The organism is Dactylosporangium sp. NPDC051087 (genome assembly GCF_055586325.1).
Genome location: NZ_JBVJIJ010000002.1, coordinates 541,991 through 596,816, shown reverse-complemented (window position 1 = coordinate 596,816; position 54,826 = coordinate 541,991). Strand labels below are relative to the sequence as shown.

General features: G+C 71.5%; 57 protein-coding genes (2 of these 57 cut by a window edge). 13 read left to right on the top strand and 44 right to left on the bottom strand.

The annotated features are described in order from the left end of the window. Both ACZ6TV_RS06360 and gltB read right to left on the bottom strand, forming a co-directional pair. Positions 1 to 1,243 carry the 5' portion of a glutamate synthase subunit beta gene (locus tag ACZ6TV_RS06360; RefSeq protein ID WP_465295987.1) on the bottom strand. It extends 233 nt beyond the left edge of the window, so the window shows 1,243 of its 1,476 coding nt (coding positions 1–1,243); its start codon is at positions 1,241 to 1,243; the stop codon falls past the left edge of the window. Further along, positions 1,236 to 5,777, bottom strand: a complete 4,542-nt coding sequence (gltB, locus tag ACZ6TV_RS06355; protein WP_465295985.1) for a glutamate synthase large subunit — start codon at positions 5,775 to 5,777, stop codon at positions 1,236 to 1,238. Before gltB ends, ACZ6TV_RS06360 begins: the two co-directional genes overlap by 8 nt. A 479-nt stretch (positions 5,778 to 6,256) precedes the next feature. Here gltB and ACZ6TV_RS06350 point away from each other — a divergent pair, with 479 nt between their 5' ends. The 3 genes from ACZ6TV_RS06350 to ACZ6TV_RS06340 all read left to right on the top strand — a co-directional run bounded on the left by ACZ6TV_RS06350 (position 6,257) and on the right by ACZ6TV_RS06340 (position 9,399). Further along, complete coding sequence (locus tag ACZ6TV_RS06350; protein ID WP_465295983.1) at positions 6,257 to 7,519, top strand: L,D-transpeptidase; 1,263 nt, start codon at positions 6,257 to 6,259, stop codon at positions 7,517 to 7,519. Positions 7,520 to 7,613: 94 nt separating this feature from the next. Beyond that, on the top strand, positions 7,614 to 8,408 hold the full coding sequence (locus ACZ6TV_RS06345) for a CPBP family intramembrane glutamic endopeptidase (RefSeq protein ID WP_465295981.1): 795 nt from the start codon (positions 7,614 to 7,616) through the stop codon (positions 8,406 to 8,408). A gap of 79 nt (positions 8,409 to 8,487) precedes the next feature. Further along, complete coding sequence (locus ACZ6TV_RS06340; RefSeq protein ID WP_465295979.1) at positions 8,488 to 9,399, top strand: hypothetical protein; 912 nt, start codon at positions 8,488 to 8,490, stop codon at positions 9,397 to 9,399. 11 nt (positions 9,400 to 9,410) lie between these two features. On the opposite strand, the gene ACZ6TV_RS06335 is transcribed toward ACZ6TV_RS06340, so the two are convergent. After that, on the bottom strand, positions 9,411 to 10,718 hold the full coding sequence (locus tag ACZ6TV_RS06335; RefSeq protein WP_465295977.1) for a hypothetical protein: 1,308 nt from the start codon (positions 10,716 to 10,718) through the stop codon (positions 9,411 to 9,413). A gap of 144 nt (positions 10,719 to 10,862) precedes the next feature. On the opposite strand from ACZ6TV_RS06335, the gene ACZ6TV_RS06330 reads away from it, so the two are divergent. Next, entirely contained in the window at positions 10,863 to 11,195 is a 333-nt protein-coding gene (locus tag ACZ6TV_RS06330) for a PadR family transcriptional regulator (protein WP_465295975.1), read from the top strand. Between the two features lie 128 nt (positions 11,196 to 11,323). On the opposite strand, the gene ACZ6TV_RS06325 is transcribed toward ACZ6TV_RS06330, so the two are convergent. The 7 genes from ACZ6TV_RS06325 to ACZ6TV_RS06295 form a co-directional block, all read right to left on the bottom strand. After that, positions 11,324 to 12,031, bottom strand: a complete 708-nt coding sequence (locus tag ACZ6TV_RS06325; RefSeq protein WP_465295973.1) for a permease prefix domain 1-containing protein — start codon at positions 12,029 to 12,031, stop codon at positions 11,324 to 11,326. A 33-nt stretch (positions 12,032 to 12,064) separates the two neighbouring features. Then, positions 12,065 to 13,756 carry a thiol reductant ABC exporter subunit CydC gene (gene cydC, locus ACZ6TV_RS06320; RefSeq protein WP_465295971.1) on the bottom strand — a complete coding sequence of 564 codons (1,692 nt, stop codon included), beginning with the start codon at positions 13,754 to 13,756 and terminating at the stop codon, positions 12,065 to 12,067. Continuing rightward, positions 13,753 to 15,375: a thiol reductant ABC exporter subunit CydD gene (gene cydD / locus ACZ6TV_RS06315; RefSeq protein ID WP_465296134.1), complete on the bottom strand. Its 1,623-nt coding sequence runs from the start codon at positions 15,373 to 15,375 to the stop codon at positions 13,753 to 13,755. The genes cydC and cydD overlap by 4 nt, the downstream gene beginning before the upstream one ends. 27 nt (positions 15,376 to 15,402) lie before the next feature. Then, complete coding sequence (locus tag ACZ6TV_RS06310; RefSeq protein WP_465295969.1) at positions 15,403 to 16,365, bottom strand: cytochrome d ubiquinol oxidase subunit II; 963 nt, start codon at positions 16,363 to 16,365, stop codon at positions 15,403 to 15,405. A gap of 76 nt (positions 16,366 to 16,441) precedes the next feature. Then, the gene (locus ACZ6TV_RS06305) at positions 16,442 to 17,692 is read right to left on the bottom strand and encodes a cytochrome ubiquinol oxidase subunit I (RefSeq protein ID WP_465295967.1); all 1,251 of its coding nucleotides are present in this window, start codon (positions 17,690 to 17,692) and stop codon (positions 16,442 to 16,444) included. A gap of 108 nt (positions 17,693 to 17,800) precedes the next feature. Continuing rightward, positions 17,801 to 18,337 (bottom strand): ACT domain-containing protein, encoded by a 537-nt coding sequence (locus ACZ6TV_RS06300; protein ID WP_465295965.1) that lies wholly within the window; start codon positions 18,335 to 18,337, stop codon positions 17,801 to 17,803. 22 nt (positions 18,338 to 18,359) lie between these two features. Next, positions 18,360 to 19,133 (bottom strand): ACT domain-containing protein, encoded by a 774-nt coding sequence (locus ACZ6TV_RS06295; protein ID WP_465295963.1) that lies wholly within the window; start codon positions 19,131 to 19,133, stop codon positions 18,360 to 18,362. A gap of 234 nt (positions 19,134 to 19,367) precedes the next feature. Between ACZ6TV_RS06295 and ACZ6TV_RS06290 the strand changes: the two genes are divergently transcribed. Together ACZ6TV_RS06290 and ACZ6TV_RS06285 are read left to right on the top strand one after the other, a co-directional pair. Continuing rightward, entirely contained in the window at positions 19,368 to 20,393 is a 1,026-nt protein-coding gene (locus ACZ6TV_RS06290; RefSeq protein ID WP_465295961.1) for a phosphotransferase family protein, read from the top strand. Beyond that, positions 20,393 to 21,604, top strand: coding sequence for an acyl-CoA dehydrogenase family protein (locus ACZ6TV_RS06285; protein WP_465295959.1), 1,212 nt, complete (start codon positions 20,393 to 20,395; stop codon positions 21,602 to 21,604). Before ACZ6TV_RS06290 ends, ACZ6TV_RS06285 begins: the two co-directional genes overlap by 1 nt. A gap of 52 nt (positions 21,605 to 21,656) precedes the next feature. Here the strand turns inward: ACZ6TV_RS06285 and ACZ6TV_RS06280 are convergent, their stop codons facing one another. The 9 genes from ACZ6TV_RS06280 to ACZ6TV_RS06240 all read right to left on the bottom strand — a co-directional run bounded on the left by ACZ6TV_RS06280 (position 21,657) and on the right by ACZ6TV_RS06240 (position 33,415). Continuing rightward, positions 21,657 to 22,097 (bottom strand): hypothetical protein, encoded by a 441-nt coding sequence (locus tag ACZ6TV_RS06280; protein WP_465295957.1) that lies wholly within the window; start codon positions 22,095 to 22,097, stop codon positions 21,657 to 21,659. Positions 22,098 to 22,839: 742 nt separating this feature from the next. Then, a complete protein-coding gene (locus ACZ6TV_RS06275; protein WP_465295955.1) occupies positions 22,840 to 23,910 on the bottom strand; it encodes a LacI family DNA-binding transcriptional regulator in 1,071 nt (356 codons plus the stop codon). A 103-nt stretch (positions 23,911 to 24,013) separates the two neighbouring features. Continuing rightward, positions 24,014 to 26,446: a glycoside hydrolase family 94 protein gene (locus ACZ6TV_RS06270; protein ID WP_465295953.1), complete on the bottom strand. Its 2,433-nt coding sequence runs from the start codon at positions 26,444 to 26,446 to the stop codon at positions 24,014 to 24,016. Positions 26,447 to 26,503: 57 nt separating this feature from the next. Then, complete coding sequence (locus tag ACZ6TV_RS06265; protein WP_465295951.1) at positions 26,504 to 27,523, bottom strand: LacI family DNA-binding transcriptional regulator; 1,020 nt, start codon at positions 27,521 to 27,523, stop codon at positions 26,504 to 26,506. Between the two features lies 1 nt (position 27,524). Beyond that, positions 27,525 to 28,928: a GH1 family beta-glucosidase gene (locus tag ACZ6TV_RS06260; RefSeq protein WP_465295949.1), complete on the bottom strand. Its 1,404-nt coding sequence runs from the start codon at positions 28,926 to 28,928 to the stop codon at positions 27,525 to 27,527. Beyond that, positions 28,925 to 29,803: a carbohydrate ABC transporter permease gene (locus tag ACZ6TV_RS06255; RefSeq protein ID WP_465296132.1), complete on the bottom strand. Its 879-nt coding sequence runs from the start codon at positions 29,801 to 29,803 to the stop codon at positions 28,925 to 28,927. The genes ACZ6TV_RS06260 and ACZ6TV_RS06255 overlap by 4 nt, the downstream gene beginning before the upstream one ends. A gap of 26 nt (positions 29,804 to 29,829) precedes the next feature. After that, positions 29,830 to 30,816: a carbohydrate ABC transporter permease gene (locus tag ACZ6TV_RS06250; RefSeq protein WP_465295947.1), complete on the bottom strand. Its 987-nt coding sequence runs from the start codon at positions 30,814 to 30,816 to the stop codon at positions 29,830 to 29,832. A gap of 89 nt (positions 30,817 to 30,905) precedes the next feature. Further along, positions 30,906 to 32,216, bottom strand: a complete 1,311-nt coding sequence (locus ACZ6TV_RS06245) for an ABC transporter substrate-binding protein (protein ID WP_465295945.1) — start codon at positions 32,214 to 32,216, stop codon at positions 30,906 to 30,908. 653 nt (positions 32,217 to 32,869) lie between these two features. Then, positions 32,870 to 33,415, bottom strand: coding sequence for a plasmid pRiA4b ORF-3 family protein (locus ACZ6TV_RS06240; protein ID WP_465295943.1), 546 nt, complete (start codon positions 33,413 to 33,415; stop codon positions 32,870 to 32,872). A gap of 220 nt (positions 33,416 to 33,635) precedes the next feature. On the opposite strand from ACZ6TV_RS06240, the gene ACZ6TV_RS06235 reads away from it, so the two are divergent. After that, positions 33,636 to 34,505 (top strand): site-specific integrase, encoded by an 870-nt coding sequence (locus tag ACZ6TV_RS06235; protein ID WP_465295941.1) that lies wholly within the window; start codon positions 33,636 to 33,638, stop codon positions 34,503 to 34,505. Here ACZ6TV_RS06235 and ACZ6TV_RS06230 read toward each other — a convergent pair. After that, complete coding sequence (locus tag ACZ6TV_RS06230) at positions 34,489 to 34,845, bottom strand: hypothetical protein (protein WP_465295939.1); 357 nt, start codon at positions 34,843 to 34,845, stop codon at positions 34,489 to 34,491. The genes ACZ6TV_RS06235 and ACZ6TV_RS06230 overlap by 17 nt on opposite strands. A gap of 167 nt (positions 34,846 to 35,012) precedes the next feature. Further along, entirely contained in the window at positions 35,013 to 35,243 is a 231-nt protein-coding gene (locus ACZ6TV_RS06225) for a GntR family transcriptional regulator (RefSeq protein ID WP_465295937.1), read from the bottom strand. 271 nt (positions 35,244 to 35,514) lie between these two features. On the opposite strand from ACZ6TV_RS06225, the gene ACZ6TV_RS06220 reads away from it, so the two are divergent. From ACZ6TV_RS06220 to ACZ6TV_RS06210, 3 genes are read left to right on the top strand one after another with little or no spacing between them, the layout of a single operon-like run. Then, positions 35,515 to 35,679, top strand: a complete 165-nt coding sequence (locus ACZ6TV_RS06220; RefSeq protein WP_465295935.1) for a hypothetical protein — start codon at positions 35,515 to 35,517, stop codon at positions 35,677 to 35,679. Further along, positions 35,676 to 35,798 (top strand): hypothetical protein, encoded by a 123-nt coding sequence (locus ACZ6TV_RS06215; protein WP_465295933.1) that lies wholly within the window; start codon positions 35,676 to 35,678, stop codon positions 35,796 to 35,798. Before ACZ6TV_RS06220 ends, ACZ6TV_RS06215 begins: the two co-directional genes overlap by 4 nt. Before the next feature lie 31 nt (positions 35,799 to 35,829). Next, entirely contained in the window at positions 35,830 to 36,375 is a 546-nt protein-coding gene (locus tag ACZ6TV_RS06210; RefSeq protein ID WP_465295931.1) for a hypothetical protein, read from the top strand. Here ACZ6TV_RS06210 and ACZ6TV_RS06205 read toward each other — a convergent pair. Then, positions 36,359 to 36,601 carry a hypothetical protein gene (locus tag ACZ6TV_RS06205; protein WP_465295929.1) on the bottom strand — a complete coding sequence of 81 codons (243 nt, stop codon included), beginning with the start codon at positions 36,599 to 36,601 and terminating at the stop codon, positions 36,359 to 36,361. The two genes, ACZ6TV_RS06210 and ACZ6TV_RS06205, sit on opposite strands and share 17 nt — an antisense overlap. A gap of 152 nt (positions 36,602 to 36,753) precedes the next feature. On the opposite strand from ACZ6TV_RS06205, the gene ACZ6TV_RS06200 reads away from it, so the two are divergent. Both ACZ6TV_RS06200 and ACZ6TV_RS06195 read left to right on the top strand, forming a co-directional pair. After that, the gene (locus tag ACZ6TV_RS06200) at positions 36,754 to 37,362 is read left to right on the top strand and encodes a hypothetical protein (RefSeq protein ID WP_465295927.1); all 609 of its coding nucleotides are present in this window, start codon (positions 36,754 to 36,756) and stop codon (positions 37,360 to 37,362) included. Between the two features lie 82 nt (positions 37,363 to 37,444). Continuing rightward, entirely contained in the window at positions 37,445 to 37,675 is a 231-nt protein-coding gene (locus tag ACZ6TV_RS06195; protein ID WP_465295925.1) for a hypothetical protein, read from the top strand. 67 nt (positions 37,676 to 37,742) lie between these two features. Here the strand turns inward: ACZ6TV_RS06195 and ACZ6TV_RS06190 are convergent, their stop codons facing one another. Next, positions 37,743 to 38,108 (bottom strand): hypothetical protein, encoded by a 366-nt coding sequence (locus tag ACZ6TV_RS06190; RefSeq protein WP_465295923.1) that lies wholly within the window; start codon positions 38,106 to 38,108, stop codon positions 37,743 to 37,745. 41 nt (positions 38,109 to 38,149) lie between these two features. Between ACZ6TV_RS06190 and ACZ6TV_RS06185 the strand changes: the two genes are divergently transcribed. Beyond that, entirely contained in the window at positions 38,150 to 38,302 is a 153-nt protein-coding gene (locus ACZ6TV_RS06185; RefSeq protein ID WP_465295921.1) for a hypothetical protein, read from the top strand. On the opposite strand, the gene ACZ6TV_RS06180 is transcribed toward ACZ6TV_RS06185, so the two are convergent. The 21 genes from ACZ6TV_RS06180 to ACZ6TV_RS06080 form a co-directional block, all read right to left on the bottom strand. After that, on the bottom strand, positions 38,299 to 38,580 hold the full coding sequence (locus ACZ6TV_RS06180; protein WP_465295919.1) for a hypothetical protein: 282 nt from the start codon (positions 38,578 to 38,580) through the stop codon (positions 38,299 to 38,301). The two genes, ACZ6TV_RS06185 and ACZ6TV_RS06180, sit on opposite strands and share 4 nt — an antisense overlap. A 299-nt stretch (positions 38,581 to 38,879) precedes the next feature. Further along, a complete protein-coding gene (locus ACZ6TV_RS06175) occupies positions 38,880 to 39,791 on the bottom strand; it encodes a hypothetical protein (protein WP_465295917.1) in 912 nt (303 codons plus the stop codon). A gap of 52 nt (positions 39,792 to 39,843) precedes the next feature. Further along, positions 39,844 to 40,299: a hypothetical protein gene (locus tag ACZ6TV_RS06170; RefSeq protein WP_465295915.1), complete on the bottom strand. Its 456-nt coding sequence runs from the start codon at positions 40,297 to 40,299 to the stop codon at positions 39,844 to 39,846. Positions 40,300 to 40,312: 13 nt separating this feature from the next. Beyond that, positions 40,313 to 42,478, bottom strand: coding sequence for a hypothetical protein (locus ACZ6TV_RS06165; RefSeq protein ID WP_465295913.1), 2,166 nt, complete (start codon positions 42,476 to 42,478; stop codon positions 40,313 to 40,315). Positions 42,479 to 42,481: 3 nt separating this feature from the next. Next, complete coding sequence (locus ACZ6TV_RS06160) at positions 42,482 to 42,949, bottom strand: hypothetical protein (protein ID WP_465295911.1); 468 nt, start codon at positions 42,947 to 42,949, stop codon at positions 42,482 to 42,484. Between the two features lie 32 nt (positions 42,950 to 42,981). Then, positions 42,982 to 45,213: a hypothetical protein gene (locus tag ACZ6TV_RS06155; RefSeq protein WP_465295909.1), complete on the bottom strand. Its 2,232-nt coding sequence runs from the start codon at positions 45,211 to 45,213 to the stop codon at positions 42,982 to 42,984. Positions 45,214 to 45,226: 13 nt separating this feature from the next. Next, positions 45,227 to 45,352 carry a hypothetical protein gene (locus ACZ6TV_RS06150; protein ID WP_465295907.1) on the bottom strand — a complete coding sequence of 42 codons (126 nt, stop codon included), beginning with the start codon at positions 45,350 to 45,352 and terminating at the stop codon, positions 45,227 to 45,229. 41 nt (positions 45,353 to 45,393) lie between these two features. Beyond that, the gene (locus ACZ6TV_RS06145; protein ID WP_465295905.1) at positions 45,394 to 45,855 is read right to left on the bottom strand and encodes a hypothetical protein; all 462 of its coding nucleotides are present in this window, start codon (positions 45,853 to 45,855) and stop codon (positions 45,394 to 45,396) included. A 56-nt stretch (positions 45,856 to 45,911) separates the two neighbouring features. Continuing rightward, a complete protein-coding gene (locus ACZ6TV_RS06140; protein ID WP_465295903.1) occupies positions 45,912 to 46,325 on the bottom strand; it encodes a hypothetical protein in 414 nt (137 codons plus the stop codon). 13 nt (positions 46,326 to 46,338) lie between these two features. Then, positions 46,339 to 46,788 carry a hypothetical protein gene (locus ACZ6TV_RS06135; RefSeq protein ID WP_465295901.1) on the bottom strand — a complete coding sequence of 150 codons (450 nt, stop codon included), beginning with the start codon at positions 46,786 to 46,788 and terminating at the stop codon, positions 46,339 to 46,341. Continuing rightward, on the bottom strand, positions 46,788 to 47,549 hold the full coding sequence (locus tag ACZ6TV_RS06130; RefSeq protein ID WP_465295899.1) for a hypothetical protein: 762 nt from the start codon (positions 47,547 to 47,549) through the stop codon (positions 46,788 to 46,790). Before ACZ6TV_RS06130 ends, ACZ6TV_RS06135 begins: the two co-directional genes overlap by 1 nt. A 3-nt stretch (positions 47,550 to 47,552) precedes the next feature. Then, a complete protein-coding gene (locus ACZ6TV_RS06125) occupies positions 47,553 to 48,014 on the bottom strand; it encodes a hypothetical protein (RefSeq protein ID WP_465295897.1) in 462 nt (153 codons plus the stop codon). Beyond that, on the bottom strand, positions 48,014 to 48,397 hold the full coding sequence (locus ACZ6TV_RS06120; protein WP_465295895.1) for a hypothetical protein: 384 nt from the start codon (positions 48,395 to 48,397) through the stop codon (positions 48,014 to 48,016). The genes ACZ6TV_RS06125 and ACZ6TV_RS06120 overlap by 1 nt, the downstream gene beginning before the upstream one ends. Position 48,398: 1 nt before the next feature. Further along, complete coding sequence (locus ACZ6TV_RS06115; RefSeq protein WP_465295893.1) at positions 48,399 to 49,439, bottom strand: hypothetical protein; 1,041 nt, start codon at positions 49,437 to 49,439, stop codon at positions 48,399 to 48,401. 132 nt (positions 49,440 to 49,571) lie between these two features. Further along, complete coding sequence (locus ACZ6TV_RS06110; protein WP_465295891.1) at positions 49,572 to 50,813, bottom strand: hypothetical protein; 1,242 nt, start codon at positions 50,811 to 50,813, stop codon at positions 49,572 to 49,574. Positions 50,814 to 50,815: 2 nt separating this feature from the next. Beyond that, positions 50,816 to 51,094 carry a hypothetical protein gene (locus tag ACZ6TV_RS06105; protein ID WP_465295889.1) on the bottom strand — a complete coding sequence of 93 codons (279 nt, stop codon included), beginning with the start codon at positions 51,092 to 51,094 and terminating at the stop codon, positions 50,816 to 50,818. Positions 51,095 to 51,102: 8 nt separating this feature from the next. Beyond that, positions 51,103 to 51,624 (bottom strand): hypothetical protein, encoded by a 522-nt coding sequence (locus ACZ6TV_RS06100; RefSeq protein ID WP_465295887.1) that lies wholly within the window; start codon positions 51,622 to 51,624, stop codon positions 51,103 to 51,105. Positions 51,625 to 51,628: 4 nt separating this feature from the next. Next, the gene (locus ACZ6TV_RS06095; RefSeq protein ID WP_465295885.1) at positions 51,629 to 52,033 is read right to left on the bottom strand and encodes a phage tail fiber protein; all 405 of its coding nucleotides are present in this window, start codon (positions 52,031 to 52,033) and stop codon (positions 51,629 to 51,631) included. After that, the gene (locus tag ACZ6TV_RS06090) at positions 52,030 to 52,818 is read right to left on the bottom strand and encodes a glycosyltransferase family 2 protein (protein WP_465295883.1); all 789 of its coding nucleotides are present in this window, start codon (positions 52,816 to 52,818) and stop codon (positions 52,030 to 52,032) included. Before ACZ6TV_RS06090 ends, ACZ6TV_RS06095 begins: the two co-directional genes overlap by 4 nt. After that, positions 52,811 to 54,316 (bottom strand): CmcI family methyltransferase, encoded by a 1,506-nt coding sequence (locus ACZ6TV_RS06085; RefSeq protein WP_465295881.1) that lies wholly within the window; start codon positions 54,314 to 54,316, stop codon positions 52,811 to 52,813. The genes ACZ6TV_RS06090 and ACZ6TV_RS06085 overlap by 8 nt, the downstream gene beginning before the upstream one ends. 89 nt (positions 54,317 to 54,405) lie before the next feature. Next, on the bottom strand, positions 54,406 to 54,826 hold the 3' portion of the coding sequence (locus tag ACZ6TV_RS06080; protein WP_465295879.1) for a phage major capsid protein. It continues 959 nt past the right edge of the window; the window shows 421 of its 1,380 coding nt (coding positions 960–1,380); its start codon lies beyond the right edge, outside the window; it ends in the stop codon at positions 54,406 to 54,408.

Below are 54,826 nucleotides of genomic sequence, written 5' to 3'. Positions count from 1 at the left end.
GCAGCGGGCCCGGCTCGGTGCCCTCGAAGCCGATCGCGAGCAGCACCAGGTCCGCCGGGTACAGCCGCTCGGTGCCGGGGACCTCGGTGACGACCCGGCGTCCGTCCACTCTGGACACCTGCACCTCGGCGATGCGGACGCCGGTGAGGTCGCCGTCGTCGGTGCCCTCGAAGGCGGTGACGGCGACGGCGAACGCGCGGTCGCCGCCCTCCTCGTGGGCCGGGTAGTTGCGCAGGATCCACGGCCACGTCGGCCACGGGTCGCGCGCCTCGTCGCGCTCGGCGGGCGGCACCGGGTACTGGTCGAGCTGCAGCACGGACGCGGCGCCCTGCCGGTGCGCGACGCCGAGGCAGTCCGCCGCCGTGTCGCCGCCGCCGATGATCACCACGTTCTTGCCGTGGGCGGAGATGGACGCGGCCGGCACCCGCCCGGCCACCACCCGGTTCGCCTCGACGAGGTGCTCCATCGCCAGGTGTACCCCGGCCAGCGTGCGCCCCGGCGTCGACGGTGTGTCGCGGGCCTGCAGCGCGCCGCACGCGAGCAGCAGCGCGTCGTGCCGGGCGCGCAGGTCCTCGACGGAGACCGTGACGCCGACGTTGACGCCGGTCTCGAACCGGACGCCCTCGCCGCGCAGCTGGTCCAGCCGCAGGTCGATGTGGCCCTTCTCCAGCTTGAAGTCGGGAATCCCGTACCGCAGCAGGCCGCCGAGGGCGTCGTCGCGCTCGTACACCACGACGTCGTGACCTGCGCGGGCCAGCTGCTGCGCGGCGGCGAGCCCGGCCGGGCCGGAGCCGACCACGCCGACGCTCTTGCCGGAGCGGTCCGGGGCGGGCCGGGCGGTGATCCGCCCGGCGGCCACGGCCCGGTTGATGATCTCGACCTCGACCTGCTTGATCGTGACGGGCTGGCCGCCGGCGATCGACAGGACGCACGCGGCCTCGCACGGCGCGGGGCACAGCCGCCCGGTGAACTCCGGGAAGTTGTTGGTCGCGTGCAGGGCCTCGATCGCGAAGTCCCAGTTGCCGGTGCGGACGAGGTCGTTCCAGTCGGGGATGCGGTTGCCCAGGGGGCAGCCGTCGTGACAGAACGGGATGCCGCAGTCCATGCAGCGGCTCGCCTGCTCGGTGATCAGCCCGTCGTTCGCGGACGGGTACACCTCGCGCCAGTCCTGCAGCCGGACCGGGACTGGACGCCGGGCCGGCAGCTGCCGCTCGAAGCGCAGGAAACCATTCGGGTCAGGCACGCGCCACCTCCATGACCGCCGCGTCGACGTCGCGCCCGGCTGCCTCGGCGGCTCGCATGACCTCCTTGACCCGCCGGTAGTCGCGGGGCACGACCTCGGTGAACTCCAGGACGGACGCGTCCCAGTCCTCCAGGATGCGCGCGGCCACCGCGGAGCCGGTCTCGGCGAGGTGCGTCTCGACCAGCGCGCGCAGCTCCGCCGGCGTGGACACCGGCTCCAGGTCGACGAGCTCGGCGTTGACCAGCGAGTGGTCGAGCTTCCACACGTACGCGACGCCACCGGACATGCCCGCGGCGAAGTTGCGCCCGGTGGGGCCGAGGACGACGACGGCGCCGCCGGTCATGTACTCGCAGCCGTGGTCACCGACGCCCTCGACGACGGCGGACGCGCCGGAGTTGCGCACCGCGAAGCGCTCGCCGGCCTTGCCGCGCATGAGCAGCACGCCGCCGGTCGCGCCGTACAGGGCCGTGTTGCCGCCGATGATCTGGTCCTCGGCGACGAACGGGGCGGCCGGGTCGGGGTGCACGATGAGCCGCCCGCCGGACAGGCCCTTGCCGACGTAGTCGTTGGCGTCGCCGACGAGCCGGAGGGTGACGCCGTGGGGGACCCAGGCGCCGAACGACTGACCGGCGGTGCCGCGCAACGTAACGTCCACGGTGTCGTCGGGCAGGCCGGCGCCGCCGACCCGGCGGACGATCTCGCCGCCGAGCATCGCACCGACGGAGCGGTGCTCGTTGCGGACGGCGATCTCCAGCTTGATCGTGTTGCCCTCGTCGAGGGCGGGCGTGACGGCGGCGATGAGCTGGTTGTCCAGCGCCCGCTCGAGGCGGTGGTCCTGCTTCGTGGACTGGCGTCGCGCGGCGTCGTCGGCAAGGGGAGGCACGTGCAGCAGCGGCGTCAGGTCGAGCCCGCCGGCCTTCCAGTGCTCCACGGCCGACCGCACGTCGAGCAGCTCGGTGTGCCCGATCATCTCGTCCAGGGTGCGGAAGCCCAGCTCGGCCAGGTAGCCGCGGACCTCCTCGGCGAGGAACCAGAAGAAGTTCTCGACGAACTCGGGCTTGCCGGTGAACTTCTTGCGCAGCGCGGGGTTCTGCGTGGCGATGCCGACGGGGCAGGTGTCGAGGTGGCAGACCCGCATCATGATGCAGCCGGACACGATGAGCGGCGAGGTCGCGAAGCCGAACTCCTCGGCGCCGAGCAGCGCCGCGATGATGACGTCACGGCCGGTCTTGAGCTGCCCGTCGACCTGGACGCTGACCCGGTCGCGCAGCCCCGACAGCAGCAGCGTCTGCTGGGTCTCGGCGAGGCCGAGCTCCCACGGCGTGCCGGCGTGCTTGAGCGAGTTGAGCGGCGACGCGCCGGTGCCGCCGTCGTGGCCGGAGATGAGGATGACGTCGGCCTTGGTCTTGGCCACGCCGGCGGCGACGGTGCCGACGCCGATCTCGGAGACCAGCTTCACGTGGATGCGGGCCGCCGGGTTGACGTTCTTCAGGTCGAAGACCAGCTGGGCGAGGTCCTCGATGGAGTAGATGTCGTGGTGCGGCGGCGGCGAGATCAGCCCGACGCCCGGGGTGGCGTGCCGGGTCTTGGCGATCCAGGGCCACACCTTGTTGCCCGGCAGCTGGCCGCCCTCGCCGGGCTTCGCGCCCTGGGCCATCTTGATCTGCAGGTCGTCGGCGTTGACCAGGTATTCGGTGGTCACCCCGAAGCGACCGCTGGCGACCTGCTTGATGGCGGAGCGGCGGCGCGGGTCGTGCAGCCGCTCCGGGTCCTCGCCGCCCTCGCCCGTGTTGGACCGGCCGCCGATGTTGTTCATCGCGATGGCGAGGGTCTCGTGCGCCTCCATGGAGATGGAGCCGTAGGACATGGCACCGGTCGCGAAGCGCTTGACGATCTCGGTGGCCGGCTCGACCTCGTCGATCGGCACGGCGGGGCGGACCCCGGAGCGGATCTCGAAGAGGCCGCGCAGCGACCCGGCCTGCCCGGCGAGCTCGTCGACCTTCGCCGTGTACCGCTGGAAGACGTCGAACTGCTTCGAGCGGGTCGCGTGCTGGAGCAGGAAGACCGTCTCGGGGTTGAACAGGTGCAGCTCGCCCTCGCGGCGCCACTGGTACTCGCCGCCGACCTCGAGCCGGCGGTGCGCCCGCTCGGCGTCGTTGGCCGGGTAGGCCCGCGCGTGCCGGGCGGCGATCTCGGCGTGGATCTCGGCCAGGCCGATGCCGCCGATCTTGCTGGGCGTGCCGGTGAAGTACCGCTCGACCAGGCGCGGGTCGAGACCGACGGCCTCGAACACCTGGGCGCCGCAGTAGGAGCTGACGGTCGAGATGCCCATCTTCGACATGATCTTCAGGACGCCCTTGCCGAGCGCCTTGACGTAGTTGTAGACGGCCTTCTCCGGGGAGACGCCGGGCAGCGCGCCGGTGGCGATGAGGTCCTCGGCGCTCTCGAAGGCGAGGTACGGGTTGACCGCGGACGCGCCGAACCCGGACAGCAGCGCCACGTGGTGCACCTCGCGGCAGTCGCCGGACTCGACGACGAGCGAGACCTGGGTGCGGGTCTGCTCACGCACGAGGTGCTGGTGCACGGCGGCGGTGAGCAGCAGCGACGGGATCGGCGCCAGGTCGGCGGTCGAGTCGCGGTCGGACAGGACGAGCACGCGCACACCGTCCTCGATCGCCTCGGACACGCCGCGCATGATCTCGACCAGGCGGCGCTTGAGACCGGTGGCGCCGTCGCGGATCGGGTACAGGCCGGAGACCCGGACGGCCTTGAAGCCGGGCAGGTCGCCGTCGTCGTCGATGTGCAGCAGCTTCGCCAGGTCGTCGTTGTCGATGACCGGATACGGCAGGGCGATCTGTCGGCAGGACGCCGGGCCGGGGCGCAGCAGGTTGCCCTCGGGGCCGATGGTGGCCGCGACGCTGGTGACGATCTCCTCACGGATCGCGTCCAGCGGCGGGTTGGTCACCTGCGCGAAGAGCTGGGTGAAGTAGTCGTACATGAGCCGCGGCCTGGTCGAGAGCACGGCGACGGGCGTGTCGGTGCCCATCGAGCCGAGCGGCTCGGCGCCGGCCTTCGCCATCGGCCCGATGAGGATCTTCAGCTCCTCCTCGGTGTAGCCGAAGGTCTGCTGGCGGCGCTGCACGGAGTCGTGCGTGTAGACGACGTGCTCCCGCTCGGGCAGCTGGTCGAGGTCCATGAGGCCGGCGTGCAGCCAGTCGCCGTAGGGCTCGGCCTGCGCCAGCTCGCCCTTGATCTCGTCGTCGGTCTTGATGCGGCCGGCGGCGGTGTCGACCAGCAGCATCTTGCCGGGTGCCGAGCGGCCCTTCGCCACGATGGTCGCCGGGTCGAGCTCGAGCACGCCCGCCTCGCTGGCGAGGACGACGAGGCCGTCGGCGGTCTGCCACCAGCGGCCGGGGCGCAGCCCGTTGCGGTCCAGGACCGCGCCGACGACGGTGCCGTCGGTGAAGGCGACGCTCGCCGGGCCGTCCCACGGCTCCATCAGGCAGGCGTGGAAGCGGTAGAACGCCTTGCGCGCCGCGTCCATGCGCGGGTCGTTCTCCCACGCCTCGGGGATCATCATGAGCACCGCGTGCGGCAGGCTGCGGCCCGCCAGGTGCAGCAGCTCCAGGACCTCGTCGAAGTTGGCGGAGTCCGACGCCTCGGGCGTGCAGATCGGGAAGAGCCGGCGGATGTTGCCGGGCAGGTTCTCCGTGGCCAGCAGCGCCTCGCGGGCCGCCATCCAGTTGCGGTTGCCCCGGATCGTGTTGATCTCGCCGTTGTGCGCGATCAGCCGGTACGGGTGCGAGAGCTCCCACGACGGGAACGTGTTCGTCGAGAAGCGGGAGTGGACCAGCGCGATCGCGGACGTGACGCGCTCGTCGGACAGGTCGGGGAAGAACGACACGACCTGGTCGGGGGTGAGCATGCCCTTGTACGTGATGGTGCGCGAGGACAGCGACGGCAGGTAGAGCTGGATGCCGCGCTCGCGGGTCTCCCGCTCGGCCTGCTTGCGCACGCAGTAGACGACCCGGTCCAGGTCGAGGCCGGACAGCACGGTGCCGGGCGCGCCGAGCTTCTCCGCGCCGATGAAGACCTGCTTGATGCGCGGCATCGCGACGAGCGCGGTCGCGCCGAGGTCGGTGGGGTCGGTCGGCACGTCGCGCCAGCCGATGACGTGGGCGCCCTCGACCAGCGCGTACTTCTCCAGGACGCGCATCGCGCGCTGGGCGGCCTCGTCGTCGACGGGCAGGAACGCCAGGCCGGTCGCATAGGACCCGGCGGGCGGCAGCTCGAGCCCGGCGGTCTCGCGGAGGAACTCGTCCGGGATCTGGATCATGATGCCGGCCCCGTCGCCGGTGTTGGGCTCGGCCCCGCGGGCGCCCCGGTGGTCCATGTGCTGCAGCGCGGACAGGCCCTTGTGGACGACATCGTGGGACCGGCGGCCGTGGATGTCGGCGACGAACGCGACCCCGCAGGCGTCGTGCTCAAAAGCAGGGTCGTAAAGGCCCTGCGGCTGCGGTCCCCGGTAACCCATCGGGCCTCCTGACGTCATCGAGTGCGAGTCGGGACAACGTCGGCCCAGAAAACAGCTTACGGAACAGTCTTGCCAGTGTACGCGAAGATTCCGGCGCGTTCCTCATGTGCCGCTGCCGGACCGGTGACGAGCCACTGCCGTATGTTGCCGACCAACGTACCGTCTGGACCACTGCCCGACCTACACCATGAAGTCGTGACAAATCCCACGAGCCTGCAGGTCGGAGGGGTGCAGTGATCATCTCGCGGCACCGTTACCGAATCGGGACGCAACCTCGCACAGTCTGGAACACGTCCAAGGAGCGGATGGCTCGCGCGATCCGTTACTTCCTACGATGATGCACGGCAAGATCGCCCGCCGCCAGTTCGACCACGAGCCCGACGAGAATCTGGTTCACATGTTGAACCGGGTGGCACAAACCCGGGATACACCGGCGTTGTAACCGGTGCATGCTCTAGCCCAACGAAGGAGGTGTGGACATGGGAGTCTCCGCACGCGCACTGGCCACGATCGCCGCCCTGACCGGCCTGATCGCCCTCTCTGCTTGCAGCGCTGACGACAAACCCAAATGGAGTGACAGCGGCAGTGCCGGCGGCCCCTCGGCTTCCGCGTCCGCCGCACAGCAGCCGACCGCGACCCTGACGGCGCCCGCCGACGGCGCGACCGGCGTTTCCACCGCCACCGAGCTCGCCCTGCAGGCGGCCCCCGGCGCCAACGCCGCGGTCACGCTGACGGACGCGTCCGGTGCCGCGGTCAACGGTGGTCTGCGCTCCGACGGCTCGACCTGGATTCCCGCAACCCAGCTCAAATACAATACGCAGTACACCGCGACCGTGACCTCCGCCGGGGACAGCACCGGCAAGAAGGTCACGTTCACGACCATGGCGAAGCCCGGCAAGACGGTCAACGTGTCGACCGCCCTGTCCGACAACAAGGTCTACGGCGTGGCCATGCCGGTCGTCGTCCGCTTCGGCTCCAGCGTCCCCACGGACCTGCGGGCGAGCGTCGAGAAGCGGCTGCTGGTCACCAGCACCCCGCCGCAGATCGGCACCTGGTACTGGTTCAACGGCGGCGAGGTGCACTTCCGCCCGAAGGAGTACTGGCAGACCGGCACGAAGGTCAGCGTCCGCCTGGCCACCGGCGGTCTCCAGCTGACGAAGACCGGCTGGGGCACCAAGGACGTCACGACCAACTTCACCGTCGGTGACAAGATCATCATGACCACCGACGACAAGACCCACCAGATGACGGTCGAGAAGAACGGCGAGGTCATCAAGACCATCCCGGTCAGCCTCGGCAAGGCGAAGACCCCGAGCTCCAGCGGCGCCATGGTCATCATGGACAAGCAGCAGTCGGAGCTGTTCGTGTCGACCGACCCGTCGGACCCCTACCGCGAGACGGTCTACCTGACGCAGCGCACGACCAGCGGCGGCGAGTACATCCACGCGGCCCCGTGGTCCGAGGGCGACCAGGGCAAGCGCAACGTCTCGCACGGCTGCACGAACGTCTCGCAGAAGAACGCGAAGTACCTGTTCGACCTGACGAAGATCGGCGACGTCCACATCGTCAAGGGGACCCCGAGGAAGCTGGCCTGGGGCAACGGCTGGACCGACTGGGACAAGTCCTGGGACGAGTACGTCAAGGGCAGCGCCCTCCCGCCGCCGGTGGACGCCGGTGCCGGCGCGGACCCGAGCGCGAGCGCCGCGCCCGGCGCGTCGGCCAGCGCCAGCCCGGCCGCGTAGGCGGGCCCGGGAGCAGCACGGGAGCAACGGCAGGGGCCGCTGTCAGCGATCCACCGCACCGGTGGGCTGACAGCGGCCCCTTCGCTGTCCCATCATGACTGCCGTGCTCGACTGGATCGACCCGACGTTCCACGCCACCGAGGTGATCCTCACGGCGCTGGTCCTGGTCGTGCTGACCGCCACTGTCCTGCGGTCGTCGCCGGAGGCGACGAAGGCCCGGATCGCTGCCCGCGGTCTCGTCCCCGCGTTCCGGCGCTCGGCGGCGACGAACACCCTGACGGCCCTGATCGCCCTGGAGGCGGTCCACCTCGGCGCCGGCCTGGACCTCACCGACCTCGGCCTGCGGCCCATCACCGTCGGCGACGTCCTCGTCGCGCTGCTGCTCCCGGCCGCGGCCGCCGGCACCGCCGCCCTCCTCGCCGTCCGCGCCGCGGACACGGGTCCCGCCGCCGACGGGGACGGAGATGGGGACGAGGACGGGGACGGAGATGAGGACGACGGCGGGACGAGCGCGGACGATCCGCTGGCGTACCTCCGGCCGAGGACCCCCGCGGAGCGGCGGTGGGCGGTCGTCGCCGCGGTCGCCGCCGGTGCCGGCGAGGAGATCGTGTTCCGTGGCCTGCTCATCGCCGCCGGCGTCGGGATCCTCGGCCTTCCCCCGTGGGCGGCGGCCGTCCTCGCCGCGGTCCTGTTCGGCGCCGGCCACCGGTACCAGGGCGTCAGGGGCGTCATCGTGACGACGGGCGCCGCGACCGTCTTCACCGTCCTGTACGCGCTGACCGGCAACCTGCTGCTGCCGATCGTCCTGCACGTCACCGTCGACCTCGTCTCGCTGCTCCTGGTCCCCGCCCTCCTGGGCCGGGGACGGCGGACGGAGCCGGCGACCTAGCGCGACGCGGGCGTGACGGGACGTCGATGTCGGGATTCGGCTATCGCGCACGGATCGACGCACCGCTACCGTCTCGCGCATGGCTCTCGTCCGTCGCACGAACGTGCTCGGCCCCAACTCCAGCCGCGTCGTCGCGGCCGCCTCCGTGACTCCCGCCGCCCCCGCCGACGCCCCCGCGATCGGCAGGGCCCACGTCCCCACCCAGCCCGCCCCGGCGCAGTCACCACCGTTCCGGCCCGGCGCCTCCGCCCGGTCCGCGACCGAGGCCCCGGAGCAAGCCTCGGAGCAGGCCCAAGAGCAGTTCGCAGGGCAGGTCGCCGGGCAGCAGGCACCCGGGCAGGCCGCCGCCGCGGCGGCGGGCGACGAGGTCGGGATCGCGATCGCGTCGGCCGGGCCGGTGGGGCCGACGCCCGGCGGGGAGGCCGCCGCCGTCCCGCCGCAGCCCGCCTCGGTGCTGTCGCTGGTGTCGGCGTTCCTCCTGGTCGCCGCCGGCGGCGCCGGGTCGTGGGCGCTGTGGCACTTCAACGTCAACGCGCAGGCGATCCACCTGCCGGACGCGACGACGTTCTTCGCGGTGCTGTTCGCCTTCGCGACGGCCGTCGAGCGGATCCTGGAGCCGTTCGCCCGGTTCCTGCCCGGCAAGCACGCCCGCGGCGAGCTGGAGGCCGCGGTGGCGAATCTCGCCAACAAGTATCACGACGCGACCCTCGACGACCTGATCCAGGTCGCGCACGCCAAGTCGATGCTGGAGAAGGGCCGGGCGAGCCGCGGTCTCGTCTCCTGGGGCATCGCGACCGCGGTGGCGACCGTCGCGTCGTCGGCGGGCGGCCTGTATCTGCTGCACTCGATCGCCGGCGAGACCTGGGACGGCATCCCGGTGTGGGTCGACGCGATCGTCACCGGCATCGTCGTCGGCAGCGGCACGAAGCCGCTACACGACGTGATCAGCAAGGTGCAGAAGAACAAGGAGAAGTCCGAGGACACCCCCTGAGGCAGCGCGCCTTAGAGGACCAGCAGCCCGTCGGTCTGCGCGCTGTGCGCCATGGCCGACAGGGCCGCCGGCGCCTCCAGGAACGGCAGGTAGGGCAGGTCGTAGGGGTGCATCCGCAGCACCTGGGTCGCGTGGTGGCCGGGCACGACCCCGGCCGGGTAGGCGCGGGCGCACCGCCGGTCGACGAGCCCCTGCCTGGTCGCGAAGCCGGCGACGGCCTCCCACTCGTCCAGGTGCGCGACCGTCGGCAGCGGCATGCCCGGCGGCTCGGCGAACACGTCGACGGACGCGAAGGGTTCGCTGCCCGCCAGCCACCACGACAGCGCCCGCACCGCGGAGCGCAGCGGGTGCTCGCACCAGTAGGGCACCAGCCCGGCCCGCAGCACGTGCCACGCGTCCAGGAGCCGGCCGCACTCGACGACGAGCCGCCCGCCGGTGCGTTCACCGGCCCGCAGCCAGGTGCGGTACAGGTCGGCGACCGCGCCGCTGAGCACGTCCGGGTGGCGGTACAGGACCTGCCGGACGGGGTGGCCGTGCGCCGAGGCGTACCGGCGGAGGTCCTCGACGAGCCCGCGGTCGACGGCCCGCTCGCCGTCGCTGTCCACGCGCGGGGCCCGTCCGCGCAGCGACCGGTCGTCGCGGTAGTCGCCGGGGCCCAGGCCGCTGGCGCGGCTGCCGAGCTGGAAGGAGTAGCCGTCCTCGCCGGGTGACGTCTGCCAGCGGCTGACGTCCCGCACGACGACGACGGGGGCCTCGGGGTGCAGGCGTTCGGCGATGAAGGCGCGGTAGGCCGCCGGCAGCCGGCGCCACCGGACGACGGCGTACGCGGCCGCCGCGCCGGACCAGCCGCGCCACACCGGGTCGTACACCTGCCGGACGCCGACGTCGGGGTTGTCGGCGAGGATGTCGCGGGCGAACCGCTCACCGTCGTCGGCGGGGCGTTCGCCGGCCGCGACCTCGGGGGTCGGCACCTCGAACGCGACCGGCAGCCACGGCACGCCGAGCGCCATCGCCAGGTGGACGGCGGCGCCGTGCGGCGAGCCGACGACGAGCCCGCGGTAGCGGCCCTCGGGAAGCTGCCCGACGAGCCATCCGGCGATGTCCGCGGCGTCGAGCTCGCGGCGCGCGTGCCGGCCCGCACCGTCGGGGCGGCCGACCCGGCCGGCCCGGTCCATCGTCCACTGTGGAGCGGTGACGGCGGGGCGGGCGACGCCGCTGCGGTAGGCGAGGGCCCGGCCGGAGGCGATGGCCAGGGTGGTGCCCAGCCCGTTCGGCCACAGCGCCTCGACGTCCTGCGTGGCCTCGACCCGCCGCCTCATACCACTCCCTTGATGTCCGGGCCCCGGCCACCGGTCACCCCTCCGCGCTCTTCCCTGGGCCACGATCCGTAAACCACCCCCCGCAGATGTGCTGGCAGGGGGCCTGATGGCGCCACGGGCGCCGAACCCGTAGACTCGCTACACATGAAGGCGGACGCGCTGCGCGGGCATCTCGACGCACTCCTGCTCGCGGTGCTGGACGGCGAGCCCCGCCACGGTTACGCGATCATCGAGGCCCTGCAGGAGCGCAGCGGCGGCTCGCTGACGCTGCCGACGGGCACGGTCTATCCGGCGCTGCGCCGGCTGGAGCGGGCCGGTTATGTGGAGAGCGCGTGGTCGACGGTCGGCGGCCGGGAGCGCCGCACCTACCGGTTGACCGCCGCCGGCCGGAAGGTGCTCGCGGACGAGCGGTCGGCCTGGCAGGAGTTCACCGCCACCATCGGCGCGGTCCTGCTCCCCCCGCCCGCGACCGCCTGACCCCACCCCGGGCGAGGCCTCCGACGCGACGGCCTCCTGCGCGACGGTCTTTTCCGGGCGGCACCCACAGCGAGCGGCGCCCTGCGCGACGGCCTTTCAGGGTGGTGCCCGGAGCGGGCGACGGCTTCCTAGGCGACGGCCGCGGCGGGTGTACGGGTGGACGACACGCACCTGACGGCGAGGCAACCGGCGTAGCCGAAAGCGGCGACGTTGACGGCCATGCCGATGAGCACGGGCGGCCAGGTCGCGGCGGCGGGCCACTGGCGCAGGCTCAGCGCGAAGACGGTCGCGCCGAGCAGCGCGTGCATCCCGAGGAACGCGATGGTCGCCTGGCCGACGAGCCGCGCGTACCGCAGGCCGTCGCCCAGGAACCGGCTGCCCCACCCGAACCCGACGATCGCGAGCCCGGCGGCCGCGGCGGCGAGGAACGCCGTGTACTGGAAATGGTCGACGAGCACCCAGTAGACGTGACTGGCCCGCGCGTCGGTGCCCTCGCTCCTGGCCCAGGACGTGTCCCACCACATGAGCGGCTCGAGCAGCGTCATGACGGGCAGGACGAGCGCGATCCACGTCGCGGTGCGGCGGCCCTGCAGCGTGGCGAGCTCCGCCTGGTAGCCGGGGACGACCTGCGGGTGCGTGCCGAAGTCGGCGACGGCGAGGCGCTGCGCGGCGACCGGGTCGTGCCCGGCGTCCTCATACGCCTCGGCGGCGTCCAGCAGGCTGTCGCGCGCCTCGGTGACCATCTCGTGCCGGTGCCGGCGCGGCCCCCGCAGCGCGGCGGCGAGCCCGTCGACATAGACGTCGATCGGGCCGGAACCCTGTGAGACCCCGTCCACCCGTCAAGGTTCCCACATCGCCGCCCCGGGCCGTCACCCGCTGTTCGTCCGGCCTTCGGCGACCCGCACGACCCGGTCGAAGCGGCCGAGCTCCGCCGCGCGGTGCGTCACGACGACGACGGTCCGCCCGCCGGCCGCCCGCAGCGCGGTGTCGAGCACGGCGTCGGCCGCGGCGGCGTCGAGGCCTTCGGTCGGCTCGTCCAGCAGCAGGACGGGCGGCGCCGCGACCAGCGCCCGGGCGAGCAGCAGCCGCTGCCGCTGGCCGCCGGAGAGCTTCCCGCCGTCCTCGCCGACGAGCTCGTCGAGCCGGTCGCCGTACTCGGCCAGCCCGGCGTCGGCGAGCGCCCGCCGCAGCGTCGCGTCCCCGCCGCCGATCTCCCTGCCGAGCAGGAGGTTGTCGCGGACGGTCGCGTGGAACACGTGCGCGTCGGCGAACACTCCCCCGGCCACCCGCCACGCCTCGGCCCCGGCGGGCAGCCCTTCGACGGCGCCGGCGGCGAGCGGCACCCGCCCGGCGATCGCCGCGAGCAGCGTCGACTTGCCGGACCCGCTGGCCCCGACGACCGCGACCCGGCTCCCCGCCGGCAACGCGAGGTCGACGTCGGCGAGCGCCGGCGGCAGCCCGTCCCCGTACCGCACGGTGACCCCGCGCAGCACCAGGTCGACCGGCCCCGTCAGCGGCCCGGTGTCCGGCTCCCCCGCGCCCCCGGTACTCGGCACGGCGGCGAGCGGCTCCGCGGTGCGCGGGCCACCGGTGCGCGGGGCGGCGGTGGCGATGAGGGCGCGGACCCGGCGCAGGCCACCGCGGAGCTCGGCGTGCCGGACGGCGGCGGCCGCGAGCGGCACCACCACCTCGCCGACGGTGAGCGCGACGAGCGCCAGCACCGCGGCGGAGCCCTGGTCGGCGATGACCCCGATCCAAACCGCGACGGCGGCCGGGACCAGCGCCGCCACCCCACCGGCGACCGCGGCGACGGTCGAGGACCGGGCCTCCAGCGCGGCGAGCCGGCGGGCCCGGGTGTCGGCGTCGGCGAGGGCGGCGGGGAGGGCACCGTACGCGGCGAGCTCCGCCACCCCGTGCACCACGTCGACGGTCGCGGTCGTCAGGTCCCCGCGCGCGGCGGCGATCCCGTCGGCACGCGAGACGGTGAGCCGGTGCCCGGCGAGAGGCAGCAGCACACCGGCGACGAGCAACCCGGCCAGCAGCGCCAGGCCGGCCCGCGGGTCGGCGGCCGCGACACCGCAGACCGCGGTGAGGCCGACCACGGCGGCGACCGCCGCGGGCAGCGCGCTGCGCAGGACCGCGTCCTGCACCCCGTCGACGTCGGACACGACCCGGCTCAGCACGTCCCCGGACCCGACCCGCGCGGCGGGCCGCGCGCCGTCCGGGTCGCCGGGGACGGCGAGGGCACCGAAGGCCCTGGCCCGCAGGTCGGCGAGGACCCGCAGGACGGCGTCGTGGCCGGCGAGGCGTTCGGCGTACCGGAGACCCCCCTTGACCAGGGCGAACCCCCGCACCGCCGCGATCGCCACCGACAGCGCCGCGAGGGGTGGCTGGTCGGCGGCGCGGACGATCATCCAGGTGGCGGTGCCGACGAGGCCGACCCCCGCGGCCTCGGTCAGCACGCCGAGGAGCCCGGCGAAGGCCAGCCGCACCAGCGCGCCGGGCGTGAACAGGCGGACCCGAACGGCGGCGGTCGTGGCGGTGGTCATGGCGGCGGTCATGCCGGCACCACGTCGGTCAGGCGCGGCGTGGCGACGCCGCCGCTGATCTCGACGACCCTGGTGGCGATCGACAGCAGGGCCGGCCGGTGGGCGACCAGCAGGGCGGTGCGGCCGGCGGCGAGCCGGGCGGCGGCGGCGACCACGGCGGCCTCGCTGTCCGGGTCGAGCCGGGCGGTCGGCTCGTCGAGCAGCAGCAGGTCCGCGGTGCCGCGGCGCAGGAACGCCCGGGCCATCGCGAGGCGCTGCAGCTGCCCGCTGGACAGCCCGTGCCGCGTGAGGTCGGTGTCGTACCCCTGCGGCAGCGCCCGGATGAACGCGTCGGCGTCGGCGGCCACGGCGGCGTCGACGACGAGCGGCTCGGGGGTCTGCGGCGCGCCGAGGCGGATGTTGGCGGTGACGGTGCCGGCGAACAGGTGCGGCCGCTGCGGCATCCAGGCGAGACGGGCCCGCCACGCGGCCAGGTCGAGACCGGCGAGGTCCGCGCCGTCCACGAGCACGCGGCCGCCGGTCGGCGTGACGAAGCCGAGGACCAGGGCGAGGAGCGTGGACTTGCCGCCGCCGCTCGGGCCGACGAGGGCGACCCGGTCGCCGGGCGCCACGTCGAGGGTCAGGTCGCGCAGTGCCAGCACGTCGCCGTAGCGCACCTCGACCCGGTCGAAGACGAGCGACGCGAAGCGCGCGTCGGGCAGGCGGGGCGCTGTCAGTACCGTGGCGGCGGGCGAGGCGTCGAGCACCTTGAAGATCTCCGCCGACGCCGCGAGGCCCTCCTGGCTGGCGTGGAACTTGGTGCCGAGCGCGCGCAGCGGCAGATACGCCTCCGGGGCGAGCAGCAGCACGACCAGCGCGGCGGTCAGGGTCATCCGGCCGTCGAGCAGCCGCAGGCCGACGGGGACCGCGACGAGCGCCACGGACACGGTCGCGACGAGCTCCAGGACCAGCGCGGACAGGAACGCGAGGCGCAGCGTCCGCATGGTGGCGACCCGGTAGGCGTCGGCCATCGCCCGGACCCGGCGGACCTGGGACCGTTCGGCGCCGAACGTGCGCAGCGTGGGCAGGCCGGTGACGGTGTCGAGGAAGTGCCCGCCGAGGCGCTGCAGCAGGTGCCACTGGTGCTTGGTGCGGGCGCCGGTCTGCCGGCCGACGAGCACGCCGAAGACGGGGATCAGCGGCAGCGTGACGCCGACGACGACCGCGGACCTGAGGTCGGTCCAGGCGAGCCAGGCGAGCGCGCCGAGCGGGACGGTGACGGCGAGGAACACCTGCGGCAGGTAGCTCGCGAGATACCCGTCGAGCCCGTCGACGCCGCGCCCGGCGAGGGTGGCGAGCTCCCCGGCGCGCTGCTCGCCGAGCCGGCCCGGGCCGCGGGCGGTGGCGGCGCCGAGCAGCTCGGCCCGCAGGTGCGCCTTGACCCGTGCGGTGGCCCGCCCGGCGACCGCGCCGGCGACGGCGCCGTGCAGGCCGCGCAGCACCACGAACGCCAGGCACGCCGCCGCCGCCGTCATGGAGAAGCGGGTCAGCAGATACGCGAGGCTGACGGCCTGGCCGACGATCAGGACCGCGGCCAGAACGGCCGAGCCGGCCAGCACCATCGCGTAGCGCCTGACCGGCCCGAGCCGCATCAGTCTTCTGTCCAACGTCCGCGCGCCCTACCAGTAGAGAGGAGTGGGCCGACTCTCCCGCCGCCTGAACAGCCACCAGCAGGAGACCTGCACGGCGACCAGCACCGGCAGCAGCGGCGCCGCGCCGATGGCGAGCAGCCGGAGGGTGTCCTCCCCGGCGGCCGCGCTGTCGACGGTCACCGTCGCGCCCGGGTCCATCGTGGACGCTAGCACGCCGGGGTACCTGGCCAGCCCGACCGTGATCACGGGTAGGGCGCACGCCACAAGCGCGGCGGCGAACGCCCGGCCGCCGCCGAGGAACCGCGCCGCGAGCAGGGCACCCGCGGTCGCGGCGACCAGCGCGGTGGCGAGGAGCGGGTGGCGGATGTCCGGCGGGTCCTGCAGGTACCAGACGCCGGCCGTCACCACGACGAGTCCCGCGCCGGCACCTGGCACGGACCGCGGCACGCGGACGGCGACGCCGCGCCAGGCGAGGTACGCGGCGCCGTTGGTGACGACGAGGACGACGTTGAGCAGCGCGGTGAGCCACACCGCCGGGCTGGCCAGCGGCGCGAAGCCGTGCACGTGGCCGTCGGCGGTGACCGGTACACCGTGCAGCACGACACCCAGCAGCAGTCCCCAGCTCACGGCGAGCGCGAGGGCACCGCCCGTGATGAGCACGTCGAACCCGCCGCGCCGCACCGCCCGGCCGCGCAGCTGCACGCCCGCGTTGAGGGCGATGAGCCCGGCGACGGCGACGACGACCACCGGGTACGCGGCGCCGAACAGCTCCCCCTCCAGGCGCGGGAACGCGGCGACCAGGACCCCGACCGCGCCGACGATCCAGACCTCGTTGCCGAGGAACCTGGGACCGATCGCGTTGAGCGCCTCCCGTTTCCCGGTGTCGCCGCGGTACAGCGGCAGCAACAGCGCGACGCCCTGGTCGAGGCCGCCGAGCGCGAAGTACGCCATGAACAGCAGCCCGAGAACGGCGAACCACATGCCGGTCATACGTCCTCGCTCCGCTCCGGGCGCATGACCCAACACTGACCCGACAATGACCGGCCCGAGACGCTTCGCTGGCCGGTCATACCGCCACCTCCTCGCGCTCGGGCAGGGGCAGGGAAAGGAACTCGTCGCCGGGACCGCGGGCGGCGCGGCGGGCGAGCAGCCACCAGTCGAGCAGCGCGAGCCCGGCGACGAGCACCGTGAAGCCGATCGTCGACGCCGTCAGCACCCGGCCGCTCATCGGTGACACCGCGTCGGCGGTCTTGAGCAGCCCGTAGACGGCCCACGGCTGGCGGCCCTCCTCGCGCACGACCCAGCCGGCGATCGCGGTCACGAACGGCACCGGGATGAGGGCGGTGAGCAGCCACAGCATCGGCCGGGCCCAGCGGCGGGTGGCCAGCATGTCGCGGAACGTGAGCAGCTGCGCGGCGAGCAGGATCAGGAACAGCAGGTTGGCCACCATGATCATGAAGCCGAGGGAGCCGCCGACGATGCCGCTGTCGGGCAGGTAGTCGCCGGGGCCGTGCTGCGCGACCCACTCCTCGCGCAGCCGCAGCACGTCGTCGCCGTTGCCGGACAGCTTCGTCGGCTGGTTCGCCCCGAGCGGGCCGAACTGGGCGTATCCGAAGCCGATGGCGAAGAACAGGCCGGCCAGCGCGCTGTGCAGGCCCTTGCGCAGGGACTTGCCGAAGAACTCGTCCCCCGGGCGGCGGCGCAGGTGCCAGGCGCTCACGCCGGCGACGAACATCCCGCCGGTCAGCGCGGCCGCGGCGACCACGTGGCCGAGGGCGAACCACAGCGCGCTGTTGGTCAGCAGCGCCGTGAAGTCGGTGAGCCTGGCCCGGCCGTCGCCGTCCATGACGTAGCCGACGGGGTGCTGCAGGAACGAGTTGGAGACCATGACCCAGAACGCGGACAGCAGCGCGGTCGCGGCGACGCCCCAGATCAGCGCGAGGTGCAGCTTCTTGTTGAGCCGCTCCCAGCCGAAGAGCCACATGCCGAGCAGCGTCGACTCGAGCACGAACGCGATCAGGGTCTCCAGGGCCAGGGGCGCGCCGAACACGTCACCGGTGAGCCGCGACAGGCCGCTCCAGTTGAGCCCGATCTCGAACTCCATGACGAGCCCGGTGGCGATGCCGACCGCGTAGTTGATCGCGTACAGCGAGCCCCAGAAGCGGGCCATCCTGCCGTACAGCGGGTCGCCGGTCCGCACGTACCGGGTCTGCGTGGAGGCGACGAAGAAGACCAGGCCGAGCGTGAGCGCGACGAACAGGAAGTGCGTCGAGGCCGTGAGGGCGAACTGCCACCTCGCGGCGTCCAGCGCGTTCATAGGTTGCCCCCGTACATGTACCCAACCAACATGTTGGCAGACTACAGGTACGGACGACAAAAAGCAGCGCTCGTCCTCCGCCAAGGACGAGCGCTGCTGTGGAAAGTCTCAGGCTGCTGTGTTGCGCTTCCCCGCCACCCGGGCGAGCCCCACGAGGGCGTGGGCCCGGGCGTACTCGGCCGGCGTGAACGCCGGAGCCGGACGACGGACGTAGAGCGTGCCGCCGGCCGGATCCTGCAGCTGCATGCCGGTCGCCGTGTAGCCCTCCGCACCCGTGGACGTGTCGGCCCGCCAGGAGATGTCGCAGTCGCCGAGCAGCGCCGCGATCGCCTCCTCCAGGGTCGCGGTGCCGTCCAGGACCTTGCCCGCCAGCGCCAGCACCCGGGTCGGCTCGTCGATGAGGCCCCGCACGTCGGCCTGAGCGATCCAGGCGTCCCGGCCCCGGCCCCGGCGCACGGCCTCGGCGAGGTCGGCGACGGTCAGCTCGTCGGGCGCCTCGACCAGGAAGTCGTCGACCGCACCGGACTCGGTGGTGTGCACCTGCACGGACAGGATGTTGACCTTCCGCAGCGCGAGGCTCGCGGTCAGGACTGAGAGGAAGCCGGGACGGTCGTCGACGGTCGCACGGATACGCCAGAGGGTCATGCGTCTGCTCCTTGCCTTGCGGTCACGCCGCGCGTGAGCCGGTTGTGCCGGCGGGAGCGGGGGTTCCCGCAACGGAACCTCCCGCTTTACCCAGCTCCGCCAAGCCGGGCCCCGCCAGCCGTTCCCCCAGCACAGATGCCGTAGCACCGACCAGCTGCGCCAGCCGCTCCACCTCGGAACCGTGGAACGGTGGTGCTCCCGCGTCGCCGTCCGCCCCGCCGCGGGCGACGACAAGGACCAGACCTCCACGCTGAAAAGGCGCGACAGCAAGATGAATGCCGTCAGCTGCGCTGATCGCGCGAGGCCGGAGTGGTGCGATGTCCACCTGTGGGGGGACATCCGGAGTGCGCCAGCTGGCGCAGACCACCGAGGATGCGGACCATGCCTGAGCGCGCGCGCCGCCGCCCGCCCAGTCCGATCCGACCAGGATCGCGACCGCCCAGTCCGCTCCGAACAGCGCCGGTGCCGCGTCCACGACCGTTGCCAGGCCGTGCTGCGGGTTTGCCGCCACCTGTCCGATGAGCGCGACCTCGCGGCCACTGCTCGGCTCCGACAGCTCCGTGCCGCGCCACACACCGTCCACGCGAACGCCTGGGATCGCCGCGAGACCGGTGAGGACCCGGTCGACAGAAGCCGAAGCCGGCCAAACCACGGTGAGATCGTCCACCGCGCGGCCGCCGACGCGTTCCAGCACAACCACCGAAACGATGTCGGCACCGACCACACCCAGCGTCCGGGCAACCTGCCCGAGTGAGCCGGGACGGTCGGGCAGCGCGACTCGCAGCCGTAGCAGCATTGAGGTCGACCTCCCGTTCGTCCTTGGCTGACATGTACGCCGCCGTTGGTGTACGTCAATTGCTCTCCGGTTCTGCCAACAGCTTGCCTACCGTGAGTTTCCGCGCCGTTTCGCCGGGGTGTCGATGCCGGAACGTCTCGGCCCGCCAGCCCAACCACGCAAAGCAGACATTTGGCGGTGAAATACCTGGCTCGGACCTTGACAGAGAACGCGTCTCACCCATGGACTGACCGGATGAGCACCCCGCCCGGCCTCGATCTCCCCCGCCTCGAGGCCTACCTCCAGGACGCCGCACCTGGGCTCGTCACCGCGCCGATCGACGCCGAGCTGATCGCCGGTGGACGGTCCAACCTGACCTACGTGGTGAACGAGGTGTTCGTGCTGCGCCGCCCGCCGCTCGGGCACGTCCTGGCCACCGCGCACGACATGGCCAGGGAGCACCGGATCATCTCCGCGCTCGGCCCCACCGGGGTACCGGTCCCGGAGGCGCTGCTGCTGTGCGAGGACGACAGCGTCCTCGGCGCGCCGTTCTACCTGATGTCGCGGGTGCCCGGGGTCGTGCTGCGCAGCCGCCGGCAGACCGACCCGCTCGGCGAGCAGGCCCGCCGCGACGTGGCGTTCGCCATGATGGACACCCTCGCCGACCTGCACCGCGTCGACCCCGCCGCGATCGGGCTCGGCGACTTCGGCCGCCCCGAGGGCTTCCTGGAGCGGCAGGTCCGGCGCTGGTCGAAGCAGCTGGCGCAGTCCACCAGCCGCGACCTGCCCGACGCCGCGATCCTCCAGGACCGGCTGGCCGCCACGATCCCGGTCTCCGCGACGACCGCGATCGTGCACGGCGACTACCGGCTCGACAACCTCATCGTCGACCCCGCCCGGATGCGGGTCGCGGCCGTCCTCGACTGGGAGATGGCGACCCTCGGCGACCCGCTCACCGATCTCGGGCTGCTGCTGGCGTACTGGACGGTCCTGGACCGCCTCAAGATCGGGGTCAACCCGATCGCCGACGGGCTCGGCGCCGACGCCGGGTTCCCGACCGGCGACGAGCTGCTGCAGCGGTACGCCGTCAGCAGCGGCGCGGCGCTGGACGACCTGCACTGGTACGTCGCGATGGCCTGCTACAAGCTGGCCGTCATCCTCGAGGGCATCCACTTCCGCTACACCAGCGGCCAGACGGTCGGCGCGGGCTTCGACCAGATCGGCGCGCTGGTCCCACCCCTGCTCGCGCAGGGCCTCGCAGCGATCAACGGAGAGAGCTGATGGACTTCCGCTTCGACACGCGCACCGCCGACCTGCACGAGCAGCTCACCGAGTTCATGCACGACTTCGTCTACCCGGCCGAGCCCGTCCTCGAGTCGCAGCTCGCCGCCCTGGACGATCCGTGGGCGCGCCCCGCCGTCATCGAGGACCTCAAGGCCGCGGCCCGCGACCGCGGCCTGTGGAACCTGTTCCTGCCCGACGACCGCTTCGGCGCCGGCCTCACCAACCTGCAGTACGCGCCCCTCGCCGAGATCACCGGCCGCAGCCCGCACCTCGCGCCCGAGGCCGTCAACTGCGCCGCGCCCGACACCGGCAACATGGAGGTCCTCACCGCGTTCGGCTCGCCCGAGCAGCAGGACCGGTGGCTCAAGCCCCTCCTCGAAGGACAGATCCGCTCGGCGTTCTGCATGACCGAGCCCGACGTCGCCTCGTCCGACGCCACCAACATCTCCACCCGCATCGAGCGCGACGGCGACTCGTACGTCATCAACGGCCGCAAATGGTGGTCCTCCGGCGCGATGAACCCCAACTGCGCCGTCTTCATCGTCATGGGCAAGACCGACCCGGGCGCCGAACGCCACCGCCAGCAGAGCATGATCCTCGTCCCGCGCGACACGCCCGGCATCACCGTCAAGCGCGGCATGCACGTGTTCGGCTACACCGACGCGTCGCACGGCGGGCACGCCGAGGTGTCATTTGTGGATGTACGGGTGCCCGCCGCAAACCTGATCGCGGAGGAGGGCTCCGGGTTCGCGATCGCCCAGGCCCGCCTCGGCCCGGGCCGCATCCACCACTGCATGCGGCTCATCGGCGCCGCGGAACGCGCGCTGGAGCTCATGTGCGAGCGGGTCAGCGAGCGCATCGCCTTCGGCCGCCCCCTCGCCGAGCAGGGCGTCGTGCGCGACTGGATCGCCGAGTCCCGGGTCCGCATCGAACAGGCCCGGCTGCTGGTCCTCAAGACCGCGTGGCTCATGGACACGGTGGGCAACAAGGGCGCCCACACCGAGATCCAGGCCATCAAGATCGCCGTACCGCAGATGGCCGAATGGGTGATCGACAAGGCCATCCAGGCCCACGGCGCCGCCGGCGTCAGCCAGGACACGCCGCTCGCCGCGCTGTGGGCCGCGGCCCGGACGCTGCGCCTCGCCGACGGCCCCGACGAGGTCCACCGCGCGTCGCTCGCCAAGCGGGAGCTGCGCAAGTACAGCTGACGGTTTTCAGGGCGGGCCGCTCACCGGCCCGCCCCCGTTGTTCGACCGCTCGCTACTCCGCCACGCGGTACGGCGCGGGCGCCTCGTACGTGGGGGACGGCACGTCCTCCTCGTCCTCGAACCGCTCCTGCGCCGCCTGCAACGCCTTCGGCGCCGACGCGGCGGCCGCCCAGCCGACCGCGATCCCACCGAGGACGGCGACCGCGATCCACCCCCACGGCTTGCGCTGCTTACGCCCCGACAACGCGTCGAACGCCAGGCTCGCCCGGCTCCACGCCTCGTCGGCCGCGGACCCGACCCGGTCCGACGCCGTGCTGTACCGGCTCGACGCCTCATCGGCGAAGTCGTACGCCCGGTCCTTGAGGCCGTACGCCCGGTCCTTCACGGACCCACCCACCGAATGCGCCGACTCGACCGCGGCCACCAGGTGATCCCAGGCGTCCTCAGCCACGCTCTCAGCGCGCCGCTTACCCTTCTTCCACTGTGCGGTCATCTCAGCCACCTCTCCTCCATCGATCAGGTGCCCGATGCCCACCAACCGCAAACTGCCACGCTGTTTCCCGCTGTGTCGCCTATCGGCGATGGGCTCGCTGCCCCACGCTTCGCGCGGGTGCTGTTACCCGCTGTGTCGCCTTCGGCGATGGGCTCGCTGCCCCACGCTCCGCGCGGGTCCCGCCGGGGGGATTCTCACCCCCGGAGCCCCCCAATGCGCCGCTGCGCGACGCACTGCCAGCGCGCAGAGCGCGCGGCAGCCTCCTACGCATCCGCGCGCCATCCCCTCGGTGGCCGGGCACCGCGGACAGGTTCCCCACGATCCGGAAGAGATGTCGTCGCCCTGACGACCAAAAGTCTTCCGGGTCACGAAAAACAGGCCCGCCCGGCAGCCGTTCGGCGCGACGCCCGTGATCCGGAAGAGTTTGTGTAGTCAGCGGTACACAAGGTCTTCCGGATCATGGAGAAACAGCCCGCCCACCCGGCGGCCGAACGGAATTACCCGTGATCCGGAAGAGATTTCGTCGCCCTGGCGACCATAAGTCTTCCGGATCATGGGAAGGCGCGGCGGGAGGCACCGGATGGCACGCGGATGCGTCGGAAGCTGCCGCGCGCCCTGCGCGCTGGCAGTGCGTCGCGGAGCGGCGCATTGGGGGGCTCCGGGGGTGAGAATCCCCCCGGCGGGACCCGCGCGGAGCGTGGGGCAGCGAGCCCATCGCCGAAGGCGACACAGCGGATAACAGTTAGGTGCTGGCGCGTTCTACGAGGTGGGTTTCGACCATGACGGCGGTGGGGGCGGCGCCGGCGATGCGGGACAGGAGGAGGCGGACCATCTCCCTGCCCATGGCTTCGACGGGTTGGTGGACGGTGGTCAGCGGGGGGTCGGTCTGGCGGGCGATGGCCACGTCGTCGAAGCCGACCAGCGACACGTCCGACGGGACGTGTTTGCCGAGTTCGCGCAGTGCGCGCAGGGCGCCGACGGCCATCAGGTCCGAGGCGGCGAAGACGGCGTCGACCGAGGGGTCGCGGGCGAGCAGGTCGCGGACGGCGAGTTCGCCGGAGGCCTCGCTGAAGTCGCCGTACGCGATGAGGGCCTCGTCGACGGGCAGGCCGGCGCGTTCGAGGGCCTCGCGGTAGCCCAGGAGGCGGGACACGCCGGCGGCCATGTCCTGCGGGCCGGCGATCGCGGCGATCCGGCGGCGGCCGCGGTCCAGGAGGTGCCCGACGGCGAGCCGCGCGCCGCCCTCGTTGTCGGCGTCGACGAAAGCGACGTCGGAAGCGGCGTCGGAGGCGCCGGAAGCACCGGGGGTGGACAGCATCCGGGCGGGGCGGCCGCCGAGGACGACGGGCAGGCCGCGCTGCTCCAGCAGTTGCGGCAGCGGGTCGGCGTCGTGCAGGGACAGCAGCATGACGCCGTCGACGTGCTGGTTGGTGAGGTGGTGCTCGACGCGCTGGCGTTCGGCCGGGGACTGGGCCATCGCCAGCCACAGCTGCAGCTGGGTGTCGGCGAGGGCGGAGCTGACGCCGCGGACGATGCCGGCGAAGAACGGCTCGCCGAAGACGCGTTCCTCGGACTCGGACACGACGAGCGCGACCGAGTCGGTGCGCTGGGTGACGAGGGCGCGGGCGGCGCGGTTGGGCACGTAGCCGAGCTCGTCGATCGCCTTCTGCACGGCGGCCCGCGCCTCCGGGCTCACCTGCGGCGAGCCGTTGACGACCCGCGACACGGTGCCGCGCCCGACGCCGGCGCGCGAGGCGACCTCGTCGAGGGTGGGGCGGCCCGCGGAGCGGGGGCGGCTGTTCGTGGAAGGCACGCCCCATTGTGCGCACACCTCAGCGATCTTGCAGCGACGGCACCCGGGAAAGCGGCCGCGACACCCCCGGACGGGCGGTGCCGCGGCCACAAAACCAAACGATCTACGACAAATATGCCTCTACCTGCACGTCAGCGCCGGCGGGGGCGACCGGCAGGACACCGCCCTCGACGGGGACCCCGTCCGCGAGGAGCCGGAAGGACGCGCCGGGCTCCCGGCGGACCGTGATGCGGTAGGTGGCGCCGCGGAAGCGCCGCACCGCGGTGAACCCCGGCCATGACGAGGGGACGACCGGCGCGATCCGCAGGCCGGACAGCTCCGGCCGGATGCCCAGGATCCACTGGGTCACGGCCGCGTAGTTCCATGCCGCGGTGCCGGTCAGCCAGGAGTTCTTCGCCTCGCCGTGGGTCGGCGCGTCCTTGCCGGCGATCATCTGCGCGTACACGTACGGCTCGCAGCGGTGCAGTTCGCCGAGCTCCTCGCGGGCCGACGGGTTGATCCGCTTGTAGTAGTCGAACGCGCCGTCGCCGTTGCCGACCATCGCCTCGGCGATCATGAGCCACGGGTTGGTGTGGCAGAAGATCCCGGCGTTCTCCTTGTACCCGGGCGGGTAGGAGGAGATCTCGCCGAGCTCGATGCGGTAGGAGGAGAACGCCGGCTGCTGCAGCACGATCCCGTGCGGGGTGGCGAGCCGCTCCCGGACGCTGGCCAGCGCGCGCGCCGCGGTGCCGTCCTCCAGGCCGACGCCGCCCATGATGCACATGCCCTGCGGCTCGATGAAGATCTGACCCTCGTCGTTGGACGCGGAGCCGATGACGTTGCCGTGGAAGTCGTACGCGCGGCGGAACCACGCCCCGTCCCAGCCGTGCTCGGCGATGGTCCCGGCCATCTTCTCCGCGGCGTTCTGGTAGCCGGTCGGATCATCCCCCAGAGCGGCGGCGAGGTCCCCGAGCGAACGCGCCGCGAGCACGAACTGGCCGGCGATGAACACCGACTCGGCGACCCCGCCGGTCGCGTTCTCCGTCGTCTGGAACGGCTCCCCCGGGGTGTCGGAGAAGCAGTTGAGGTTCAGGCAGTCGTTCCAGTCCGCCCGCCCGATCAGCGGCAGGCCGTGCGGTCCGAGGCGTTCGGTGGTGTACCGCAGCGACAGCTTCAGGTGCTCGTACAACGACTGCTCGCTGCCGGGCGCGTTGTCGAACGGGACCGGCTCGGACAGGATGCTCCAGTCGCCGCTCTCCTTGATGTACGCCGAGACGCCGAGGATCAGCCAGAGCGGGTCGTCGTTGAAGCCGGATCCGATGTCGTTGTTGCCGCGCTTGGTCAGCGGCTGGTACTGGTGGTACGCCCCGCCCGTCGGCAGCTGGGTCGCGGCGATGTCGAGGATCCGCTCACGGGCCCGCTCGGGGATCATGTGCACGAAGCCCAGCAGGTCCTGGTTCGAGTCGCGGAAGCCCATGCCGCGGCCGATCCCCGACTCGTACAGCGACGTCGACCGGCTCATGTTGAACGTGACCATGTTCTGGTACGCGTTCCAGATGTTGACCATGCGGTCGGTGTCGGCGTCGGGCGTCTGCACCTGGAGCCCGCCGAGCAGTTCCTCCCAGCGCGCCGCGAGCGCGGCGAACCCGGCGTCGACGGTCTCCTGCCGCAGCCAGTCAGCGATCTTGGCCTGCGCGGCGGCCTTGTTGATCGTCTGCGAGCCGGGCGGGTCGAACTTCGCGTCGCGGGGGTTCTCCCAGTACCCGAGGACGAACCCGATCTCGCGGGTCTCCCCCGGCTGCAGGGTCAGCTTGACGTGGTGCGACCCGTGCGGCTGCCAGCCGTTGGCGACCGAGTCGCCGGACTCGCCGCGCTCGACGGCGAGGGGCCGGTCCCAGGAGCGGTACGGCCCGAGGAACGCCTCCCGCGAGGTGTCGAAGCCGGCGAGGGGCTCGCTGCAGGCGAAGTACGCGAAGTGGTCGCGCCGCTCGCGGTACTCGGTCTTGTGGTAGATGACGCCGTCGACGACCTCGACCTGACCGGTGTTGAAGTTGCGCTGGTAGTTGGTGGCGTCGTCCTGCGCGTCCCAGAGACAGAACTCGATCGACGAGAAGGCGGACAGCTCAGCGACGCTGTCCCGCTCGTTGGTGACCTTGAGCCGCCACACCTCGAGGGTCTCGCCGAGCGGCACGAAGTAGAGCGTCTCGGCCTTGATCCCTTGGTACCGCGAGGCGACCCGCGTGTACGACAGCCCGTGCCGGCACTCGTACTCGTCGAGGTCGGTCTGCGTCGGCTGCCATGTGGGCGACCAGTAGGAGCCCGTGGACGCGTCCCGCAGGTAGATGTACCGGCCGCCGAGGTCCATGGGGGCGTTGTTGTACCGGTAGCGGGTGAGCCGGCGCAGCCGGGCGTCACGGTAGAACGAGTAGCCGCCGGCGGTGTTGGAGATGATGCCGAAGTACGCCTCGGTGCCGAGGTAGTTGATCCAGGGCAGCGGGGTGTCTGGTCGGTCGATGACGTACTCGCGGCGTTCGTCGTCGAAGTGGCCGAAGCGCACGGTGTGCCTCCTGCTGGGGGATGAGGACTGCGCGACATGGCTGCGTGGCCGGCGATGTCAGGCCGACTCGCGGACCACGAGGTGCGTGTCGAGCACAGTCGAGTGGGCCGGCCCGCCGGCGATGCGGGCCAGCAGGAGCCTGGCCATCTCGCGCCCCATGCCCTCCACCGACTGGTGCACGGTGGTGAGCGGCGGCTGGGTCTGTCGGGCGACGGCGGAGTCCTCGAACCCGACCACGGCCACGTCGGCGGGCACCCCGCGGCCCAGCTCACGCAGGGCGCGGATGGCCCCGGCGGCCATCAGGTCGGAGGCGGCGAAGACGGCGTCGAGGCCGGGGTTGAGATGGATGAGGCGGTGCATCGCGTCGGCCCCGCTCGCCTCGCTGAAGTCGCCGTACGCGATGAGTCGCTGATCGTGCGGCAGGGACGCCAGGCGCAGCGCCTCCCGGTAGCCACGGAGGCGGGCGATGCCCACCGCCATGTCCTGCGGGCCGGCGATCACCGCGATGCAGCGGCGACCGAGGCCGATGAGGTGGTCGACGGCGGTGCGGGCACCGCCCTCGTTGTCGTTGTCGACGTAGGCGACCTCGTTGTCACCTTCCGTCTCGAGCATGTGCGCCGGCCGGCCGCCGAGGACGGTGGGCAGCCCCCGCTTGCCCAGCAGTGACGGCAGCGGGTCGTCGTCGTGCAGCGACAGCAGCAGTACGCCGTCGACGTGTTGGTCCGAAAGGTGCCGCTCGACCATGAGCCGCTGCGACGGCGACTGCGCCATCGCCAGCCACAGCTGCAGCGACGTGTCGGCGAGGACGTTGCTGACGCCGCGGACGATGCCGGCGAAGAACGGCTCGCCGAAGACCCGCTCCTCCGACTCGGACACCACGAGGGCGACCGAGTCGGTGCGGCGGGTGACGAGGGCCCGGGCGGCCCGGTTGGGCACGTACCCGAGTTCCTCGACGGCGCGGGCGACCGCGGCGCGGGCCTCCGGGCTGACCTGCGGCGAGCCGTTGATCACCCGGGAGACCGTGCCGCGCCCGACGCCGGCGAGCGCGGCCACCTCGTCCAGCGTCGGGCGGCGCACGCTACTCGCCGAGGCCGTTGTGCTTGATGACCTCGCGGTACCGGTGGCCGCTGGCCTTGACCGTGCGCCGCTGCGTGTCGTAGTCGACGCGGATCATGCCGAACCGCTTGGTGTAGCCCCACGCCCACTCGAAGTTGTCCAGCAGCGACCACGCGAAGTAGCCGTGCAGGGGCGCGCCGGCGGTGATCGCGTCGTGGCAGGCGCGGAAGTGCGCGTCGAAGTAGGCGACCCGCTCGTGGTCGTCCACGGCACCCTCGTCGGTGACGGTGTCGATGTACGCGGCGCCGTTCTCCGTGATGTACAGCGGGACCGCCGGGTATTCGCGGGCGACGCGGGTCAGGGTCTCGGTGAGCCCGGGGGCGTCGACCTCCCAGCCCATGTCGGTGACCGGGACGCCGGGCCGCTTCAGGAAGCGGACGGTCTCGCTGCCGGGCCACGACGTCGGCGCCCGCCAGTACGGCTCGGCGGGGACGTCGGGGTCCTCGGCGGCCACGACGTGCCGGCTGTAGTAGTTGATGCCGAGCAGGTCGAGCGGCTGCGCGATCTGCTCGAGGTCGCCGTCGCGCACGAAGCCGAAGTCGCTGACCCCTTGCAGGTCGGCGACGACGTCGGCCGGGTACGAGCCGAGCAGCACCGGGTCGAGGAAGATCCGGTTGGCCAGGCCGTCGATGCGGCGGGCCGCATCGAGGTCGCCGGCCTTGGTCTCGTCGGCCGGCGAGATGGCGTACAGGTTGAGCGTGATGCCCAGCTGCGCCTGCGGGTCGGCGGCCCGGATCGACTCGACCGCCCGGCCGTGGCCGAGGAGCAGGTGGTGCATGGCGGCCAGGGCGTCGGGTGCGTGCTGGCGGCCGGGCGCGTGGACGCCGGACGCGTAGCCGAGGAACGCCGAGCACCACGGCTCGTTGAAGGTCGTCCAGTGCCGGACCCGGTCGCCGAGCGCGCCGTGCACGAGCGCGGCGTAGTCGGCGAACCGGGCCGCGGTGTCGCGGGCGGGCCAGCCGCCCGCGTCCTCCAGCGCCTGGGGAAGGTCCCAGTGGTAGAGCGTCACCCAGGGGGTGATGCCGCCCGCCAGCAGCTCGTCGACGAGCCGCCGGTAGAAGTCCAGGCCCTTGGCGTTGGCCGGCTCCGACCCGCCCGGCTGGACGCGCGGCCACGCGACGGAGAACCGGTAGGCGTTGATGCCCAGGTCCTTCATCAGCCCCACGTCCTCGCGGAAGCGGTGGTAATGATCGCAGGCCACGTCGCCGGTGTCCCCGCCCAGCGTCTTGTCCGGGGTGTGGCTGAACGTGTCCCAGATCGACGGGGTGCGGCCGTCTTCGCCGGCCGCCCCTTCGATCTGGTACGACGCGGTCGCCGCACCCCACACGAAACCGGGTGGGAACGTCAGCGGGTCGATGCTGGTCACGCCTTGACCGAACCTTCCATGATGCCGCCGATGATCTGACGGCCGAATGCGATGAACACGAGGAGCAGCGGCACGATGGCCAGTGCTGTCCCGGTAAAGACTTGCACGTAGTCGGTCTTGTAGTAACCGGTGGCGAGAATGTTGAGCGAAACCTGCACGGTGGGCGTGTCGCCGTTGAGCACGACGTACGGCCACAGGAAGTCGTTCCAGGTCTCCATGAAGGTGAGCAGCCCCAGTACCGCCGCCGCCGGACGCAACGCGGGCAGCACCACGGACCAGTAGGTCCGCCACGTGGAGGCGCCGTCGACCCGGGCCGCCTCGATGAGCTCGTCGCTGATCGCCGACTCCGCGTACTGCCGGATCATGAACACGCCGAAGCCCTTGACCAGGAACGGCACGATGACCGCCTGCAGGGTGTTCGTCCAGTCGAACTTCACCATCAGCAGGTACAGCGGGATGATGTTGACCTGCGTCGGGATCATCATCGTGAGGATGATGATGAGCAGCAGGGCGTTCTTCCCGCGGAACTTGAGCTTCGCGAACGCGAAGCCGGCGAGGGTGGAGAAGAACACCACCGACAGCGTCACGCACGACGACACGACCGCCGAGTTGATCAGGCCGTAGACGAAGTTGGCGTCCGTGTTGGCCAGCACGCGGGAGGCGTTGTCGAAGAAGTTCGGGCCGGGCGTGAGCGGCGGCGGGATGTCGGTGACGGCGCTGTTGTCGCGCGACGCCACGATGAACGACCAGAGGATCGGGAAGACCGACAGCACGATCGTGATGATCAGCGCGAGGTACGTCAGCGGGCTCGCGTCCCACAGTGCCGAGGAGGCGCTGCGGACCCGGCCCTTCTTGCGCGGCGGCTCGACCGGCATGCTGCGAGGCCGCGTCATGGTGGTACTCATGAGGTCGTCCCCTTGACGGATCGGCGCACCAGGGCGAAGTTGATGAGCGCGAAGATCAGGATGATCACGAACAGCAGCCAGGAGATCGCGGCGCCGCGGCCCACGTTGTAGTTGTTCGTGAACGTGGTCTCGTAGATGTACATCGCGACGGTCTGGAACTCGTTGAGCGAGCCACCCTGGATGCGGCCGTAGTTGAACAGCAGCGGCTCGGTGAACAGCTGCATGCCGCCGATCGTCGAGATGATCACGGTGAAGAGGATCGTCGGCTGGATGAGCGGGACGGTGATCCGCCAGAACCGGCGGGCCGCGGAGGCGCCGTCCAGGGACGCCGACTCGTAGAGCTCCTTCGGGATCGCCTGCATCGCGGCCAGGTAGATGAGGGCGTTGTAGCCGGTCCAGCGCCAGTCGACCATGAACGCGATCGCGGTCCAGGACGACCAGCGGTGGTTGCGCCACTCGACGGCGTCCAGGCCGATGCTCTGCAGGAGCCAGTTCGCCAGGCCGTACCGGTCGGCGAAGATCAGGCCGAACACGATGCCGACGGCGGCGACCGAGGTGATGTTCGGGATGAGCACACCCATGCGGATCGCGGTGCGGGCCCGCATCTTCTTGTTCAGCCAGCTCGCGATCAGCAGCGCGAAGATCAGCTGCGGCACGGTCGCGACGATGAACAGGCCGAACGTGTTGTAGATGACGATCCAGAAGTGCTCGTCCCAGAGGATCTTCTTGTAGTTCTCGAACCCGACGAAGCCCGCGTCGCCACCGGTCAGCGTGTTCTTGCGGGTCGACAGGATCGCGGTGTAGATCAAGGGGTACGCGCCGAACACCGCGAACAGCACGAAGAACGGCGCGACGAACAGGTACGGCGACAGTCGCAGGTCGAGCCGCCCGACCCGCACGGAGCGCCGCGTCGGCTGCTTCGGTGGCCCGGCGGGGGCGCGCCCGTGGCGAGGTCCGCTGACCTCGCCGACGTTGGTAGCCATGGGGGGTTGGTCCCTTCCGATCAAACGGGCTAAGTGGCAGACGGAGGCGGCGCCAGGTTCGACGCCGCCCCCGCCGTCATCGCGTCGGATCAGCCTTCGGCGAGTGCCTTGCTGTCCTTGATGGCCTTGTCCCAGCCCGCCTGGGCGCTCAGCTTGCCCTGCTCGGCGGCCTGCATGGCCGGCTCGAACCCGTTCTCCCACAGGGCCTGGTGCTTCGGCCCGAGGTAGATCGGCTTGAGGTCCTTCGCGGCACCGGCGTAGATCTTGCCGACCGGCGCGTTGTTGAAGTACTCGTTCTTCGCGTCGGTGATCTTCGGGTCGTCCAGCGCGGCGATCGACGACGGCAGCGGGCCCGCCTCGGCGAACGCGTCCAGGCCACCCTGCTTGCCGGTGATGAACTTGACGAGCTCGAACGCGGCCTTCTTGTTCTTGCTCTGCTCCGGGATGGCGAGGTACGAGCCGCCCCAGTTGCCACCCTTACCGGGGATGGTCGCGATGTCCCACTTGTTCTTGCCGGCGTCGCCGGCGCGCTCCTTGATGACACCCGTGTACCACGGCGGGCACGGCACGGTCGCGAACGCGGCGTTCTTGAACGCGGCGTCCCAGTCCGCTTGCCAGCGGGCCAGCTTCGCGGTCAGGCCCTTGCTGGCCATGTCCAGGCCCAGGTCGTACGCGGCCTTGACGGCCGGGTTGGTGTCACCGATGTACTTGTCGCTCTTGTCGTAGAACCAGCTGTCGGCGTTCTGCATGATGTACGGCTGCATGATGCTCGTGGCCGAGTCGGTCCACGCCGCGCCGGTGTTCTTCGACTTGAAGGTCTCGCCCTGCTTGATGTAGTCCTGCCAGGTCGGCCACAGCTTGCTGACCTCGTCACGGTCGACCGGGAGGCCGGCCTTGGCGAACAGGTCCGTGCGGTAGCACATGGCGAGCGGGCCGACGTCGGTGCCGAGACCGACGAGCTTCTTGCCGTCCGCGGTGAACGCGTTCTTCCACTTGAAGGCCAGGTAGTCCTTCTCCAGCGACGACGCGCCCAGGTCGAGCAGGTTCGCGAAGCCCTTGTTGTCCTTCAGGTACTGCAGGAGCATGCCCTCTTCGAGCATGACCACGTCGCTCGCGCCGCTGCCGGCGGAGATCCACTGGGCCAGCTTCGGCGCGAAGTCCTTGGTCTGGCCTTCGTTCTTGACGTCGACCTTGATGTTCGGGTTCGCGGCCTCGAAGTCCTTGACCGCCTGGTTGAAGCCGGGCGTGCCGAAGTAGGACAGCGAGATGGTGACCGGGCCCGTGCCGTCGGCGCTGGGCTCGTTGTCGTCCTTGGCGCTGCATGCGGTCGTACCGAGGGCAAGTCCCACGGTGAGCGCGGCCGCGGCGATCGAACGCAGACGGCGTGAGGTGACGCTCATCCTGACCCCTCTCTCAGGTCGTGATGGGTGTGTAAGGGGGTGTGAAGCATCGACGGCGGACCCGGGTGTGAAGTCCGTCGTTCGGGTGTCGCGGGTATGGCGGGTGTCGCATTGAGTGGCTCCCGTGGCCGCGGGGTGTGTCACCGGCCACAGCCACGGGAGCGCTCCCATGAGACTGGCGCCTCGCCCGCCAGGTGTCAATGGGGCAATGGGAGCGTTCCCATTTCGTTACCGCAAGATTTCAAGCCGCATTTCTGTCCGCTTTTACGGCGATATGCACTGCTTCACGGCGCCGCAGCTGTTCCAGCGCCGCGAATCGACGCACATCGAGGGCGAGCGACCCGGAGGCATCCGCTCAAGAGAGGCTTTCATCGATGCGCCGACGTGCTGCTGAACGCTCGGAAGGCGCCCGCGACACCCCGCCGCCACCACCCGGACACAGTGACGATCAACGATGCGTTCACTGCCATTCCCGCACCGCCGGCATGCCCGGTTAGGGCGATTCGCGAAGTCCGCCAAACGGAAGATCAACACCGGCCACGCACCGCCGGCAAACCCCGGAAACTTTCACCGCGGCCCGTTTCCGTGATCCGGAAGACCTTGTGCACCCCTGGGTACACGAACTCTTCCGGATCATGACGCGGGAGCGGGGGTCAGGTCATGCGGCGCAGGAGCGTGGTGGTGCGGGAAGGGTCGAACAGCGCCGGGTCGAAGGGGCGGCCGAGCCACTCGTGCATCGTCGCGTGGTCGGGGTGGGACGAGTCCGCGATGGCCGCGAGGAGGTCGTGGTAGCCCTCGGGGCCGCCCACGTCGTCGGGCGGGCAGGCGCGTTCGCCGGCGGCGCACACCGGATACACGGTGTCGAGGTCCGCGGGCATGACGTCCTCGACGGTCAGGTCGTGCTCCCACCAGTCGCCGAAGTCGTACGTGTACCGCAGCCGCCCGCCCTTCTGCGCGACCGCGTCGAGGCGGGTGTCGAGCTCGTCGCGGACGTCGAGCAGGCCGTCGGGGTCGGGCACGCCGTACTGGACGCCCTCGATGTCGAAGACGTGCAGGTGACGGTCGCCCCAGCCCATCGCGAACTGCACGACGCGGTGCACCCGGTCGAGGGTGAAGCCGCCGGGGACGAGGACCCGCCGCCAGACGGTGGGCTCGACGGCGTCGAGCGCGATGCGGAGTTGGATGATCGTGCGCGCCATGGTGCAGTCATTGTTGACCGAGGTGGCGGCGCGGCGCACGCTGAACTAGTGTTCTGGCCCAATATCGAACGGCCGAAGGACAATCGGCCAGCCAGACACTCCGAACGGCGCCCCGCGCTCGCACCATCCGTCGATCGGGCATCAACCCGCCGTCCGCAGCGCATCGGGTCGGTAACCCACCCGATGTCCCGCCGCGGTTCGTGAGCGGAGGATCACCCGAATGGAACACGACCTGATCGAGAAATACCTGCGGCACCTCAGGGAGCTCAACCGGGCGGAGACCACGATCACGACCCGCCGCCAGATGCTCTACCGGCACCACCGCAAGCTGACAGAAGTCCACCGGAAGCAGGGCTACCCCGCCCACGAACGCGGCGTGGAATTCGCGAACGAGGACGACCTCCGCGCAGTCATCTACCGCGACGACTGGGAACCCGGCACCACGGTCACCAACCTCGCCGGGCTCCGCTCGTTCTTCGGCTGGGCGGTCCGCCGACACGAACTCGACTTCAACCCCGCCGAAAATCTGGTGCGGCCCAAGACGGGGCGAGGGGTTCCACGGCCGATCACCGACGCCGAGCTCACCGACGTCCTCGCCCGCGCCGTCAATCCTTTCCGGCTGTGGGCGCTCCTTGCCGCCGGCCAGGGGATGCGCTGCTGCGAGGTCGCCGCCGCGGACCGGGAGCACGTGACCGAAGACGCGTTCCGAGTCTTCGGCAAGGGCAGCAAGGAACGCATCGTGCCAACGCACCCGCTTGTCTGGCAGGCCGTCCAGCCTCTGCCGCCGGGACCGCTGGCGCGGGGCATCGGCGGCGGCCGGGCGACCGCGCACTCGATCTCGCGAGTCGCCGCCGACTACTTCGACGACCTGGGGCTGCCGACCGTGACCCTCCACCGATTCCGGCACTGGTTCGGGACCAGCACCCTGGACCAATGCGGCAACCTCCGCACGGTCCAGGAACTGATGGGTCACGCGTCGCCAGCGTCGACAGCGATCTACACGCTCGTGACGAGCAAGGCCCGGACCGAAGCGGTGGCGGCCCTGCCTGTACTCGGCGAGCTGGCCGCGAAGTTCAACTCGGCCGCCTGAACCCTCGGAGCCGTCGTGGCCGCCGCTGCCACGACGGCTCCTGCGCGTCCGGCGCGCCAGGCCCGTCGCGGAGGGGCTGGACGCCGCGGGTCGCAGACTCAACGACTTCCATGATCGGGATGACGTCGCGGGTGGCGACGAGGATCCGGTCGACCTCGCCGGCGGCGACCATGGCGGTGGCGCTGCCCCATCCGACAGACGCTCCGGGCGCGTCGACGGCGAGCGAGACGACCTCGTGCGCGCCGAGGAGCTCGGCGGCGGCGTAGCACGCGGCGTGCTGGTCGAGGATCTCGGTGGGGTTACCGCGGGCGTAGATGAGGATGCGAATGGGTGCGGGCATGCGGGGGTCAACCCTCCTTGCGTCGTGACCCCCCAGGCGCCGGCGTCGTGTCAGATCTAGGACAGTTAACCGGATGTAAACCGGACCGTAACGATCAGGTAGTCGTCTGATCAATCCACCGGATGGGTGACTGCGAAAACCATTCAGTTCTGCTGTACGGTGGCAGGTCACCCGATCGGGGGATCGGCGGCGACGAACGTCGCCTGGCCCGGCTGGCCGCGGACCCAGCCCGTGGTGCGAAGCTCTCGCATTCCCTGAACGAGGGTGCTCCGCTTCCATCCCTCGGCCTCGAACGCGGTCGTGGACGGCAGCCGGTCGCCCGGCTTGAACACGCCGGCCCGGATTCGGTCCCGGACGGACTCTGCAAACTGCAGGTAGAGGGGCATGGGTGCTGTCATCGGTGAACTCCCTGGGTCGCGCTCCAAGGAGATCAAAGCCATGTCAACCATGTCAACCACACTGCGTAGCCTAGCTTGATCTTGCGACATGGTCGACATGGTTGCCCTTGTTGTGTACCGTCGGTTTCGGAACCATCCCCCTGGGTCGCACCGGACGGAGGTTCTGCCCGGTCGGGTCTGGCTTCGGGCCGCTGACCGGGCTTCCTAGACCCGGGGGTGCGGCGACCGCGGTTCCGCGGCCGTCGTGCCCTCGCACCACGTGGAGGTAGCGGTGCCGGACACCGACGAGCACGCAACCGACGCACCACCCGCTCCCGACGCTCCCGCCAAGCCGACCGTGTCATGGGGTCCTACGTTCGGCCCGGAGACCGAGGCCGACGCCGCCCGCCCCACCTCCGAGCTGCGGGGCTGGCATCCGCCGGGCGGCCCGTGGTGAGCCGGCGGCAACGGCTCCTGCTGGGTCTCGCCGCGCTGTTCGTCGTGTTCGTGGTGAACGGCGTGGTGCTGGCGGTGCTGGTGACCCAGCTGCACTCTCATCCGATCAGCGGACGGTGATCATATGCGTGCGAGCGGTACCGTCCGGGCCATGACCGCGCCTCACGACACCCCGCAGCAGGCCATCGCCGTCGACACCGCACCTCCCGGCCGGCCGCGTCGGGCGGGCCTGATCGTCGGCCTTGTCGCCGGCGTGGTCGCGTTGATGGCCGCCACCGGCGTCAGCGTGTGGCTCCTCACCCGCCCGGACAGCGAGGCGCCCGCCGTCGCCGCGTCCACAGCCGCAGCGCTGAATCCGGTGACCGTGACGGGCGAGCTGGTCCTGCAGCGCGGCCAGTTCGTGTGGCAGAGCGCCGCCGACCCGACCTGCTGGGGTCTGAACGGGTTCTCCGACCTGGCTGCCGGGAGCCAGGTCACGGTGACCGACGCGGCGGGAAAGACCCTGGCTGTCGGTTCGCTTGAGCGCGGCACGGCCCAGGGCATCACCAGCGACGGCCGGGCGACGACGTGTTCGCTGCCGTTCAAGGTGGCCGGCGTGCCAGGCGGTGCGGGTCCGTACGGTGTTGAGGTGTCGCACCGGGGTGTGGTGCGGTTCAACGAGGGCGAGCTGCTCGCCTCGATCAGGCTTCAGGTCTAGTCCGGGGCACGCCGGGCGCTCCGCGGCCTGGGCGGCGGGCCATGACGCGGTCCAGCTCGGCGGCGAAGTACAGCGGTTTGCCGTCGAGCTTGTCGGCCTCGGTGATGGCGTCGCCGAGCCGGTGGATGGCGGCGCGCATGGACGACGGGGCGAGGCCGTACCGTTCGGCGGCTTGGCCGAGGGTGAGGGCGGCCTTGCCGTCGACGGTGATCCGGATCCTGCTCACGCCCCCAGCATAGGACGCAATGCCGTCGCTGCAAACTCCTCCGGTCCACCTCTTGCGGCACGCAACATGGAAGCTGCAAACTAGGTGGCAGACGTAGCGCGTTGAGCCCCGCTCCGCGCAACCCCCGCACCACCTCGGACCCGGAGGTCCCCATGACCAAACCTGCCCGCAACTGGCGGTACATCCTCGTCATGCTCGTCGTCCGCGGCCTCTACATGCCCGGCGCCCTCGCCATCAGCTTCGGCCACATCCTCTCCGCCGGCCACATGCTCGGCCTCACCGGCTGGCAGGCCTGGACCGCCCCGTTCTTCATCGACGGGTTCGCGCTCATCGGCATGGTCATGCGCGGCCGCACCTTCGACGCCGCGACCCGCCGATTCGGGCTGCGCCTCCAGGCCGTTGCCGGCATCGGAAGCCTCGCCGCGAACGTCGCCGCCGGCCACACCGTCGGCGAGCGGATCTACGGCGCGCTGGTCGTCGTCGGCCTGGTCGTCGCGGAGCTCGCCGGCGAGCGGGTCCACGCGGGCCGCCGTGCCGAGCTGGCGGCGGCGCAGCGGGCCGCGGCGGCGAAGGCCTCGGCGGCGGCCCGGGCGGCGCGGAAGGTGGAGCAGGAGATCGCCGCGGCGGCGGCTGCGGAGAAGCGGGCGCAGGCGGCGGAGCGGCGGCGGGTGGCGCGTGAGGTGGCCGAGCTGGAGGTGGCGTACGCGTCGGCGTCGGCGCCGGTGTCGGGTCTGCCTGGTGAGGCCGCTGCGTACCTGTGACCGTCTGGACGCAGCGCGGGCGTTGCGGATTGGTCGGCCGAACCCCTTGCGGTTCGCAACGCCCGCGTTGCATACTAGTGGCATGACGCAGACGACGCACCTCACCGCCGCCGACCCGACCACCAGCATCCAGTTCGACGACAACCAGTACATGGACTGGTCGAACCTCGCCGACGAGCTCACCGACGCGGGCGACGTCCAGTACCAGGTCGAGGTCGGCGACGGCGCCGAGGCCGTCATGCTCCTGCTGGACCGCGAGCAGCTGGCCGCGCTGTACGAGCGCCTGGGCGAGCACCTCTACGCCACCCGGTGAAGCCCCAGCCCCCGCAGACAGACAGGCGCCCCGGACCGATGCCCGGGGCGCCTGTCTGTGCTGCAGGTCAGTAGCCGCGCGTCGCCCGGACCGCCTCCGGCACGCCCGGTTCGACCGGCGACACGTTCCCCCGCAGCAGCAGCGCCAGCAGCGCGAGCACCGCACCGTTCACCAGCGACACCTGCGACTGGGTGACCTGCACGCCGTACGCCGCGATCAGCGTCGCGATCGCGGCGATGGCGTATGTGAACGCCGCCGGCGCGACGGGCCGGACGAGGACCGCGTTGACGACGCCCAGCAGCGCGTTGAGGACGACGACGACCAGGGCGGCCTGCTCCGGGGTGAGCCAGTCGAGGCCGAACCCGGCGATGAGGCCGAGCACGGTGCCGATCGTGGCGATCCACAGTGAGGGCTCGCGACCGAAAATCTTCATTGGGCACTCCCCAGTTGCTAGAACACTCGTACGATCACCGGATGGCGACCGAGACGTGCACCGCGACCAAAACCACCCCAACCGCCACCGGCGACATCCCCGTCCAGTGCGCGAAGCGCCCCGACCACATCACCGCCGGCGACCCGACCCACGAAGCCTGGGTCGGCGTCTTCCCCGTCCGCTGGACCGACTAGCAGCCGAGCTGACCCTTCAGCTCCCGCCAGCTCGCAGCGATGTTCTGGCCAGCCGGCGTGGTCGGCGGTGTCTCGCTGTACGCCGCCACGTTGGCGTTGATCAGCGTGCACACCGCCGCGCGGCTCCGCTCGCCCTCGCTGCGCTGCGCCGCGGCGACCCGCCCCACGTACGCGATCGTGAACCCGAACGCGAGCGCGATCCCCAGCAGCGACAGCCAGATCGCCGGCCAGGCGCGCAGCGCACCGGTCGGCGTGAGGAGCCGGTCGCGGGCCCTCACCGGAGCACCAGCGCTACGAGCCACGCCGCCGCGAAGGCGAGCGAGACGACGACGGCGACCCGTCGGTAGATGTGGGATCCCCCAGCGACCGCCCGCGCCACAGGCTGTTCAGGGCCGCTGGGCCGAGGAGCAGGCCGATGCACAGCCCCACTCGCAGCATGTCCGGGCGCTCCCCGCCGAGGAAGAACAGCTCCTTGGTCATCCCGGCCGAGCCGAGTGCGAGCATCACCAGGTCGCGGAGGACCGGCACGGTAAGCCTCACTCACGTCCTACCCTTTCCCCTGCACCCCCGTGCCGGATCACGACTGCAGCCGCGCCGCGAGCAGGTCCGCGATGTCCTCGGCCGTCACGGTGGCCGCCGCGTCGCGGTCGCGGAGCTCGGCCACCACCGCCGCGGTGAGGGTCTTCGCCAGCGCCTCGGTGTCGAGATGGATCTCCTCACCGATCGGCTCGCCCCACACCCGGATGTCGCCGCCGGTCTTGAACGGCTGCCCGCCGTACCCCAGCTGGCCGAGCAGGCTCACCTGGTGCACCTGCACGTTGGTGACCGGCCCGTCGACGCCCTTCAGGTCGTCGCCGTACACGAAGTCCAGCGGCACCCGCCGGGCGTGCATCCCGTCGACGAGCCAGTGCTGCGCCTGGTCCGCCGCGGTCGCGCCGAGGCCGTAGACGATCATCTGCTGTCCCATGAGCACTCCGATCGGGGTCGCGACGCCGGCCAGTCGCCGGATCGGGTCGTAGGTGTCGGCACGGTCGTCGTCGTCCGCGTCGGAGCGGCCGGAGATGTGGATGTGCCCCTTGTCGGTGCTGGACTTGACTGCCTTGGTCGGCTTCCAGCTGACCTGCTGGCAGTTGCCCTTCTCATCGGTCCAGTTGATGTACTTGATCCACATGGCGCCGGGGTGTCCGGCGTCGCGGTCCTTGATGAGCTGCCGCGCGATGTCGGCGTTCTCCTTGCGATGCGCCGGGGAGTTCGACCGCGGCATGACGTCGACGGCCCTGGCGTTCCACTGCTTGTTGCTGCCCGGCCAGCCGGTCGCCGAGTAGGGCGTGTGGTCCTGCGGCGTGGTCGCCTTCTGGTGATCCTCGTTCGGGTAGTGGTAGACGGTGAGCCCGTAGCCGCGCAGCGTCGCCACAATGGCCGCTGCTGGGCGGATCAGCGTGTACGGGCGGCCCGACGCGAGCCAGTCCCGGTAGCCCTGCGATGCCATCCGACCTCCTCCGTTCCTGAGCCAACACCACTGCGATGGAAGCGGCTGCGACCTACGCCAGCTGCGGAGTGACGAGCACCGACCGGTTGGAGAACGTGCCCGTCCCGGCACTAGCGACACGGTGCTCCAACGCCACGTTGTAGGTGGCGCCGGGCGTGAGGCCGGTGACCTCACTCGTGGCGCCGGCACGGATGAACGCGAGGCTCGTGATGGCGCGGCCGTCGTCCGCCGCCTGGAACGACGTGCCCGAACCGACCGTCGACCCGGCCCGGATAGCGAACGAGCAGACCGACAGCTGCGGCGACGAGCTGTTCTGCACGCCGCAGCCCCAGTCGATCGTTACCCGGCCCGAGGGCGGCGCGACGAAGCTGACGCCGCAGATCTGTGCCGGGCTCAGCGTCGTGGTGAAGCTGGTGCTCGTCGTCGTGCGGGCCGTGGTGTCGGCGCTCTGCGCGGTGGTCATGAGCAGGTCGCTGGCGTAGATGATGTTGCCCGCCGCGATCGGCATCGCGACCTCCTCTCTACAGGGCGTATCGGCCCTGGTAACGGACGTGGATCTCGGCGCCGACCGCATGGTCGGCCTGGACACCGTTTGCCGCGCGCACCACGGTCAGCGTCTGCGTGCACGCCGGATAGGTGCCCGACACCGCGCCCACAGCCGTCACCGTCATCTCCTCCGCGTTGATCATGATGCCGTAGTCGCCGGTGTCGTGGGCCCACGCGCACGTGTCGGTGATCATCACGTCGACTGTGCCCGCGCCCGTCGCGGCGACCAGGGCGGTCGCGACGGTCGACCCTGCGCAGTCGTAGCGTGCAGCCGTGGCGGTGTCGGGCGGGGAGCCGTAGAGCGCTGGCTGGTAGATCAGGCCGTCGTCGAGGAACGCGTCGACGGTCCAGCGGACCTGGTCGAAGGACTCCGTGTACCCGGCCAGGACGGTGTCGGGGGCGTCGACGCCGACGTCGCTGGGCGGGTTCGCGACCGTGACCCGGGCCCCCTGGTCGCAGGCCAGCCAGCGAGGGATCAGCGACGGGGCGTTGCCCAGGTTGATGCTCACCTGCGGGAACCGCGGCCGGTCGATGGTGTCGCGGGCGACCCGGTACGTGGCGTGCCGGATCGCCTGGTCCGCGGTGTACAGCGACAGGCCGTCGGCGTCCTTGACCGGCCCGATCCCGAGCGGGTCGTCCTCCGGGTCGTTCACGTTGAGCGAGCCCTCGAGCAGTTTCGCGACGGCAGCCGGGTCGTCGCTGCCGTTGCGGTTGATCGTCCACCAGTTGCGGGTGAGCTCGTCGTCGTCCGACGGGGTCAGCGGACCCTCGATCTGGCTCGGCTGCGCCGTGTAGTCCAGGGCGAGCGCGACCGGCTGGTTCCACAGCGCGGTCCGGGATGAGAACCGCAGCAGGTTGTCGAACGTCTCGTCGATCAGGCCTTCGGCGGTGGCCTCGCACTCGTCCAGCAGCTCCGACAGTGTGGTGCGGCCTTGCGGGCCCATCAGCTCGCCGTCGGTGACGAGCTCGCGGACGGTGTACGGGATGCCGTTCTCGGCGCACAGCCGGCTGAAGCGCGCTGCGGGCGTCTCACCCGACCAGCCGGTGAAGGCCGCGTAGGCGTTGCTACCCGCGGGGTCCGCCGGGATCGGCCCGTAGATCACGACGTGCCCGACGGCGGGCAGGCGATCGGCGCCGGCGCCCGGGGAGTCGTCCTGCACCAGCCAGAAGCCCACCTGCCCCAGCGTGTGCGCGATCGACATGGTGAGCACACTGGTGCCGTCGATCCGCACCGTGAGGTCGATGTTGCCGCCGTTCTGCCGGGCGTCAACCTGGTAGTGGTGCCACAGCCCGTCGTAGACGTTGACGCCCGTGCCCGTCGTGGTCTGCACGCCGGTGGCCTGCACCGTGTAGGAGAAGACCGCCTGGGTCTGGTCTGCGCCGATGCGCCACTCACCCACCGTGCCGCCGGTGTTCCAGCGCAGCACGGCCCCGCTGGTCACCACGCCCTTCTCCAGTCCGAATCTGGCATCGGCCTCGACCCGCCAGCTGCTCGCCGGACCCGCCGGCGGGAAGTCCGACCAGACCCCGCCGCCGCTCAGGTCGGGCAGGTTGCCGCTGCCGGGTGGGCCGGGCACCGTGTTCTCGCCGCCGCCCTCCATCGCCCGGTACTGCAGCGGGCCGGCGCTGGTGATGTACCGGTACTGCGCTGATTCGAGGGCCTCGTCGCCGATTTCGAGCTGGTTGCGGCGGCCGAACGCCGTGATGCTGGCAGTGCGGTCGTTCGATGCGCCTCGCAGCATCGGCGCCCAGGTCGGGATCCGGCCGGTGAACCGCAGCGAGTCGCCGGAGCCCGGGTTGACGAAGATCCGGATCGGTGTGTTGCGGCGGAGCAGCCCGTAGAAGCGGCCGCTTACGTTGCGGGGGCTGAAGGCGCGGGTCTCGTTGCGCAGACTCAGCGTGGCCCGGGAGATCCTCGCCTTCCGCTGGCTCGACGTCCGGCCGCGGTCGATGGTGACGCCGTTGTGGTACAGCACGTACCGCGAGATGTCGGTCCAGACGCCGCCCAGCAGCAGCTCGACGCGGATGCGGAGGATCGCGCCCGGGAACGTGACCGGCAGCGCACCACCGTTCGCCGGCGCGGCTCCGGCGCCGAGCCGGCCGCTGCGGACCAGGGCCGCGACGAACGGGGCGATGCTCATCGGCTACTCGGCCCAGGTCACGAAGCATGTCATGTTGATCGCGGACCCGAACGTGGTCCGGACGCGCAGGAACTTCGACACGGCGACGACCGGTTCGCGGCCGGGCACGAACTCGCGGACGTACAGCCGGTCGATCCAGGCGTCGCCGGCGGGCGCGTAGCCGAAGACGCGGGAGGCGGTGGTGGTGCCCTCGCCGCTGGACGTGTAGCCGGTCGCCGAGGTGCCGAGGGTGACCAGCGAGGCGGGCAGGCCGGGGATCTGCGGCTGGACGCCGGCGGCAACGTGGGCGGTGACGGTGGCCGCGACGTCGGTCTCGATCAGTTCGACGAGACCGCCGGACGCCGGCGAGCCGTCGAGCATGAAGCCCCACGACAGCACCGTGAGCTGCCGCGTGCTCGGCGACGCGATCTGCAGCATCGTCTTGATCGCGGTGCCGGTGGTGACCTTCTGCTGGGCTGCCGTCGTCGGCATCGGACCGTTCCACGCTGTATAGACATGCATGTCTACTTCCCTGCCTTGATGCCGAGGAGTTCGGAGCGGCCGCCCTGCGCGGACACCGTGGTACGGACAATCTCGACCAGCAGGTCACCGAGCCGGGAGCCGTCCGAGCCGAAGACAATCTGCGCCGAGCCACCGCCGCTGCCCCCGGCGAGGCTCGCCATCATCTGCCGGCTCGTACCGGCGGGGATGACCATCGACCCGTCCGGGGTGCGGATCAGCTCGCCGGTGCCGGGGCCCCAGTCGTTGACGACCGACGTCCCGGACGTCGGGCCGCCTGCCGCGTGGTGCAGGGCGTTGCCGAGGCTGATGCCGGGGCCGGTGACGACCTGGACCTTGGCCGTGTAGGTGTGCGAGATGTTGTTCAGGAGGGCGCCGAGCGCGATGCCCTGCGACATCGCCAGCTGGGCGCCCTGCAGCTCGACCTTCGGCGCGGCGCTGGTGACGTTGAGGACGCCGAGCGACTGGATCAGGGCGTCGACCTGGTCCTTGTTGAAGCCGAGCGAGTAAGCCATCTGCCTGATCCGCTCGATGTTCGCGTCGAACATGGCGTTGGCGTCGCCGACCGTCACGCCGAGCTCCAGCTGCTTCTGCCGCGCGGCCTCGGCCGCCTGGACCTGTGCGAGGAGCGCGGACTGGTTGTCGATGCCCGCCTGCGTGTTCAGGTCGAGCGTTCTCGTCCCGTCCTTGAGTTCCTTGTTCAGGTCGATCCAGCCCTGCGAGAGCGCTAGGCCAGCGCTCTTGTCGGCGCTGCGGACGTCGAGCATCTCCTGGACCGAGTCGACGTACTCCTGGACCGCCTTCGCCGCTTCCTCGGCCTCGTGCGTGATTCGCCGGAAGTGCTCGGCCTCGCCGCCGTCCTCGCCGATCAGCGTCACGCCTTTGTCGGCGGTCTGCGCCAACCTGATCTTCTGGATCCGCTCCGAGATGCCATCGAGGATCGGGACGCCGTCGAGCAGGGACGCCGTCCAGTCCGCCGACGCGCCCGCGAGCACGCCGATCGCCGCGGCGTCCTTGTGGATCACCTCGTACATCTTGGACAGGCCGACGAGGGTGGTGCCGATGCTCTTGGTCAGCGCGCCGACGGCCGCCAGGAGGTCGTCGAACGCCGCGGCGCCGCCGTCCGCGCCCTTGCCGAGGGTCGCGAAGAACGCGCCGAGGTCAGCGCCGAGCTTCGGCAGCCGCGTGCCGAGCATGTCGACGATCGGCCCGGCGTCGCCGATGAGGCTCGCGAACCCGTTGGCGAAGTTGCCGGTGAAGCCGGTCAGGCCCTTGGTCAGCGGGTCCAGGTAGTCGGCGCTGTCGCTGAGAATCCGCTCGATCGGGAGGCGCTTGAACATCCGGTCGACCTCGTCGATACCGGCCTTGACCGGCTCCATCCAGCTGGCCGAGGCCGAGACGAACCGACCAGTCACGTCCTGGATGACCGCGTCCCACCGCTTCCGGAACTCGTCGGGGTCGTTGGCGATCGCGCCGGCGACGCCGAGGCCGGCACCGGCGAACCCGCCGATGCTGCCGATCGCGCCGGTCACGGCGCCGCCCAGGAGCGGGGCAAGGAACGCGGCGAGGCCGAGCCCACCGGCGAGCAGCCCGGTGCCGACGATGGGGTTGCTGGTCAGCGACCCACCGGCGCCGGCCGCGCCGGTCGCGGCGTTGGCGCCGTTCATCAGCCAGCCGAGACCGGGTATGTGCGACCCGGTCCGGCGCAGCCAGCTGGGCCCGTTGTTGTTGTTCGGGTTGCCGCCCCCGCTGATACTGCCGTCGGGCCCGAGCAGCGCGCCGGCGCCGAAGAACGCCTGCGCATGCGCGGCCTCTCGCGCGTTGCGCTCGGCGCGGGCGTAGGCGCGGGCGAGGTCGTTGACCTGCTCGGTCGCGCTGCGGTGCCGGTTCTCCAGGATCCGCGACGACAGTGCGGCCTGCCGCTGCTGCCGGTCCAGGTCGGCGATCCGGCGGGCGGTCGCCTGCGACGTGTCACCGAACGCGCTGGCGACGAACCGGGCGTTCTCCAACTGCGTCGCCAGCGACCGGGCGCGGTCGGCGGCCTCCCGCTGCCGGTTGGCGAGCAGCTGCAGGCGCAACGCCGCCGCCTCGGACCGGTTCCCGGCGTCGCGGAGCGCCCGGTTGGCGTTCTCGGTGGCCTCACCGACGGTCCGGGCGCCGCGGGCCGCCGCGCCGAACGCCGCCGTCGTGCGGTTGTCCGCGTCGACGGTGATCCTGACGTCGTTATCGCCGGCCACGGCGCCCTCCCCCTCACTCGTCGATCCCGTCGAAATCGCCGCGGGCCTCCCGGACCAGCGTTTCGAGCTCCACGTACCGCAGCAGTTCCGCGTCCTCGTCGAACAGGGCGCTCGGCAGGCACGCGAACCGTTCGCACAACGCCAGGACGTCGACCGCGTTCTTCGCCTCCGGTGGGAGCCCTACAACGGCTCCTGTGGCAGCATCAACGCCTCCTCCGACGGCTCCCCAGCGTCGGATGGCTGCGGCAAAGGGGGCGCCACCCTGGTGGTCGCTGTGCGGTAGGCGTCCTGGATCGCGTTGAACGTGTCGTCGTCCATGAGCAGCACGCTGTCGGCGCTGACCGGCTGCAACTGGTCGGCCCACTTGCCGGTCGTCTCGTCCTTGACCGGCACCGCGAAGTTCCATTCGACGATGAGGTCGACGAACTCGGCGACGGTGCGTTCGGAGGCCTGGGCGAGGTACGCCTGCTGGTCCTCGCGGGACATCGCGGCGACCTCGTCGCGGGACGGCGGCGGCGGCACGGCAAGGTCCTCGAGTACCTCACCGATCCGCCGCCGCCGCATGACGACCTCCAGGCCGTGCTGGGGGTGGCCTTTCGGGAAGTCGACGATGACCCGGCCTGCCGACCACGTCTTGCCCACTGTCGTGTCTCCTTGCCGTTGGATGGATGGGGAGGGTGTGCTGCCGACGACGGCGGTCAGCTCCAGGTCGGGACGGTCCCGTCGGCAAGCGCGAGCGGCACCGTGGACGTCAGCTCGCCGCTGTTCGACCGCTGCATCTGGTAGTCGGACGCGATGACCTCGTTGGACAGCGTCTGACCGCTGACGGCCAGGCTGAACGTCCGCGCGACGCTCGTCGACGACACGGTCTTCAGCACCGTGTGCGCACCGGTGGTCGCGCCGTCGTTGAACGCGGCGATGTTGAGCGTCGCCTGGAAGTCGGCGAGGAGCAGCTGCCGCTCGATGCCGGACTTGTCGAGGCCGGTGATCTCCTGGACGCCGCGCGGCGTGCTGTAGCTCACCGAGTTGACGTCGTTGATGATCGCGCGGAGGGTCCCGCCGGAGTCGTCGATCGAGCACGTCGTCCAGCCGAGACCTGATTCCTTCGCCATGGGGTCGCCCTTCCTATCCTCGTTGCGCTGCTGTCGCGAGCCGGTCCTGGTGTTCGGCGAACGTGTCGACCCACTGGTCCGCACGGTCGAAGGTGCGACGCTCCGGGCAGCGGCGGCCGGCGCCGCGGTGGTCGCCGTTCCGGACGACGAACAGCGCTGGCCGGTCGAGCGGCAGCCGGTGATCCCGGAAGCACCGCTGGCCCGCCGCGAAGGTGAAGACGACTACCTTCCCGTCCTCGGCGAACTGGTGTGTGAAGTGCCGGCCGGCCTTGTCGCGGATGTAGCGGGCCTGGTCGAGGCCGAGGACGGTCCGCAGGTCGCACCGCACCGTGAACCCGCGGGCGTGCGCGTCGCAGTCGACCTCGACGCACGTCGCGGGCCGCCAGTGCGTGGCCAGCGGCCGGCGGATCCCGAACGTCTTGAACGCCTCCGGCGGCGCGACCCGGTGGGGGAACGCGGCCATCACAGGCTCACCAGGGTGTCGTTGCGGACGGCGGCGACGGCGATGACCGCGTTGGAGAACGTCCCGGTCGTGACCGCGCGCAAGTACCGCTCGACGGTCTGGGTCCGCGACGTCTGGATCCGTTCGAACGTGATGCCGGTGGCGGGGGTGAACGTGCCGCCGGTGACGTCGGCCCACGCGTCGCCGGCGCCGTTGTCGCTGGACTCCTGGATCTTCACGGTGACGCTCGTGCCGGTGAACGCGAACACCTGTAGGTAGAACTGGCCGCCGAACGTCGACGAGCCGGTGAAGGTGGCGCTGGTGAAGTCGACGCCGGTGCCGTTGGTCGCGCTGCCGTCGGTCCGCTTGCCCGCGGTCAGGCCGGTCGCCCACTCGCCGCCGAACGCGTTGGACTCGATGTCGCTGTCGTGCGTGAACGACCCGTCCTCGCCGCGGTTGCCGTCGTAGTTGGTCTGCTTGCCGACCATGCAGTGCACCGGCCGGCCGAGCGCGGTCCGGTGCCAGTACTGGCCCTGCACGTCCGTCGTCGGTAGCCCCGACAGCCGCTTGTGGCCCATGTTCGCGGACGGGTTGAACCAGGTCGTGATCCGCTGCGCGCCGGTGATCTGACCGCCGAGCCGCTCGAGCGCGAGCTTGTCGATGCCGGTGCAGCCCTCCAGGAGCCGCGGCCCGCCGGACAGCTCCCGGACGGCGACGACGTCACCGCTGATGTCGTACCCGCAGAGGTAGAACGCGGCGCCGAGCCCGGATTCCTTCGACATGGCCTAGGCCTCCTGCTCGTAGACGTCGTTCAAGATCAGCGGCACCGTCAGGTCCATGACCCGGTGCATCTTCTGGTCGATGGCCAGGTAGCCGGCCTGCGCCGACAGGGGGTTGCCGTCGGAGCCGAGGAGGTCGATGTGCCGGACGAGCCCGCCGAGGGTGAAGTCCCCGGTGTACGCGGCGAACAGGCTGTCGGCGACCGTGAGGACGAGCGGGTCGATCGCGTCCTGCGGCTGCATCAACATGTTCTGGTAGATCCGCACCTTGTACTCGAGTCGGATCGACGTCGACCGCAGCCCCGACCGGCGGGCCGGCCGCATGCTCTGCACCCACAGCGCGCCGCGGACCCCGTGCCCGGGGGCGTTCTTCGGCTCGTGCTGGTTCATGGTCTGGAAATGGCCGGTGGCGAGGGCGTGGTCCACCATCGCGGTGGTGACCGGGGCGAGGACCTCAACGAGCGGCATCACAGCCTCCTGATCGCGTCGGCGACGTCCCGGTCCGCGATCTCGACCGCGGCGCCCTGCAGCCGCTGCCGTGCGCTGCGCCAGTGCTGGTATCCCTTGAACCGCGTCGACTTGTTCCGCTCCGACGACCCGGCCAGCCACGGCCCGTAGACGACACCGCCGTCGGACACCTCAAGGCCCCGGCGGGCGGTGTCGACCTGGATCTGCGACACGTAGTAGCCGGTCGGGTTCTGCAGGACGTGGCCGAGCTCCTCGCGGACGACGATGACGCCGTAGTCGGCGATGTCGCGCTCCGCGTCCTCGACCGCCGCGGCGACCGCTGCCTCGAGGCGCCCGTCGAACAGCGGCCCCGACAGTTCGAAGGTGAACTCGGCGAACGGCACGTCACACCCCCAGCCACGTGATCCGGCGGCCGTACGCGGCGCGCGCGTCAGCGCGGAGCCCTTCGAGGCCGACCGCGCCGACGGTCGTTGCCGACTCGCCGGAGCGGATGCTGCGCCCGAACGCGCCGAGCTCCTGCTCGAGCAGCGAAATCGACTCCGCGGTGGTGAGCTCCTCGACCAGGCCGGGCAGCACGTGCCGGTAGATGACCGCGGCCGCGTCGTGGACCGCGGCGGTGGTGCCGAGCTGCCCGCGGTCGAGCTGGACGCCGGTGAGCGTGTAGATGTCGGCGCCGGCGGTGTGCGCGGCGAGCACCGACCCGTCCCAGGCGCGGATGACGACGAGGGTGTTCCCGGCGACGTCGACGACCCGCATCTTCTCGCCGTCGACGAGGAGGACCTCTTCGGCGGCGTACGCGCTGCCGGTGGTGACCTCGACGGTGGTCGCGGCCATGCTGGCGGTGAGGCCGGGCGCGCCGAGGTCCTGGCCGCTGTCGGTCCAGGTGCGTTCGCGGATGACGAGCCGCTCGTCATCGATGCGTAGGACGTCGCCGGTGCCGATCTGCGCGGTCGTCCACGAGACGGCGGCGATGTCGTCGGCGCCGTCGCCGAGCTGGCTGCTGAGCGTCCCGACGGGTTCTTCGTCGTCGCGGAATCCCCACACGCCGGTGATGCCCGTGTCGGTCGACCACGCGGACTGGTCGACGAGGTCGAGCTGGTTGTACGGGGGCCCGTCGGGGTCGGTGTTCCCGGCCGAGGGGCGCAGGACGTAGTCGGCGGGGTCGAGGGTCTCGCCGCCGGTGATGACCTCGGTGGCGGTGATGAGCTCGAACCGGCCGAGGGGCAGCTGCCACGCGGGGCGGGTCGAGATCGGGCTGATGTACCGGGTGCCGGTCCACGGCCGGAAGCGCCTCTTCAGGAGGCCTTCGACGGACCGGGTGCCGCTGCTGATGACGCGGCGGACCTGCGCGTTGTTGCGCGCGGTCTCGGCGATGTCGAGCGCACCCTTGACGTTTTCGAGGGTGGTGGTCCAGTAGCTGCCCATGCCCTCTGCCTTGCTTTCGTGGCCAGCCGCGCGGGGCGGCAGGTGCGGGGCGATCTTGGAGTTGTTGCGCCCGATCGTACAGCCCTCGATCTTGAGATTCTGAGGCTGAGCGACGCTCTCGCCTTCGAATCGTCAGCCGGTGACGCCTCCGGCCAGCGAGACTGCCTGGTGCACGACCGCGCCCGGCGCCCGGGTCGCGGGCCCGTGCGCCTCGCCGGGCAGGCCGGCGCCGGCGGTGACGAGCGACGCGGTGATGGTCGCGGCGACGTTGAGAGCCGCGGCGGCGGGGCGGGTTGCGGCCGCGGCGGCGGTGATGGTCGCGGTGAACGCCGCGGCGGCGGCCACGTCGACGGGCGGCGCGCTGGCGGTGGTGGCGGCCGCGGTGAGCGTCGCCGTGACGGTGAGGGCGGCGGCGACGGGCTTGTCCACGGCGGCGGCCGCCGTGATGGCCGCGGCCGCGGTGAGCGCGGCGGCGACGGGTTTGGTGGTCGCCGCGGCGGCGGTGACCGTCGCGGTCGCGGTGAGGCTGGCGGCGACCGGCTTCGACGATGCGACGTCCGCGGTCCTGGCGGCGGTGACCGTGAGCGCGGCCGCGACCGGCTTGTCGGAGACCGCGGCGGCGGTGATGGTCGCGGTGGCCGTGACGGTCGCGGCGACGTCGACGGTGGCAGCGCCACCCGACTGGCCGACGGCGTTGACCGCGCCGGCGCCGTACGACCAGACCGGCGCCGAGGTCGTCGACACGCTGGTGCCGGTGAGGCCGGTCTGGTTGGAGCCGTTGCCCGTCAGGTCCGCGATCGACTGGGTCGTGGCGGCCTGGTCGAGGAGCCACAGGCCGTCGGGCGCGACGCCGACGGCGGCGAGCAGCGAGTACGGCAGGTTCTCCCATTCGCTGTCGGCGAGGGCCCGCTTGGCGGCGCCGACCTCGAGGATGTCGCCGTTGAACCGGTCGGTGTTCTGCCACTCGCCGATCTGGACGCGGCCGCCGGTCAGGTCGGTGGAGTCGCCGCCGGTCGCGGCGCCGGCGTCCTGGTGCGTCCACGTGTTGCTCGAGTACACGTACTTGTGGCCGCGGGGGACGCTGCTGCCGGAGGAGCGGCTGACGCCGATGAGGACCCATCCGTCGGAGGTGGTGACGGAGACGCCGGTGTCCTTGTTGCTGGTGCCGATGATGAGCTGCAGGGTGTTGGTGTCGGAGATCTGCAGTGCGAGCTTGCTGCTGTTGCCGCTGGTCTCGATCGACAGCGGCGTGTGCCAGGCGCCGTTCGCGGCGCGGCGGCAGATCGCCCACAGCGAGTGCCCGGACGACCCGATCCCGACGAGCCCGCCGATGCCGAACTGGGCGTAGTCGGCTCCCCCGAAGGCGCGGGCCATGGCTACTGCCCCTCGGGCAGGGTCCTCCCGGCGCGCCACCAGCACACCAGGGCCAGGAGGGCGGACTTCTGGCCAGCGGTCGCGGCCGCGCGGAACGTCGCATTCAGCGCGGCGTTGAACGACGTCGCCGGGACCGCGGTCGCGGCGGACTCGGCCCAGTCGTCGACGTTGTCGACGGCCGTGCGGAGGGTGGCCTTCACGAACGCGCACGGCTCGGAAACGATCAGACGCATGTACGCACGGGCGACCGCGTCGCGCTGCTGGGTGGTCAGGACGGCCACAGCCCCTCCTACGTCGTGGTGTAGGTCAGGGACGCCGTGATGAACTCGGCGTCGCCGGTCGCGGTGTCGCCGCCGGCGGCGCCCTGCCGGGCGATCCGGACGACGACGAGGTCGCCGGCGGCGACGCTGTCGGCGTTCGTCATGGTGATGCTGGCCTCGTCGAGGTAGCCGGCGGTGCCGGGCACGGTGACGGTGGCCGTATTCGCGGTGGCGAAGACCTTCGCGTCGACGTCGGTGCTGTCGCCGTCGGACACCGCCGCGATCGACCCCGCCCAGATGACGTCGCCGCTGGTCGCGCTGGCCATCTTGTACTGGACCTTCAGCACCGGCGAGGACGCGTAGTTCGCCGGCATCCGGAACGACCAGCTCGCCCATTCCTCGGTCGCGGCGTCGAACCACAGCTCGAGCATGTAGATGGCGGGGGCGCTCCCGGACGACTTGCGCCGCTGCAGGGCCGGCGCCAGGTTCGACGCCGACCCGTCGGGCAGGACCGCCGCGCCGGGCGGCAGCAGGATGTCGTTCGTGGCCATCGGGTCAGGCCGCGATCGGGGTGAGCGCGACGGTCAGCGATGTGAGGTTCAGCGTGTCGCCGGTGTTGACGGTCTTCGACGCGGTCAGCGCGACCGAGTAGTAGAACGTTCCGGACGTCGACGCGCCCCACACGCTGATGTGGGTCACGACCTCACCGTTCGTGCCGGCCCAGCTCGCCCACGACGGCAGGGTCGCCACCGCCGACTGCGACCCGGCGGACGCGGCGCCGAAGTTCACCGCGACGCGGGTCGTGGTGGACGACACGTTCGCGGTCCCGGACGCGCCCGGGTCGCCGGTGTGCAGCTGCACGAACAGCGTCGTGACGCCGGTGAACGTCGCCGCGGACGTGCCGCGGAGCGTGTTCAGCCACGCGTTGGCGGTGTTGACGGCGGACAGGCCTACGGTCATCGCTCGTTCCCATCTGCTGGCGGGGGCTGGCCGGCTCGGACGACCTCGGCGGTGGCGGTGAACACCAGCTCGAACCGGTTGGCGTCGGGCGCTTGGTACTGCAGCGCCTTGACCTTCGCCGCGTCGGCCTCGAGGGCGGCGCGACGCCAGGCGTCGTAGGCGGCCTTGTCCGCGGCATACCTGGCGCCCGCGTTCGACTCCCGGTAGGAGTCGTCCCAGTCGGCCTTCCCCGCAGTCGGGTGCAGGTGCTCGATCGTCACGCCGGGCACGTACGCGATCCGGCCGGCGGCCTGGCCGAGGGCGAGGACCGCGGTGTCGACGTACATGTGCTCGCAGGTGGGGAGCATCATCCAGCCGACGGCGCGGACGAGGTCGGCGGAGACGACCCACGCGGTCGGCAGTGCGGCGCCCTGGAGGAGGTCGTTGCCGTAGGCGATGCCGGGCCCGTCCATGGCTTCGATCGCGTCGATGAGGCGGAGGTCCCAGTCCTTGGTGCGGGGCCGGTGGTCGTCGCCGAGCGACGCCAGGTAGCGCGGGCCCTCGCCGGGCGGCTGGTCGAGCAGGATCCCGGCGGCGTAGTTCGTCCAGCCGGCCAGGGACCGGCGCGGTCCGGTCCAGATGTTGCAGGCGAAGAGCGCCTTGTAGTGCGCGCGCTTCGGGTCGTCGTCGTCGACGAGCCCGACTACCTCGACGCGTCCGGACGTGGTCTCGGTGACCGCGTGGGCGAGCTCGTTGAGCTGCCGCGGCCGCCCGCGCGACGGGGTGATGACGACGAGGTCAGCCATTACGGACCCACCAACCGCCGGGGTGATGGCTGGTCGGGTGCGCCCGCTCGACGGCGATGTCCCGGGACCAGCCGTCGTTGCCGTGCAGCTTCTCCGCGACCGCGTCCAGCGGCGTCCCGTCGAGGCCCTGCGGGAAGTGGATGTCGAGGATCAGCTGCGGCGCGTGCGCGAAGATCGTGTCCTCGACGACGAGGTAACAGCCCGGGGTGACGAGCGGCCCGTAGAGGTCGATCTCGCGGGCGACGTGCGCGGCGGAATGGTCGGAGTCCAGCGACACCATGCACCGACGCCCGGCGACCAGCTCGGCCACACGCGCTACGACGGCCGGATCGGCCGCATCGCCCTGTAGGTAGGCGACGTGGCAGTCCCAAGTCGCACCGCCACCCACCTCCTCGTGGACGTAGAACCCGTGGTCGGCGGACTTGCCACACCGCACGATCCGGTCTTCCGGCTGGCGTCCCCCTGGCCGCAGGTACTCCTTACCGCAGGTGAAGCCAGCTGGCGGGTTCTTGACGTCGACGGTGATGACCTGCAGACCGCGCTTGGCGAACCATTCCGCCTTCGCCCCGGTCCATGTGCCCGTCTCGACAATCACCTGCGGCCTAGTGGCGGCGATGATCTCCTGATACCGGGCCAGGTCCGTATCCAGCTGTAGCACCCCGCTCCGGCCCCACTCTGGATCCGCGAGCGTGGCCAGCGACGCGCCGACGTGGACGTACGGCGGCAGCTCCGGGTGCGGCTCCGCAACCACTTCGACCGCCTGCTGCCGCACGTAGTCGGTCTCGGCAAGCCAGATCTCCTTGTGGTGCGTCGTCTTCACCCCGGTATGCACAAATACGGGGACACTGGCCTGGCCAAGCCGGGCGCAGAACGCGATGTCCTCGCCGACCATGTCGCCGGCGGCGTCGTAGAACTGGTCCCACCAGCGGTCCCCGATCTCGGCGCGGAGCTTCTCCAGCACCGACCGGTGGATCAGCAGGAACGCGGCGCCGGTCGCGGCGACCTGGGTCACGGCGTCCTCGAGATAGTCGCCGTAGTAGCAGAAGCTCGGCTTGCCGGTCTCGATCGTGACGCCGAGCTTGTACATCGTCGGGACGATCGTGAATCGGTGCCCGCCGGCGCCGTCGTACTCTGCCTCCATCAGCGCGAAGCACAACCCGCCAACGACCGGCCGCTCCACAGGGTCTGCGGCGTCGAGGAGGCGGTGCACGGCGTCGTCGTCCCAGCCCATGTCGGTGTCGACGAAGAGCAGCCACTCGTGGGGCGTCTTGTCGAGGAACAGCTTGGTGGCGAAGTTGCGGCTGGGGACGAGCCGGCCGCTGCCGCAGCGGATGTTCAGCGGCTTCTCCGCGATCCGCCCGCCGCCGGTCGCTCGGTCGTAGGCGTGGGTGCGGCGCATCGAGTCGTGCCAGGAGTGCGAGACGTGCTCGGGGTGCAGGTAGGCGATCTGGACGATGCCGTCGCCGGCAGCCCAGATCTCCTCGGTGCGCTTGCTCATGTGGGTGCCTTTCGGGGTTGGGAGGGTTCTGGCCCGGTCCGCGGCGTGAGGACCCTCCCGACCTCGCACCGCGGACCGGACGTCTGCGGTCAGCTGCCGGAGTAGCTGATCTTCGTAACAGCCTTCGGGCGGCGGCCGAAGGTCACCGCCTCGTATCCCCACACGCCGACCCGGATCAGGGCGGGACCGGCGGGCTGCTCGAACGTGAACTGCATCGGCGGGGAGACCGAGAACAGGTGCTCCTGGCTGTTCAGGATGAAGCCCGTGCTGGCCGCGACCGACGGGGACGTGACGACGGTCAGGTTCTCCAGGGAGCCCTGGATCGGGCTGCGGAAGCCCTGCGTGGCGCCGCCGGAGCCGATCGCGTTCTGCGGGGCGTACGACTGCGCCAGGATGATCGGTCGGCCGACGGTGTCCTGGAACTTCAGGTACGTCGTCCACCGCGAGGTCCGGCCGACGAAGATGTCCGCGTCGCCGCCCTTGTTGTCGCTGATCGCCGAGATGCCGTCG

Excerpts from the sequence above, each read along its gene's own strand:
- ACZ6TV_RS06310 (WP_465295969.1), bottom strand. The coding sequence starts at position 16,365 with ATGACCGGCATGTGGTTCGCCGTTCTCGGGCTGCTGTTCATGGCGTAC.
- ACZ6TV_RS06160 (WP_465295911.1), bottom strand. The coding sequence starts at position 42,949 with ATGCCGACGACGGCAGCCCAGCAGAAGGTCACCACCGGCACCGCGATC.
- ACZ6TV_RS06130 (WP_465295899.1), bottom strand. The coding sequence starts at position 47,549 with ATGTCGAAGGAATCCGGGCTCGGCGCCGCGTTCTACCTCTGCGGGTAC.
- ACZ6TV_RS06340 (WP_465295979.1), top strand. The coding sequence starts at position 8,488 with ATGGCTCTCGTCCGTCGCACGAACGTGCTCGGCCCCAACTCCAGCCGC.
- ACZ6TV_RS06190 (WP_465295923.1), bottom strand. The coding sequence starts at position 38,108 with ATGAAGATTTTCGGTCGCGAGCCCTCACTGTGGATCGCCACGATCGGC.
- ACZ6TV_RS06125 (WP_465295897.1), bottom strand. The coding sequence starts at position 48,014 with ATGCCGCTCGTTGAGGTCCTCGCCCCGGTCACCACCGCGATGGTGGAC.
- ACZ6TV_RS06170 (WP_465295915.1), bottom strand. The coding sequence starts at position 40,299 with ATGCCGATCGCGGCGGGCAACATCATCTACGCCAGCGACCTGCTCATG.
- cydC (WP_465295971.1), bottom strand. The coding sequence starts at position 13,756 with ATGACCGCCGCCATGACCACCGCCACGACCGCCGCCGTTCGGGTCCGC.
- ACZ6TV_RS06225 (WP_465295937.1), bottom strand. The coding sequence starts at position 35,243 with ATGACAGCACCCATGCCCCTCTACCTGCAGTTTGCAGAGTCCGTCCGG.
- ACZ6TV_RS06245 (WP_465295945.1), bottom strand. The coding sequence starts at position 32,216 with ATGAGCGTCACCTCACGCCGTCTGCGTTCGATCGCCGCGGCCGCGCTC.
- ACZ6TV_RS06235 (WP_465295941.1), top strand. The coding sequence starts at position 33,636 with ATGGAACACGACCTGATCGAGAAATACCTGCGGCACCTCAGGGAGCTC.
- ACZ6TV_RS06100 (WP_465295887.1), bottom strand. The coding sequence starts at position 51,624 with ATGGCCACGAACGACATCCTGCTGCCGCCCGGCGCGGCGGTCCTGCCC.
- ACZ6TV_RS06290 (WP_465295961.1), top strand. The coding sequence starts at position 19,368 with ATGAGCACCCCGCCCGGCCTCGATCTCCCCCGCCTCGAGGCCTACCTC.
- ACZ6TV_RS06085 (WP_465295881.1), bottom strand. The coding sequence starts at position 54,316 with ATGAGCAAGCGCACCGAGGAGATCTGGGCTGCCGGCGACGGCATCGTC.
- ACZ6TV_RS06195 (WP_465295925.1), top strand. The coding sequence starts at position 37,445 with ATGACGCAGACGACGCACCTCACCGCCGCCGACCCGACCACCAGCATC.
- ACZ6TV_RS06090 (WP_465295883.1), bottom strand. The coding sequence starts at position 52,818 with ATGGCTGACCTCGTCGTCATCACCCCGTCGCGCGGGCGGCCGCGGCAG.
- ACZ6TV_RS06295 (WP_465295963.1), bottom strand. The coding sequence starts at position 19,133 with ATGCTGCTACGGCTGCGAGTCGCGCTGCCCGACCGTCCCGGCTCACTC.
- ACZ6TV_RS06115 (WP_465295893.1), bottom strand. The coding sequence starts at position 49,439 with ATGGGCAGCTACTGGACCACCACCCTCGAAAACGTCAAGGGTGCGCTC.
- ACZ6TV_RS06095 (WP_465295885.1), bottom strand. The coding sequence starts at position 52,033 with ATGACCGTAGGCCTGTCCGCCGTCAACACCGCCAACGCGTGGCTGAAC.
- ACZ6TV_RS06175 (WP_465295917.1), bottom strand. The coding sequence starts at position 39,791 with ATGGCATCGCAGGGCTACCGGGACTGGCTCGCGTCGGGCCGCCCGTAC.
- gltB (WP_465295985.1), bottom strand. The coding sequence starts at position 5,777 with ATGGGTTACCGGGGACCGCAGCCGCAGGGCCTTTACGACCCTGCTTTT.
- ACZ6TV_RS06280 (WP_465295957.1), bottom strand. The coding sequence starts at position 22,097 with ATGACCGCACAGTGGAAGAAGGGTAAGCGGCGCGCTGAGAGCGTGGCT.
- ACZ6TV_RS06255 (WP_465296132.1), bottom strand. The coding sequence starts at position 29,803 with ATGCCGGTCGAGCCGCCGCGCAAGAAGGGCCGGGTCCGCAGCGCCTCC.
- ACZ6TV_RS06110 (WP_465295891.1), bottom strand. The coding sequence starts at position 50,813 with ATGGCCCGCGCCTTCGGGGGAGCCGACTACGCCCAGTTCGGCATCGGC.
- ACZ6TV_RS06330 (WP_465295975.1), top strand. The coding sequence starts at position 10,863 with ATGAAGGCGGACGCGCTGCGCGGGCATCTCGACGCACTCCTGCTCGCG.
- ACZ6TV_RS06350 (WP_465295983.1), top strand. The coding sequence starts at position 6,257 with ATGGGAGTCTCCGCACGCGCACTGGCCACGATCGCCGCCCTGACCGGC.
- ACZ6TV_RS06250 (WP_465295947.1), bottom strand. The coding sequence starts at position 30,816 with ATGGCTACCAACGTCGGCGAGGTCAGCGGACCTCGCCACGGGCGCGCC.
- ACZ6TV_RS06140 (WP_465295903.1), bottom strand. The coding sequence starts at position 46,325 with ATGGCGAAGGAATCAGGTCTCGGCTGGACGACGTGCTCGATCGACGAC.
- ACZ6TV_RS06135 (WP_465295901.1), bottom strand. The coding sequence starts at position 46,788 with ATGGCCGCGTTCCCCCACCGGGTCGCGCCGCCGGAGGCGTTCAAGACG.
- ACZ6TV_RS06210 (WP_465295931.1), top strand. The coding sequence starts at position 35,830 with ATGACCGCGCCTCACGACACCCCGCAGCAGGCCATCGCCGTCGACACC.
- ACZ6TV_RS06335 (WP_465295977.1), bottom strand. The coding sequence starts at position 10,718 with ATGAGGCGGCGGGTCGAGGCCACGCAGGACGTCGAGGCGCTGTGGCCG.
- ACZ6TV_RS06230 (WP_465295939.1), bottom strand. The coding sequence starts at position 34,845 with ATGCCCGCACCCATTCGCATCCTCATCTACGCCCGCGGTAACCCCACC.
- ACZ6TV_RS06185 (WP_465295921.1), top strand. The coding sequence starts at position 38,150 with ATGGCGACCGAGACGTGCACCGCGACCAAAACCACCCCAACCGCCACC.
- cydD (WP_465296134.1), bottom strand. The coding sequence starts at position 15,375 with ATGCGGCTCGGGCCGGTCAGGCGCTACGCGATGGTGCTGGCCGGCTCG.
- ACZ6TV_RS06300 (WP_465295965.1), bottom strand. The coding sequence starts at position 18,337 with ATGACCCTCTGGCGTATCCGTGCGACCGTCGACGACCGTCCCGGCTTC.
- ACZ6TV_RS06165 (WP_465295913.1), bottom strand. The coding sequence starts at position 42,478 with ATGAGCATCGCCCCGTTCGTCGCGGCCCTGGTCCGCAGCGGCCGGCTC.
- ACZ6TV_RS06345 (WP_465295981.1), top strand. The coding sequence starts at position 7,614 with ATGACTGCCGTGCTCGACTGGATCGACCCGACGTTCCACGCCACCGAG.
- ACZ6TV_RS06285 (WP_465295959.1), top strand. The coding sequence starts at position 20,393 with ATGGACTTCCGCTTCGACACGCGCACCGCCGACCTGCACGAGCAGCTC.
- ACZ6TV_RS06200 (WP_465295927.1), top strand. The coding sequence starts at position 36,754 with ATGACCAAACCTGCCCGCAACTGGCGGTACATCCTCGTCATGCTCGTC.
- ACZ6TV_RS06305 (WP_465295967.1), bottom strand. The coding sequence starts at position 17,692 with ATGAACGCGCTGGACGCCGCGAGGTGGCAGTTCGCCCTCACGGCCTCG.
- ACZ6TV_RS06240 (WP_465295943.1), bottom strand. The coding sequence starts at position 33,415 with ATGGCGCGCACGATCATCCAACTCCGCATCGCGCTCGACGCCGTCGAG.